This window comes from Bacillus sp. sid0103 (assembly GCF_019219025.1).
Map to the genome: position 1 here is coordinate 1 of NZ_JAHUWN010000017.1, position 56,894 is coordinate 56,894.

55 protein-coding genes, 21 tRNA genes, 2 rRNA genes, 1 riboswitch and 1 other annotated feature (1 of these 80 running past the window's edge) are annotated in these 56,894 nt (G+C 39.6%); of the genes, 59 read left to right on the forward strand and 19 right to left on the reverse strand.

The features are described 5' to 3' along the window. The 28 genes from KW850_RS18540 to KW850_RS18675 all read left to right on the forward strand — a co-directional run. Positions 1–231 (forward strand): 23S ribosomal RNA (locus tag KW850_RS18540); the annotation flags it as partial. Between the two features lie 127 nt (positions 232–358). After that, positions 359–475: ribosomal RNA gene (gene rrf / locus KW850_RS18545) — 5S ribosomal RNA — on the forward strand. 9 nt (positions 476–484) lie between these two features. Continuing rightward, a tRNA-Val gene (locus KW850_RS18550) sits at positions 485–560 on the forward strand. A 13-nt stretch (positions 561–573) separates the two neighbouring features. Further along, positions 574–646 (forward strand) — tRNA-Thr (locus KW850_RS18555). Between the two features lie 146 nt (positions 647–792). Next, positions 793–868, forward strand: a tRNA-Lys gene (locus tag KW850_RS18560). Between the two features lie 14 nt (positions 869–882). Then, positions 883–967, forward strand: a tRNA-Leu gene (locus KW850_RS18565). Between the two features lie 13 nt (positions 968–980). Then, a tRNA-Gly gene (locus tag KW850_RS18570) sits at positions 981–1,052 on the forward strand. An 8-nt stretch (positions 1,053–1,060) separates the two neighbouring features. After that, a tRNA-Leu gene (locus KW850_RS18575) sits at positions 1,061–1,149 on the forward strand. Positions 1,150–1,171: 22 nt separating this feature from the next. Next, positions 1,172–1,245: transfer RNA gene (locus tag KW850_RS18580), tRNA-Arg, on the forward strand. A 6-nt stretch (positions 1,246–1,251) separates the two neighbouring features. Next, positions 1,252–1,328 (forward strand) — tRNA-Pro (locus tag KW850_RS18585). Between the two features lie 17 nt (positions 1,329–1,345). Then, positions 1,346–1,421, forward strand: a tRNA-Ala gene (locus tag KW850_RS18590). Between the two features lie 21 nt (positions 1,422–1,442). Continuing rightward, positions 1,443–1,519, forward strand: a tRNA-Met gene (locus KW850_RS18595). 24 nt (positions 1,520–1,543) lie between these two features. Next, positions 1,544–1,620, forward strand: a tRNA-Ile gene (locus KW850_RS18600). 19 nt (positions 1,621–1,639) lie between these two features. Continuing rightward, a tRNA-Ser gene (locus tag KW850_RS18605) sits at positions 1,640–1,732 on the forward strand. Between the two features lie 159 nt (positions 1,733–1,891). Next, positions 1,892–1,965 (forward strand) — tRNA-Met (locus tag KW850_RS18610). A gap of 2 nt (positions 1,966–1,967) precedes the next feature. Next, positions 1,968–2,041: transfer RNA gene (locus KW850_RS18615), tRNA-Asp, on the forward strand. 141 nt (positions 2,042–2,182) lie between these two features. Further along, positions 2,183–2,258 (forward strand) — tRNA-Phe (locus KW850_RS18620). Positions 2,259–2,286: 28 nt separating this feature from the next. Further along, positions 2,287–2,362 (forward strand) — tRNA-His (locus KW850_RS18625). 17 nt (positions 2,363–2,379) lie between these two features. Further along, positions 2,380–2,453, forward strand: a tRNA-Gly gene (locus tag KW850_RS18630). Between the two features lie 4 nt (positions 2,454–2,457). Continuing rightward, positions 2,458–2,534, forward strand: a tRNA-Ile gene (locus KW850_RS18635). 6 nt (positions 2,535–2,540) lie between these two features. Continuing rightward, positions 2,541–2,615 (forward strand) — tRNA-Asn (locus KW850_RS18640). A 3-nt stretch (positions 2,616–2,618) separates the two neighbouring features. Then, positions 2,619–2,709: transfer RNA gene (locus tag KW850_RS18645), tRNA-Ser, on the forward strand. Between the two features lie 6 nt (positions 2,710–2,715). Continuing rightward, positions 2,716–2,787 (forward strand) — tRNA-Glu (locus tag KW850_RS18650). 707 nt (positions 2,788–3,494) lie between these two features. After that, positions 3,495–5,435 (forward strand): 1,4-alpha-glucan branching protein GlgB, encoded by a 1,941-nt coding sequence (gene glgB / locus KW850_RS18655; RefSeq protein WP_218349278.1) that lies wholly within the window; start codon positions 3,495–3,497, stop codon positions 5,433–5,435. Continuing rightward, a complete protein-coding gene (locus KW850_RS18660; protein WP_218349279.1) occupies positions 5,386–6,531 on the forward strand; it encodes a glucose-1-phosphate adenylyltransferase in 1,146 nt (381 codons plus the stop codon). Before glgB ends, KW850_RS18660 begins: the two co-directional genes overlap by 50 nt. A gap of 194 nt (positions 6,532–6,725) precedes the next feature. Next, complete coding sequence (locus tag KW850_RS18665) at positions 6,726–7,757, forward strand: GlgC family sugar phosphate nucleotidyltransferase (RefSeq protein ID WP_218349280.1); 1,032 nt, start codon at positions 6,726–6,728, stop codon at positions 7,755–7,757. Further along, positions 7,754–9,205, forward strand: a complete 1,452-nt coding sequence (glgA, locus tag KW850_RS18670) for a glycogen synthase GlgA (protein ID WP_218349281.1) — start codon at positions 7,754–7,756, stop codon at positions 9,203–9,205. Before KW850_RS18665 ends, glgA begins: the two co-directional genes overlap by 4 nt. Next, positions 9,195–11,591: a glycogen/starch/alpha-glucan phosphorylase gene (locus KW850_RS18675; RefSeq protein ID WP_218349282.1), complete on the forward strand. Its 2,397-nt coding sequence runs from the start codon at positions 9,195–9,197 to the stop codon at positions 11,589–11,591. The genes glgA and KW850_RS18675 overlap by 11 nt, the downstream gene beginning before the upstream one ends. Before the next feature lie 32 nt (positions 11,592–11,623). On the opposite strand, the gene KW850_RS18680 is transcribed toward KW850_RS18675, so the two are convergent. Continuing rightward, the gene (locus KW850_RS18680; RefSeq protein WP_218349283.1) at positions 11,624–12,559 is read right to left on the reverse strand and encodes a 1,4-dihydroxy-2-naphthoate polyprenyltransferase; all 936 of its coding nucleotides are present in this window, start codon (positions 12,557–12,559) and stop codon (positions 11,624–11,626) included. Between the two features lie 361 nt (positions 12,560–12,920). Here KW850_RS18680 and KW850_RS18685 point away from each other — a divergent pair, with 361 nt between their 5' ends. From KW850_RS18685 to menC, 6 genes are all read left to right on the forward strand, one after another. Next, positions 12,921–14,321: an isochorismate synthase gene (locus tag KW850_RS18685; protein WP_218349284.1), complete on the forward strand. Its 1,401-nt coding sequence runs from the start codon at positions 12,921–12,923 to the stop codon at positions 14,319–14,321. Between the two features lies 1 nt (position 14,322). Then, the gene (menD, locus tag KW850_RS18690; RefSeq protein ID WP_218349285.1) at positions 14,323–16,071 is read left to right on the forward strand and encodes a 2-succinyl-5-enolpyruvyl-6-hydroxy-3-cyclohexene-1-carboxylic-acid synthase; all 1,749 of its coding nucleotides are present in this window, start codon (positions 14,323–14,325) and stop codon (positions 16,069–16,071) included. Continuing rightward, positions 16,072–16,890, forward strand: coding sequence for a 2-succinyl-6-hydroxy-2,4-cyclohexadiene-1-carboxylate synthase (gene menH, locus KW850_RS18695; RefSeq protein ID WP_218349286.1), 819 nt, complete (start codon positions 16,072–16,074; stop codon positions 16,888–16,890). Positions 16,891–16,904: 14 nt separating this feature from the next. Further along, positions 16,905–17,723 carry a 1,4-dihydroxy-2-naphthoyl-CoA synthase gene (menB, locus tag KW850_RS18700; RefSeq protein WP_218349287.1) on the forward strand — a complete coding sequence of 273 codons (819 nt, stop codon included), beginning with the start codon at positions 16,905–16,907 and terminating at the stop codon, positions 17,721–17,723. A gap of 152 nt (positions 17,724–17,875) precedes the next feature. After that, the gene (locus tag KW850_RS18705; RefSeq protein ID WP_218349288.1) at positions 17,876–19,390 is read left to right on the forward strand and encodes an o-succinylbenzoate--CoA ligase; all 1,515 of its coding nucleotides are present in this window, start codon (positions 17,876–17,878) and stop codon (positions 19,388–19,390) included. Beyond that, on the forward strand, positions 19,371–20,477 hold the full coding sequence (menC, locus tag KW850_RS18710; protein WP_218349403.1) for an o-succinylbenzoate synthase: 1,107 nt from the start codon (positions 19,371–19,373) through the stop codon (positions 20,475–20,477). Before KW850_RS18705 ends, menC begins: the two co-directional genes overlap by 20 nt. Before the next feature lie 227 nt (positions 20,478–20,704). Here the strand turns inward: menC and KW850_RS18715 are convergent, their stop codons facing one another. Then, positions 20,705–21,637: a metal ABC transporter solute-binding protein, Zn/Mn family gene (locus KW850_RS18715; protein WP_218349289.1), complete on the reverse strand. Its 933-nt coding sequence runs from the start codon at positions 21,635–21,637 to the stop codon at positions 20,705–20,707. 212 nt (positions 21,638–21,849) lie between these two features. Between KW850_RS18715 and KW850_RS18720 the strand changes: the two genes are divergently transcribed. Continuing rightward, positions 21,850–22,422: a beta-class carbonic anhydrase gene (locus tag KW850_RS18720; protein ID WP_218349290.1), complete on the forward strand. Its 573-nt coding sequence runs from the start codon at positions 21,850–21,852 to the stop codon at positions 22,420–22,422. Here the strand turns inward: KW850_RS18720 and yidD are convergent. Continuing rightward, positions 22,419–22,646: a membrane protein insertion efficiency factor YidD gene (gene yidD / locus KW850_RS18725; protein ID WP_218349291.1), complete on the reverse strand. Its 228-nt coding sequence runs from the start codon at positions 22,644–22,646 to the stop codon at positions 22,419–22,421. The two genes, KW850_RS18720 and yidD, sit on opposite strands and share 4 nt — an antisense overlap. 144 nt (positions 22,647–22,790) lie before the next feature. On the opposite strand from yidD, the gene KW850_RS18730 reads away from it, so the two are divergent. Then, the gene (locus KW850_RS18730; protein WP_218349292.1) at positions 22,791–23,264 is read left to right on the forward strand and encodes an S-ribosylhomocysteine lyase; all 474 of its coding nucleotides are present in this window, start codon (positions 22,791–22,793) and stop codon (positions 23,262–23,264) included. Positions 23,265–23,430: 166 nt separating this feature from the next. Here the strand turns inward: KW850_RS18730 and ytzI are convergent, their stop codons facing one another. Further along, positions 23,431–23,601, reverse strand: a complete 171-nt coding sequence (gene ytzI, locus KW850_RS18735) for a YtzI protein (RefSeq protein WP_218349293.1) — start codon at positions 23,599–23,601, stop codon at positions 23,431–23,433. 112 nt (positions 23,602–23,713) lie between these two features. Further along, a complete protein-coding gene (locus KW850_RS18740) occupies positions 23,714–23,971 on the reverse strand; it encodes a DUF6154 family protein (RefSeq protein WP_066258317.1) in 258 nt (85 codons plus the stop codon). A 199-nt stretch (positions 23,972–24,170) separates the two neighbouring features. On the opposite strand from KW850_RS18740, the gene KW850_RS18745 reads away from it, so the two are divergent. Beyond that, entirely contained in the window at positions 24,171–24,491 is a 321-nt protein-coding gene (locus KW850_RS18745) for a hydrolase (RefSeq protein WP_218349294.1), read from the forward strand. A gap of 116 nt (positions 24,492–24,607) precedes the next feature. Next, a complete protein-coding gene (gene ytkD / locus KW850_RS18750; protein WP_218349295.1) occupies positions 24,608–25,090 on the forward strand; it encodes an RNA deprotection pyrophosphohydrolase in 483 nt (160 codons plus the stop codon). Between the two features lie 24 nt (positions 25,091–25,114). On the opposite strand, the gene KW850_RS18755 is transcribed toward ytkD, so the two are convergent. Genes KW850_RS18755 through KW850_RS18765 form a run of 3 tightly spaced genes read right to left on the reverse strand, consistent with a single transcriptional unit; the run spans position 25,115 to position 27,664 of the window. Then, positions 25,115–25,921 carry an ABC transporter permease gene (locus KW850_RS18755; protein ID WP_218349296.1) on the reverse strand — a complete coding sequence of 269 codons (807 nt, stop codon included), beginning with the start codon at positions 25,919–25,921 and terminating at the stop codon, positions 25,115–25,117. Continuing rightward, a complete protein-coding gene (locus tag KW850_RS18760; RefSeq protein WP_218349297.1) occupies positions 25,902–26,678 on the reverse strand; it encodes an ABC transporter ATP-binding protein in 777 nt (258 codons plus the stop codon). Before KW850_RS18760 ends, KW850_RS18755 begins: the two co-directional genes overlap by 20 nt. A 20-nt stretch (positions 26,679–26,698) precedes the next feature. After that, positions 26,699–27,664, reverse strand: coding sequence for an ABC transporter substrate-binding protein (locus KW850_RS18765; protein WP_374226365.1), 966 nt, complete (start codon positions 27,662–27,664; stop codon positions 26,699–26,701). 175 nt (positions 27,665–27,839) lie between these two features. Here KW850_RS18765 and KW850_RS18770 point away from each other — a divergent pair, with 175 nt between their 5' ends. The 4 genes from KW850_RS18770 (at position 27,840) to KW850_RS18785 (ending at position 30,496) form a co-directional block, all read left to right on the forward strand. Further along, positions 27,840–28,634 (forward strand): alpha/beta hydrolase family protein, encoded by a 795-nt coding sequence (locus tag KW850_RS18770; RefSeq protein WP_218349299.1) that lies wholly within the window; start codon positions 27,840–27,842, stop codon positions 28,632–28,634. A 37-nt stretch (positions 28,635–28,671) separates the two neighbouring features. After that, on the forward strand, positions 28,672–28,914 hold the full coding sequence (locus KW850_RS18775) for a DUF2584 domain-containing protein (protein ID WP_218349300.1): 243 nt from the start codon (positions 28,672–28,674) through the stop codon (positions 28,912–28,914). Positions 28,915–29,037: 123 nt separating this feature from the next. Then, the gene (locus tag KW850_RS18780; protein ID WP_218349301.1) at positions 29,038–29,562 is read left to right on the forward strand and encodes an RNA polymerase sigma factor; all 525 of its coding nucleotides are present in this window, start codon (positions 29,038–29,040) and stop codon (positions 29,560–29,562) included. After that, positions 29,543–30,496 carry a hypothetical protein gene (locus KW850_RS18785; RefSeq protein ID WP_218349302.1) on the forward strand — a complete coding sequence of 318 codons (954 nt, stop codon included), beginning with the start codon at positions 29,543–29,545 and terminating at the stop codon, positions 30,494–30,496. Before KW850_RS18780 ends, KW850_RS18785 begins: the two co-directional genes overlap by 20 nt. Positions 30,497–30,527: 31 nt before the next feature. Here KW850_RS18785 and pckA read toward each other — a convergent pair whose 3' ends face one another. After that, the gene (gene pckA / locus KW850_RS18790) at positions 30,528–32,114 is read right to left on the reverse strand and encodes a phosphoenolpyruvate carboxykinase (ATP) (RefSeq protein ID WP_218349303.1); all 1,587 of its coding nucleotides are present in this window, start codon (positions 32,112–32,114) and stop codon (positions 30,528–30,530) included. A 252-nt stretch (positions 32,115–32,366) separates the two neighbouring features. Further along, positions 32,367–32,505: riboswitch (SAM riboswitch) on the forward strand. 201 nt (positions 32,506–32,706) lie between these two features. Here pckA and metK point away from each other — a divergent pair. Together metK and asnB are read left to right on the forward strand one after the other, a co-directional pair. After that, entirely contained in the window at positions 32,707–33,906 is a 1,200-nt protein-coding gene (metK, locus tag KW850_RS18795; RefSeq protein WP_218349304.1) for a methionine adenosyltransferase, read from the forward strand. Between the two features lie 282 nt (positions 33,907–34,188). Further along, positions 34,189–36,093 carry an asparagine synthase (glutamine-hydrolyzing) gene (gene asnB / locus KW850_RS18800; protein ID WP_218349305.1) on the forward strand — a complete coding sequence of 635 codons (1,905 nt, stop codon included), beginning with the start codon at positions 34,189–34,191 and terminating at the stop codon, positions 36,091–36,093. Positions 36,094–36,139: 46 nt separating this feature from the next. Here asnB and KW850_RS18805 read toward each other — a convergent pair whose 3' ends face one another. Then, positions 36,140–36,649 carry a gamma carbonic anhydrase gene (locus tag KW850_RS18805; RefSeq protein ID WP_218349306.1) on the reverse strand — a complete coding sequence of 170 codons (510 nt, stop codon included), beginning with the start codon at positions 36,647–36,649 and terminating at the stop codon, positions 36,140–36,142. 147 nt (positions 36,650–36,796) lie between these two features. On the opposite strand from KW850_RS18805, the gene KW850_RS18810 reads away from it, so the two are divergent. After that, positions 36,797–37,600 carry an alpha/beta hydrolase gene (locus KW850_RS18810; RefSeq protein ID WP_218349307.1) on the forward strand — a complete coding sequence of 268 codons (804 nt, stop codon included), beginning with the start codon at positions 36,797–36,799 and terminating at the stop codon, positions 37,598–37,600. 17 nt (positions 37,601–37,617) lie between these two features. Continuing rightward, entirely contained in the window at positions 37,618–38,700 is a 1,083-nt protein-coding gene (locus tag KW850_RS18815) for a tetraprenyl-beta-curcumene synthase family protein (RefSeq protein WP_218349308.1), read from the forward strand. 59 nt (positions 38,701–38,759) lie between these two features. Here KW850_RS18815 and mnmM read toward each other — a convergent pair whose 3' ends face one another. Together mnmM and mnmL are read right to left on the reverse strand one after the other, a co-directional pair. Further along, positions 38,760–39,332 (reverse strand): tRNA 5-(aminomethyl)-2-thiouridylate-methyltransferase MnmM, encoded by a 573-nt coding sequence (gene mnmM, locus KW850_RS18820; protein WP_218349309.1) that lies wholly within the window; start codon positions 39,330–39,332, stop codon positions 38,760–38,762. Then, positions 39,329–40,294 carry a tRNA modification radical SAM protein MnmL/YtqA gene (gene mnmL / locus KW850_RS18825; protein ID WP_218349310.1) on the reverse strand — a complete coding sequence of 322 codons (966 nt, stop codon included), beginning with the start codon at positions 40,292–40,294 and terminating at the stop codon, positions 39,329–39,331. Before mnmL ends, mnmM begins: the two co-directional genes overlap by 4 nt. A 28-nt stretch (positions 40,295–40,322) precedes the next feature. On the opposite strand from mnmL, the gene KW850_RS18830 reads away from it, so the two are divergent. From KW850_RS18830 to KW850_RS18860, 7 genes are all read left to right on the forward strand, one after another. Further along, a complete protein-coding gene (locus tag KW850_RS18830) occupies positions 40,323–40,508 on the forward strand; it encodes a hypothetical protein (RefSeq protein ID WP_218349311.1) in 186 nt (61 codons plus the stop codon). Positions 40,509–40,697: 189 nt separating this feature from the next. After that, positions 40,698–40,961 carry a YtzC family protein gene (locus tag KW850_RS18835; protein WP_218349312.1) on the forward strand — a complete coding sequence of 88 codons (264 nt, stop codon included), beginning with the start codon at positions 40,698–40,700 and terminating at the stop codon, positions 40,959–40,961. 12 nt (positions 40,962–40,973) lie between these two features. Next, positions 40,974–41,153 carry a glycogen biosynthesis protein GlgD gene (locus KW850_RS18840; protein WP_218349313.1) on the forward strand — a complete coding sequence of 60 codons (180 nt, stop codon included), beginning with the start codon at positions 40,974–40,976 and terminating at the stop codon, positions 41,151–41,153. Between the two features lie 273 nt (positions 41,154–41,426). Then, complete coding sequence (locus KW850_RS18845) at positions 41,427–41,939, forward strand: NapC/NirT family cytochrome c (RefSeq protein WP_218349314.1); 513 nt, start codon at positions 41,427–41,429, stop codon at positions 41,937–41,939. A gap of 2 nt (positions 41,940–41,941) precedes the next feature. Next, the gene (locus KW850_RS18850) at positions 41,942–43,393 is read left to right on the forward strand and encodes an ammonia-forming cytochrome c nitrite reductase subunit c552 (RefSeq protein WP_218349315.1); all 1,452 of its coding nucleotides are present in this window, start codon (positions 41,942–41,944) and stop codon (positions 43,391–43,393) included. A gap of 41 nt (positions 43,394–43,434) precedes the next feature. Next, positions 43,435–43,716: a hypothetical protein gene (locus KW850_RS18855; RefSeq protein ID WP_218349316.1), complete on the forward strand. Its 282-nt coding sequence runs from the start codon at positions 43,435–43,437 to the stop codon at positions 43,714–43,716. A 16-nt stretch (positions 43,717–43,732) separates the two neighbouring features. Further along, positions 43,733–44,926 (forward strand): MDR family MFS transporter, encoded by a 1,194-nt coding sequence (locus KW850_RS18860; protein ID WP_218349317.1) that lies wholly within the window; start codon positions 43,733–43,735, stop codon positions 44,924–44,926. Between the two features lie 136 nt (positions 44,927–45,062). On the opposite strand, the gene KW850_RS34290 is transcribed toward KW850_RS18860, so the two are convergent. Continuing rightward, on the reverse strand, positions 45,063–45,587 hold the full coding sequence (locus tag KW850_RS34290; RefSeq protein ID WP_374226356.1) for an S-Ena type endospore appendage: 525 nt from the start codon (positions 45,585–45,587) through the stop codon (positions 45,063–45,065). A gap of 129 nt (positions 45,588–45,716) precedes the next feature. Then, positions 45,717–45,938: a binding site (T-box leader), on the forward strand. Between the two features lie 44 nt (positions 45,939–45,982). Here KW850_RS34290 and leuS point away from each other — a divergent pair. Continuing rightward, entirely contained in the window at positions 45,983–48,400 is a 2,418-nt protein-coding gene (gene leuS, locus KW850_RS18870; RefSeq protein WP_218349319.1) for a leucine--tRNA ligase, read from the forward strand. A 53-nt stretch (positions 48,401–48,453) separates the two neighbouring features. After that, the gene (locus tag KW850_RS18875; protein WP_218349320.1) at positions 48,454–48,768 is read left to right on the forward strand and encodes a rhodanese-like domain-containing protein; all 315 of its coding nucleotides are present in this window, start codon (positions 48,454–48,456) and stop codon (positions 48,766–48,768) included. Between the two features lie 297 nt (positions 48,769–49,065). Here the strand turns inward: KW850_RS18875 and KW850_RS18880 are convergent, their stop codons facing one another. The 4 genes from KW850_RS18880 to KW850_RS18895 all read right to left on the reverse strand — a co-directional run bounded on the left by KW850_RS18880 (position 49,066) and on the right by KW850_RS18895 (position 51,455). After that, positions 49,066–49,392: an S-Ena type endospore appendage gene (locus tag KW850_RS18880; RefSeq protein ID WP_218349321.1), complete on the reverse strand. Its 327-nt coding sequence runs from the start codon at positions 49,390–49,392 to the stop codon at positions 49,066–49,068. A gap of 245 nt (positions 49,393–49,637) precedes the next feature. Further along, positions 49,638–50,159: a ferric reductase-like transmembrane domain-containing protein gene (locus KW850_RS18885; RefSeq protein WP_256358336.1), complete on the reverse strand. Its 522-nt coding sequence runs from the start codon at positions 50,157–50,159 to the stop codon at positions 49,638–49,640. 7 nt (positions 50,160–50,166) lie between these two features. Beyond that, entirely contained in the window at positions 50,167–51,045 is an 879-nt protein-coding gene (locus tag KW850_RS18890) for an FAD:protein FMN transferase (RefSeq protein ID WP_218349323.1), read from the reverse strand. Next, on the reverse strand, positions 51,045–51,455 hold the full coding sequence (locus tag KW850_RS18895; protein WP_218349324.1) for a hypothetical protein: 411 nt from the start codon (positions 51,453–51,455) through the stop codon (positions 51,045–51,047). Before KW850_RS18895 ends, KW850_RS18890 begins: the two co-directional genes overlap by 1 nt. 150 nt (positions 51,456–51,605) lie before the next feature. Here KW850_RS18895 and KW850_RS18900 point away from each other — a divergent pair, with 150 nt between their 5' ends. Continuing rightward, positions 51,606–51,791 (forward strand): sporulation protein Cse60, encoded by a 186-nt coding sequence (locus KW850_RS18900; protein WP_218349325.1) that lies wholly within the window; start codon positions 51,606–51,608, stop codon positions 51,789–51,791. Between the two features lie 7 nt (positions 51,792–51,798). Here the strand turns inward: KW850_RS18900 and KW850_RS18905 are convergent, their stop codons facing one another. Further along, positions 51,799–53,073, reverse strand: a complete 1,275-nt coding sequence (locus KW850_RS18905; protein ID WP_218349404.1) for a BaiN/RdsA family NAD(P)/FAD-dependent oxidoreductase — start codon at positions 53,071–53,073, stop codon at positions 51,799–51,801. A gap of 205 nt (positions 53,074–53,278) precedes the next feature. Here KW850_RS18905 and KW850_RS18910 point away from each other — a divergent pair, with 205 nt between their 5' ends. Together KW850_RS18910 and KW850_RS18915 are read left to right on the forward strand one after the other, a co-directional pair. After that, the gene (locus KW850_RS18910) at positions 53,279–54,889 is read left to right on the forward strand and encodes a putative polysaccharide biosynthesis protein (RefSeq protein ID WP_218349326.1); all 1,611 of its coding nucleotides are present in this window, start codon (positions 53,279–53,281) and stop codon (positions 54,887–54,889) included. A gap of 28 nt (positions 54,890–54,917) precedes the next feature. Then, the gene (locus KW850_RS18915; RefSeq protein ID WP_218349327.1) at positions 54,918–55,637 is read left to right on the forward strand and encodes a pseudouridine synthase; all 720 of its coding nucleotides are present in this window, start codon (positions 54,918–54,920) and stop codon (positions 55,635–55,637) included. Positions 55,638–55,863: 226 nt separating this feature from the next. On the opposite strand, the gene KW850_RS18920 is transcribed toward KW850_RS18915, so the two are convergent. Then, entirely contained in the window at positions 55,864–56,298 is a 435-nt protein-coding gene (locus KW850_RS18920) for a Dps family protein (protein WP_218349328.1), read from the reverse strand. Between the two features lie 185 nt (positions 56,299–56,483). Here KW850_RS18920 and speD point away from each other — a divergent pair, with 185 nt between their 5' ends. Beyond that, on the forward strand, positions 56,484–56,894 hold the 5' portion of the coding sequence (gene speD, locus KW850_RS18925) for an adenosylmethionine decarboxylase (RefSeq protein WP_218349329.1). It continues 399 nt past the right edge of the window; 411 of the gene's 810 nt are visible here — the first part of the coding sequence; it begins with the start codon at positions 56,484–56,486; its stop codon lies beyond the right edge, outside the window.

Below are 56,894 nucleotides of genomic sequence, written 5' to 3' on the forward strand. Positions count from 1 at the left end.
GGATGGACGCACCGCTGGTGTACCAGTTGTTCTGCCAAGAGCATCGCTGGGTAGCTATGTGCGGACGGGATAAGTGCTGAAAGCATCTAAGCATGAAGCCCCCCTCAAGATGAGATTTCCCATAGCGCAAGCTAGTAAGAACCCTGAAAGATGATCAGGTTGATAGGTCAGAGGTGGAAGCGTGGTAACATGTGGAGCTGACTGATACTAATCGTTCGAGGACTTAACCATTTTTAAGGCAAATTTGAGTTTACAAACTTCTTCTGCATTATCTAGTTTTGAGGGAATGAAAAAAAATTAATTTTCCTCTTGAAAAATATAAAAAAGACATTATAATAAAATAGTGTCGAATATATGGTCTGGCAATTATGGCGAGAAGGTCACACCCGTTCCCATACCGAACACGGAAGTTAAGCTTCTCAGCGCCGATGGTAGTTGGGACATGCGTCCCTGTGAGAGTAGGACGTTGCCAGGCTGTAAATATGGAGGATTAGCTCAGCTGGGAGAGCATCTGCCTTACAAGCAGAGGGTCGGCGGTTCGATCCCGTCATCCTCCACCATATTTACCTATATGCCGGTTTAGCTCAATTGGTAGAGCAACTGACTTGTAATCAGTAGGTTGGGGGTTCAAGTCCTCTAGCCGGCACCTTTTATATGAGCCATTAGCTCAGTTGGTAGAGCAGATTGCGTACTTCATTGAAGGAGCTTCTGCGGGCAATCTGCGAGAAAGAACGTAAGTTCTTTTGAGCATCTGACTTACGCTAATAAAAGATTAGAGAATCATCTTACGATGAGCCATTAGCTCAGTTGGTAGAGCATCTGACTTTTAATCAGAGGGTCGAAGGTTCGAGTCCTTCATGGCTCACCATTTAAAATTAATATGCGGGTGTGGCGGAATTGGCAGACGCACCAGACTTAGGATCTGGCGCCGCAAGGCGTGGGGGTTCGACTCCCTTCACCCGCACCATTTAATTTTATATGCGGAAGTAGTTCAGTGGTAGAACACCACCTTGCCAAGGTGGGGGTCGCGGGTTCGAATCCCGTCTTCCGCTCTCTACATGCCGGGGTGGCGGAACTGGCAGACGCACAGGACTTAAAATCCTGCGGTAGGTGACTACCGTACCGGTTCGATTCCGGTCCTCGGCACCATTTAAGTTAATTAAATTCATATGCGCCCTTAGCTCAGCTGGATAGAGTGTTTGACTACGAATCAAAAGGTCGGGAGTTCGAATCTCTCAGGGCGCACTTTAACGGGAAGTAGCTCAGCTTGGTAGAGCACTTGGTTTGGGACCAAGGGGTCGCAGGTTCGAATCCTGTCTTCCCGACCATACTTCTAATAATATATGGGGTCTTAGCTCAGCTGGGAGAGCGCCTGCTTTGCACGCAGGAGGTCAGGGGTTCGATCCCCCTAGACTCCACCAATAATTTTAAAATAATATTATGGCGGTGTAGCTCAGCTGGCTAGAGCGTACGGTTCATACCCGTAAGGTCGGGGGTTCGATCCCCTCCGCCGCTACCAAATATTGTTTGAATATCTTAACTTGGACCTTTAGCTCAGCTGGTTAGAGCAGACGGCTCATAACCGTCCGGTCGTAGGTTCGAGTCCTACAAGGTCCACCATTAGTTTCATATTTATTTTGGAGGAATACCCAAGTTTGGCTGAAGGGATCGGTCTTGAAAACCGACAGGCGGGTCATACCGCGCGGGGGTTCGAATCCCTCTTCCTCCTCCATTATTTTATTATTATTGTCGCGGGGTGGAGCAACTAGCATTGCTTCTATGAATAATCTGCGAGTTGTATCAATCGAGTTGCTGCTTGCATAAGCTTACTGAGATTGATACAGTTCATGCAACTTAGGTCATGAATAAAATATCTTGGTTTTATTATCGTCGCGGGGTGGAGCAGTCTGGTAGCTCGTCGGGCTCATAACCCGAAGGTCGCAGGTTCAAATCCTGTCCCCGCAATTGGTCTGGTAGTTCAGTTGGTTAGAATGCCTGCCTGTCACGCAGGAGGTCGCGGGTTCGAGTCCCGTCCAGACCGTAGTTGGCTCAGTAGCTCAGTCGGTAGAGCAGATTGCTCACTTCATTGAATATGCTTCTGAGGCAATCTGCGAGAAAGAACGAAAGTTCTTTTGAGCAAAGGACTTACAGTAATATAAGATTAGGGTACTATCCTAATTTTGGCTCAGTAGCTCAGTCGGTAGAGCAAAGGACTGAAAATCCTTGTGTCGGCGGTTCGATTCCGTCCTGAGCCACCATTTTTAATTAAAGAAAATTTTTATTGTGGCGATTGTGGCGAAGTGGTTAACGCACCTGATTGTGGTTCAGGCATTCGTGGGTTCGATTCCCATCAGTCGCCCCATAATAAATTACTTATATGCGGGTGTAGTTTACTGGTAAAACCTCAGCCTTCCAAGCTGATGTAGTGGGTTCGATTCCCATCACCCGCTCCAATATGGGCCTATAGCTCAGCTGGTTAGAGCGCACGCCTGATAAGCGTGAGGTCGATGGTTCGAGTCCATTTAGGCCCACCATATTGTTCCGCAGTAGCTCAGTGGTAGAGCTATCGGCTGTTAACCGATCGGTCGTAGGTTCGAGTCCTACCTGCGGAGCCAAACGGGGAAGTACTCAAGTGGCTGAAGAGGCGCCCCTGCTAAGGGTGTAGGTCGGGTAACCGGCGCGAGGGTTCAAATCCCTCCTTCTCCGCCATACCAAGGCCCCTTGGTCAAGCGGTTAAGACACCTCCCTTTCACGGAGGTAACACGGGTTCGAGTCCCGTAGGGGTCATACAAAAAAACTGATAACAACTTTGTTATCAGTTTTTTTGTATTCTTTTTTGTTTGGATGTGTTAAAGATCAGTGTTATTTTGTAACAAGTTGATTGGAGCGGAAGGCGTGAGACTCCTGCGGAGGTAGGAGCCAGGGGAGACCCCTGCAGGCGCTTTAGCGCCGAGGAGGCTTCCCGTACCGCCCGCGGAAAGCGAAGCGCCTAGAGCGGCGGAAAACAACAGGCATCATTAACACAGCCTTTTGCTTAATAAAGATTGCAGCCGAGTATTATTAAAGCTTCTTTAGCACTGAGGATTAACCAAAAAATCCCCTTTGAATGTCCCCAACCCCTTACCGAAAAACTGATGACATTTCACGAACAATATTATATTTAAATAATTATTTTTCCTGTATTATCCATTAAGAAACATTGATAACGCTTACATTTCCGCAATTTTCCTTTCCTTTGAACTCCGCATTTATTGAAAATCAAATAACTTTTTTGGGCAAAATAATTAAAAAAACTGAAAATTTTTTATATATTTTTGGCGAATATTGATAGAATTATTGATGAATGGTGTCGTTAATTGTCGAATTATAGTCTTTTATGACACTACGCATCGTTTATTGTCAGAAAAGATAAAAAAGTTTTATGAGGATTATTGATAAATTGCACTTATAATTGGATTTTGAAATACATATTTTCATTGGGGATGAGGAGAGCCATGACAGTGAATACGTTTTTTCCGACTGATTATCAGTTACATTTATTTCACGAAGGAAATTTTTATCAAAGTCATCAGCTTTTTGGCGCTCATATCTTGAAGAATTCCGATAAGGTTTATACACGATTTTGCGTTTGGGCCCCTAATGCACTGCAGGTAAGGCTCGCGGGGGATTTTAATAACTGGAATGGTGAAGGGTATGAACTGCAAAAAGTTAACGATGAAGGAGTATGGATCCTGATTACTGATAAGGATCTAACAGGGAAGCTTTATAAATATGAAATTTTCTCACAATCAGGTGAGAGGCTGCTAAAATCTGATCCGTTTGCTTTTTATTCTGAAATAAGACCTAATACAGCATCTGTTGTGTATTCGTTAAAGAATTATGAATGGCAAGACAATCAATGGATGAATCGACGCGGGAAAAAATCCTTGCTTTCAGAGCCCGCGATTATTTATGAAATACACCTGGGATCATGGAAAAAGAAAGAAAATGGTGATTACTTAACCTATAAAGAATTGGCAGATGAGCTGATTCCATACATACTCGAACATGGATTTACACATGTTGAGTTATTACCGCTTGTTGAGCACCCACTGGACGCCTCGTGGGGCTATCAGGGAACTGGTTACTTTTCAGTGACATCTAGGTACGGGACGCCAGATGAATTTAGAGAGTTTGTAGATCAATTGCATCAACATGGTATAGGAGTCATTCTTGATTGGGTGCCAGGTCATTTTTGTAAGGACTCACATGGTCTTTACCGATTTGATGGAACGCACATCTATTCTTATACCACAGAAAGTGATCGAGAAAATGCTGTATGGGGGACAGCAAACTTTGATCTTGGAAAAGGTGAGGTACAAAGTTTCCTCATCTCTAACGCCCTATTTTGGATTGATTATTTCCATATTGATGGTTTTCGAATGGACGCAGTGGCTAATATCATATACTGGCCCAACGACTCAAACGAAAGGCGAGAAAATCCATTTGGAATTAACTTTTTGAAAAAGTTAAATAGTCAAGTTCATGAGTATGATCCACATTTCCTCATGATTGGGGAAGACTCAACCGAATTTCCTAATGTGACAACACCAGTTAGTTACGGTGGCCTCGGTTTTGATTATAAATGGAATATGGGCTGGATGAATGACATGTTGGAGTATATGGAAACTCCACCGTTTGGTAGGTCTCATGTTCATTCTAAAGTAACTTTTTCATTTTTATATGCCTTTTTAGAAAACTTTATGCTTCCGTTTTCTCATGATGAAGTGGTTCATGGGAAAAAGTCATTACTGGATAAGATGCCAGGTGATTATTGGGAAAAGTTTGCGCAACTAAGGCTTTTGTTAGGTTATATGTTTGCCCATCCAGGCAAAAAACTTCTTTTTATGGGCTTTGAGTTAGGCCAGTTTGCTGAATGGAAGGATAAAGAGCAACTGGACTGGAACTTATTGGACTACGAAATGCATCAAAAATTAAATGACTTTGTTAAGTTCTTAACTAAGGTCTATAAGCGTTCTAAGGCACTCTATGAGCTCGATTATTTGCATGACGGATTCCAATGGATAGATGCAAATAATAGTCAACAATCTATTTTCTCATTTATAAGAAAAGGGAAAAAGGAAGATGACACGTTAGTAGTTATTTGTAATTTTACAGGGGTTAATTACCCTGACTATAAAATCGGTGTTCCTAAAAATGGCGAATACCGCGAAATTATCAATAGTGATCATGAAGAATACGGCGGGGCGGGGTTTGTAAATAAAAAAACAATTATAGCAGCAGAAGAGCCATTCCATGGCCTGCCAAATTCAATCAATATATCTATTCCAGCGTTTGGATTTCAAATCATTAGACCGGTTAAAAAGCGAAAGGAGCGAAAAGGAAATGGTAAAGAAAAAGTGCGTAGCCATGTTATTAGCAGGAGGAAAGGGTAGTAGGCTTAATTCGCTGACGAAGGATTTAGCGAAACCTGCCGTTCCTTTTGGGGGGAAATATCGTATCATTGATTTTCCGTTAAGTAATTGTGCAAATTCTAACATTGATACAGTTGGGGTATTAACACAATACCAACCATTATTACTAAATTCCTATATTGGGATAGGCAGTGCTTGGGACCTTGATCGGAAGGATGGAGGGGTAACTGTTTTACCACCATATGCTGAATCGTCTGAAGTAAAGTGGTATACAGGGACGGCAAGTGCCATTTATCAAAACCTAAATTACCTCAAACAATACCAGCCTGAATATGTTCTTATTTTGTCAGGTGACCATATATACAAAATGAATTATGAAAGTATGCTAGAATACCATATTGAAAAAAGGGCAGATGTAACCATCTCCTTAATTGAAGTTCCATGGGTAGAAGCTAGCCGATTTGGAATTATGAATACAACTGAAGATATGCGAATTGTTGAGTTTGATGAAAAGCCAGCCAATCCAAAAAATAATCTTGCTTCGATGGGCATCTATATTTTTAGCTGGAATATACTTAAAGAATATTTAGAAATGGACGACCGAAATCCTGATTCTAGTCATGACTTTGGGAAAGATGTTATCCCATTGCTTTTAGAGGAGAATAAGAAGTTGTTTGCCTATCCATTTAAAGGATATTGGAAAGATGTTGGAACGGTTACAAGTCTTTGGGAAGCTAACATGGATTTGTTAAGTGAAGATTGTGATTTAGATTTATTTGATCAAGGATGGAGGATTTATTCCGTTAATCCAAACCAGCCGCCGCAATTTATTTCCTCGGATGCAATCGTAAAAGAATCACTGATTAATGAAGGGTGTACAGTTGAAGGGGAAGTTGACAAATCTGTCCTCTTTCAAGGGGTAACGGTCGGAAAAGGTTCGATTATTAAAGAGTCGGTTATTATGCCTGATTCCATTATTGGTGATAATTGTTTGATCGAGAGAGCGATTGTTCCTAGTGATGTAAAAGTGCCTGACGGGACTGTGATTCGCTCATTTGATGACGAGATTATTCTAGTTACGAATGAAATGCTAAGCGGGCTTTATCCTGCTTTTTAATAAAGGCTAATTTCGCATAGAATATTGTGTTTCGTATAAGCTCATCAACCTGTATAACTAGATGCTTCGTGGCAACTTTTCGTAGGAACAGATGCGAAAATTACCTAGAAACTTAGTGAAATGACCCATATTTTAGCTCCAAAAGCAACAAAGTTTACGAAAAGAGCCTTAATAAAATATAGGAGGGACTTTGATTGAAAAGAAAGCTTTTAGGTGTAATTGACGCCACAACATACCATGATGATTTAGAAGATTTATTAACACATCGCTCACTTGCTGCCCTGCCGTTTGCGGGGCGTTACCGCATCATTGATTTTGTATTATCGAATATGGTGAATTCAGGTATTCGCAGTGTGGCTATTTTCCCGAAAATGCAATATCGTTCGTTAATGGACCACTTGGGTTCCGGTAAGAATTGGGATTTAAACCGAAAGCGTGATGGCCTTTTCTTTTTCCCATCACCGATTGTCGATAACGACGGAAATAAAATCGGCTCATTTGAGCATTTTGCTGCAAATTTAGACTTTTTTTATCGAAGTACACAAGAGTATGCAATCATCTCCAATTGTTATACAGTGTTCAACATGAACTTTAGACCAATCCTAGATTGGCATAGTCGCTCTGGTTGTGACATCACTGAAATCCATCACAAGGATGGAGGTTCAATGGAGATGTACTTGATCAAGACATCCCTGCTTATTAAGTTAATTGAAACGCGGAATGAAACGGGGTATACCTGTATGAGGGATGTAGCTAATGACCTTCAGGACCTTTATTCTGTTTGCCACTATGACTATGAAGGCTATGCCGTGATGATAGATACAATCGAGAACTATTTTTCTACTAGTATGAATTTATTAAAGTCTGATGTTTGGAAAGAACTATTTCCAAAAGAGCAGCCAATCTTTACTAAAGTTAAGGATGAACCACCGACGAAGTATGCAAAGGGATCAGAGGTAAAAAATGCCATGATAGCCAATGGCTGTATCATTAACGGAACAGTAGAAAACAGTATCATTTCACGTGGGGTGAAAATTGGCAAAGGAGCAGTTATTAAGAACTGTATCATTATGCAAAAGTGCCAGATTGAAGAAAATTGTTATCTAGACTCCGTAATTTTAGATAAAGATGTTAAAGTAGAGGCAGGAACGCAATTAACGGGCACAGCACAATCACCATTTGTGATTCGTAAAGGAACCAAACAAGGAGCGTTGATGAACTCGTGAAAGTATTATTTGCTGTTTCGGAATGTGGACCATTTGCAAAATCGGGAGGCCTTGCCGATGTTGCGGGGTCCCTTCCCAAAGAATTAAAAAGCTTGGGAACGGATGTTAGGGTTATTCTGCCCAAGTACGGAACCATTGCAGAAGAATTTAAAAGTGAAATGAAAAAGGTTAAAGACTTCACTGTTTCTGTAGGCTGGAGAAATCAATATTGCGGGATAGAAGAACTCACATATCAAGGAGTAACCTTCTATTTTATCGATAATGAATACTATTTTAAACGGGAAAATTTATATGGATATTTTGATGATGGGGAAAGATTTGCCTATTTTAATCGAGCTGTTTTAGAGACTCTGGAACAGCTTGACTTTTTTCCGGATGTACTGCATTGCCATGATTGGCATACCGCGATGATTCCTTACCTTTTACGGACTGAATATTATAAACGAAAAGGGTACGGTCTCATGCGGACAGTGTTTACCATTCATAACCTACAATTCCAAGGGATTTTTCCGAAAGAGGTATTAGGAGATTTGTTAGGAATGGATTATAATTCTTTTCATTCCGGTCACTTAGAGTTTTTCGGAAATATTAATTATATGAAGGGGGCACTTGTTGCAGCTGACAAAATTACGACAGTGAGTCCGACCTATAAAGAAGAAATACAAACCCAGACATATGGTGAAAAATTAGACGGTCTGTTAAGAGCAAGAAAAGAGGACCTAATTGGAATCTTAAATGGGATTGACGAGGATTTTTATAATCCAGCAAAAGATCCATTGATTTATCAAACTTATACCGTTAATACTCATCAGAAAAAGGCGGTAAATAAAAGTGAGATTCAAAAACACTTTGGATTACCACAATCAGAACGTACCCCTTTATTAGTGATGATTACAAGGCTGACAAGGCAAAAAGGTCTTGATTTAGTAAAGTGTGTGCTTCGTGAAATATTGCAGGAGGACCTGCAGGTAATTGTTCTTGGCACAGGGGATTATGAATACGAAGAACATTTACGACAGGCAGCACGGATATATCCTGAAAAATTAAAAGTGCATACTGGCTTTAATGAAAGCCTAGCCCATAAACTTTATGCTGCAGCGGACTTATTTTTAATGCCATCTCAATTCGAACCTTGCGGACTAGGTCAGCTGATTGCGATGAAATATGGGGCTATCCCGATTGTTAGGGAAACAGGCGGCTTAAATGATACAATTCATTCTTGGAACGAATTCACTGGAAAAGGGAATGGCTTTTCCTTCTCACATTTTAATGCCCATGACATGCTCTATACGATTAAACGAGCACTAAGTATTTACCATGATTCAAATTCATGGAAATCCATTGTCAAACAAGCAATGGAAATGGATTATAGCTGGGCACAGTCAGCTTATAGCTATAATCAATTATATGCTGAGATCGTGGCAAGGAGTGAAACACATGTTTTCTAATACGGTCGAGTTTAAGGAAACCTTTCTAAAAAGGCTTGAGATGGTTTGCGGAAAGAGTTTCACAGAAAGCTCAGCCAGGGACCATTATCAGACCCTTGGCACGATGATAAGTGAATTTGTTAGTACTGATTGGATTAATACAAACGAGCAACATCTGGCCGCAAAGGGAAAGCAGGTATATTACCTCTCCATTGAATACTTATTGGGGAAGTTACTCAGACAAAATCTTATTAACCTTGGTGTGGAAGAAACCGTTCAAGCAGGCCTGAACGAATTAGGAGTAGATTTAGGTGAATTAGAGGAATTTGAGGCAGATGCGGGCTTAGGAAACGGCGGCTTAGGAAGACTAGCCGCCTGTTTTCTAGATTCGCTTTCATCGTTAAATCTCCCAGGCCATGGTCATGGTATTCGTTACAAACATGGACTATTTGAACAAAAGATTGTGGATGGCTATCAGGTCGAATTGCCGGAACAATGGTTGAAAAATGGGAATGTCTGGGAAATTCGTAAAACCGACAGCTCGATTAAAATTCCCTTTTGGGGTAAGGTAGAAGCGAAGATGGAAAATGGCCGTCTTGTTTTTCATCATCTGAATACTGAATCTGTTACGGCTGTGCCTCACGATATGCCGGTCACAGGCTATCAGTCAAAGACAATCAATACATTAAGACTCTGGAATGCTGAGCCTGCTCAATTCCCCCTGCATGAGGATATCTTAAAATATAAACGGGAAACAGAAATGATCTCTGAGTTTTTATATCCTGATGATACCCATGATGAAGGTAAGATATTAAGATTGAAACAGCAATACTTTTTAGTTTCCGCTAGTATTCAATCTATTTTAAAGACTTATCGGAAACAGCACGGTAGTTTGCAACAACTTCATGAACATATTTGTATTCACATAAATGATACGCACCCGGTTTTAGCCATTCCAGAGTTAATGAGAATACTAATTGATGATGAAGGATACGATTGGGAACAGGCATGGCATATTACCAAACATACGATTTCTTATACTAATCATACAACATTGTCTGAGGCTTTAGAGAAGTGGCCGATACATATTTTTCAACCGTTACTTCCAAGGATTTATATGATTGTAGAAGAAATCAATGAACGATTCTGCCACGATTTATGGGAACAAACTCCTGGGGATTGGGAGCGGATTAAAGGACTAGCCATCATTGCAGATAATTTTGTGAAAATGGCTCATTTAGCAATAGTTGGAAGTTTTAGTGTCAATGGTGTAGCAAAACTGCATACCGAAATTTTAAAGAAACGAGAGATGAATCAATTTTATCAATTGTTTCCTGAGAAATTTAACAATAAAACAAACGGAATTGCCTACCGGCGCTGGCTGCTAAAAGCTAATCCGAAATTATCTTCATTAATTACAGAATCTATTGGTTCCGATTGGACAATTAGAGCTACGGAACTATCTGAACTACTTAAATTTCAACATGATACCTCGTTTTTGGAACAACTGTTGAAAATAAAAAATGAAAACAAACAAACACTGGCGAAGGTTATTTTTGATAAGACCGGAACGGCGGTCGATACTGGTGCCATCTTTGATGTTCAAGTAAAGCGCCTGCATGCGTATAAACGTCAACTTTTGAATGTTTTACATATTATGCATCTTTATAATCGACTCAAAGAGGATCCAAGTTTTCCAGTCGTTCCTAGAGTATTTATTTTTGGAGCAAAGGCATCACCAGGGTATTATTATGCGAAAAAAATCATCAAATTAATAAATACGGTCGCTGAAAAGGTTAATAATGATCCCGTAATCTGCGATAAAATAAAAGTGATTTTTCTTGAAAATTATCGAGTTTCCCTTGCTGAGAAAATCTTCCCTGCCGCCGATGTGAGTGAACAAATCTCCACTGCTAGTAAGGAAGCATCGGGAACAGGAAATATGAAATTTATGATCAACGGAGCATTAACGGTTGGAACCTTAGATGGCGCCAATATCGAAATTCGTGAATTAGTTGGTAATGACAATATCTTCACGTTTGGATTAACAGCTGAAGAAGTTCTTCATTACTATCAGCACGGGGGATATCAATCCGATGAATACTACCACCATGATTATCGGATTCGCCAGGCAGTAGATCAACTTGTAAACGGCTTTTTCCCAGGTGTCTATAACGAATTCGAACCGATATTTGACTCACTCCTTCAGGAAAATGATCAATATTTTGTCTTAAAGGATTTTGCACCATATGCTGACATACAACGTTCAATTGGTGATGCATTCACGGACCGATTACGCTGGCAGCAAATGAGTTTAAGCAATATCGCCAATGCTGGCTATTTTTCAAGCGACCGCACGATTCAAGAATACGCAGATGATATTTGGAAAATTAAGCCACTCCGATAAAAAAAAGCTTCTGCAATTGCAGAAGCTTTTTTTTATAGAAAGTGCCCAATGAAAATTCCAATCGCTAATAAAAACCCAAATATGGTATTTGTTTGCGCAGTTGCCTTCATTGCTGGTGCCATTTTAATTGGAATATTGTTTTCAATAAAGCCTTTAGTTGCTTTAATAGCCTTTGGAGCGCTAAGAATCACAAGTGCTGCCCAAACTGGTAAAACACCAATAGTGATAAGTCCCAAAACCCAAAGAAATGAAAAAGTGAACATTCCTATTAATAAGTAAATAGCCCCTTTCTTACCTAATAGAATAGCAACTGTTTTACGGCCGTTTTCTTTGTCGCCATCCAGGTCACGGATGTTATTCGATAACATAATCATACCAACCAATACCATACTTGGAACAGAAACAAGAATACTTGTGCTGCTGACTGTTCCTGTTTGAATAAAGAAGGAGATTAAAATAATCAGCATTCCCATAAAGAAACCTGAAAGAATTTCACCAAATGGTGTATAGGCGATTGGGAAAGGACCTCCAGTATAAAAATACCCCACAGCCATACAAATTAAACCCACAACCGCTAACCACCAGCTGCTATTGGCGCAAATATAGATCCCTAATAATAAGGCAATTCCATAAAAACCAAAAGCAAGATTTAGGACTGTTTTAGGTTTAATTCCATCACGAACGATTGTACCGCCAATTCCAACTGACTGAGCAGTATCCAGCCCCCGTTTGAAATCGAAATATTCATTAAACATATTGGTTGCAGCTTGAATCAATAAACTCGCAATAAGCATAGCAAAAAATAATCCAAAATGAATGTTTCCATGCTTAAGGGAAAGTGCAGTACCGAGCAGAACTGGTACAAATGCGGCTGTTAGTGTATGTGGACGTGTCATTTGCCACCAAACTTGAAAGCCGCGGTTTGATTCAACTACAGGTTCAGAACTTTTCTGTATATTTGGTTGCATATAGTTCTCTCCCTTTATAGTTATTTCTCTCTATTTAAAAGGCTAGGTTTAATTAATAAATGGGCCATGCCCAAAACTAAGTGTATGTAATTCAAAGAATAGTGTCAATGAATTTTTCCTATCAAATCTAGAAGATTATACCTGTTTGATTATTATTGGAAGGTTCGAGGAAAAATGATAATAATGAAAATTTAATGAGAAAGCTGTTTTTATCAATTAATTGAAATCTTAATATATAATAGGGTATGAAGGGTTTGCTAGTGACAAGTATTACTTACTTCTTTACAATGAAAGAGTATGTTAAAATTTGCATGAATTATGAATGGATAACAGTCATTTCGGCTGTTTTGGAGGGATTTGTTTGATTACCATTCAAGAATTGGAAATAATGGAACGAGGTCTTTTGGCTGTCAATCGCGCGAAAGAACTAGGCCGCCCCATTTTATTTAGTGAAGTTCATAAAATGGACACCATTAACCCATTATCATTTTTTAATATAGGAAAAGAATACTATCGCGGGGAACGATTCTTCTGGAAGGACCCAACTGATGAAACAGTACTTATTGGGCTTGGGATTTCTAAACAAATTCAGTTGGATCAGGCTTCTGACCGCTTTTTTCATGTTGAAAAGGAATGGGAGAAATTTTTAGAGGACTGCCTTATTTTTAATCCATATACAGAAATTGGTGTAGGCCCAGTCTTGTTCGGGGGCTTTTCGTTTGACCCCTGCAAAGATAAAACAGACCTTTGGTCGAAATACACGGATTCGTTGTTCCATCTACCGAAATATTTATTGAGTATCATTGATGGAAAAACGTATTTAACCACAAATACGGTTTGTACTCCCCAAGAGGATCCGTACCTGTTTAAGAAAATCAACGAAGAAAGAAATGAGATATTACAATCTCTAGAAGAAAATGAACAGATTAAATCTGCTGGACTTCTGAAAATGAAAGAAATTGGCCCAGAGAAGTGGAAAAAAACTGTCGATGAAGTTGTGAAGGATTTAACAGAAGGTACCTTAAAAAAGGTCGTCCTAGCCCGTGAGTTGAGGCTGGTATTTGATGACCAGGTTGAGGCCGAGGGAGTACTAAATAATTTATATAGGCAGCAACATGAAAGCTTTATTTTTGCCTTTGAATCAAATGGAGATTGTTTTATTGGTGCATCTCCAGAAAGACTGGTGAAAAAACAAGGAAATGAAGTTTATTCTACATGTCTTGCCGGCTCTATCTCTCGTGGAAATACAGAAGAGGAAGATCGAAGATTAGGTCAGATGTTATTAAATGATCAAAAAAACCTCATCGAGCATGGGTTTGTTGTTGAAATGATCAAAGAAGCATTAGAGGAATCTTGCGAGGAAATTATTCTTCCTGACAAGCCACAACTTATGAAGATAAGAGATATTCAACACCTTTATACACCTGTTATCGGAAAATGCCATAAGGATGCATCTTTGATGTTATTGGTGGAACGATTGCATCCAACACCAGCACTTGGCGGACTGCCAAAGGAAGAAGCAGTTGTGAAAATTAGGGAAGTAGAAGAACTGGATCGGGGTTTTTACGCTGCTCCATTGGGCTGGGTTGATTACAGAAAAAATGGTGAATTTGCTGTTTCCATTCGCTCCGGTCTTATTCAAGGGAATGAAGTTTCGTTGTTTGCAGGATGTGGCGTTGTTGCAGATTCTGACTCAGAAAGTGAATATTTGGAGACAAGTTTGAAATTTAAACCCATGCTCCGAGCCCTTGGAGGAAATTAATATGAATCATCAAAAATCTTTAACAGCCTATATAGCGGCGATTGTATCAGAGCTTATTTTTGCGGGAGTAACCGACGTCGTTGTCAGCCCAGGTTCAAGGTCAACTCCTATGGCGATGATAATGGCAGAACATCCTGAACTTAATGTCCATATTCATGTGGATGAACGGTCTGCAGCTTTCTTTGCATTAGGAATTGCCAAATCATTGAATAAGCCTGTTGCGATCCTATGTACTTCTGGTACAGCGGCTGCGAACTATTTTCCTGCGATTGTTGAAGCACGTTATGCGCGGGTTCCCTTAATTGTGTTAACAGCAGATCGGCCACATGAACTTAGAGAAGTAGGGGCACCTCAGGCAATCGATCAAATTCATTTATATGGAAAGCATGTCAAATGGTTCTCCGAAATGGCTTTGCCAGAAAACAGTGATGATATGATCCGATATGCTCGAACTGTATGTGCGCGAGCGGTTGCGATTGCCACAAATGCCCCTTCAGGACCTGTTCATTTGAATTTTCCTTTTAGGGAACCACTTATACCTAAGCTGGATGATGAACTCTTCCAGCTTCCTGAACGTCCAAACGGATACGTAAAGGTACATAATGGGGATTTAACAATTGAAGAAAAACAATTTCAAGAAATTGCCGAAAACCTGTCAAAAACAAAGCGTGGAATAATTATATGTGGGAATATTGTAGATCATGGCTTTCCTGAGGTTGTGACACGTTTAGCAGAAAAATTAAAATTCCCAATTATCGCTGACCCGTTGTCACAATTGAGAAGTGGGACCCATAGCCTTGAAAATATCATTGAAACCTATGATACCTTTTTAAGGAACAATGACGCAAAAACCTTCCTAAAGCCCGATGTTGTTTTACGATTTGGAGCAATGCCAATTTCTAAAGCTTTATCGATATTCTTAAAAGAAAATGGATGGGTAGAGCAGTATGTTGTTGATGGCGGTGGAGGTTGGCGCGACCCGGCCTCGTTATCAACCAATATGATCTTCTGTAATGAATCATTATTCTGCGAAAAGATACTAACATTTACGGATGAGATTTCCTCTTCCGATTTTCTTACGGACTGGAAAAAGGTTAATCAACTAACAAAAGAACAAATGACACGACTAAGGGATATAACAGAATTAAGTGAAGGCAGGTTGTTCTATCAATTAGCAGAAATGCTTCCTGAAGGTGCTACGCTTTTTGTTGGGAATAGTATGCCAATCCGTGACTTAGATAGTTTTTTTGTCAACAATAAGAAGTCCATCAATGTAATGGCGAACAGGGGAGCCAACGGCATCGATGGTACGGTTTCGACTGCCATAGGTGCTGCTTTAAACTCGGAGTCCTTATATCTTATCCTAGGAGATTTAACTTTTTTTCATGACTTAAATGGTTTGATCGCAGCAAAACTGTATAACATTACTATTAATATTATTCTTATTAACAATAATGGAGGCGGAATCTTCTCGTTCCTCCCTCAATCAGAACATCCGAAAAACTTTGAACTTTTGTTTGGCACTCCACTTGGTATTGAATTTGAGTATGCGGTTAAGATGTTTCATGGTAATTTCACCAAAATCAAGGATTGGGATCATTTCGGGTCAGAAATGATGAAAGCGAAAAGTTCCACTGGGATAAATGTATATGAACTTGTCACCAACAGAGAGATGAATCGTGATGAACATCGCGAATTTTGGGGATATGTTTCCCAGGAAATATCGAACTTTGTCAAAGGTGAACAATAAATGGATATTTTCATCGACGGGATTCATTATCATGTCGAAGTATATGGTGACGGGTTAGTCCCACTCATTTTGTTACATGGTTTTACGGGGGACTCTACCACTTGGGCTCCTTTCCATGAATGCATGGGAAAACTCACCAAGTTGATTATCCCTGACATCATTGGCCATGGGAAAACGGACTCTCCTGATGATGTAAGCAGATATGAAATCAAGGCAGCAGCTTCAGATTTAAAAGGTATACTGGATCAAATGGGGTTCGAGCAAGTAGATCTACTAGGATATTCAATGGGTGGCCGACTTGCCTTAACCTTTTCCCATCTATTCCCTGAGCGGGTCCGAAAATTAATACTGGAAAGTAGTACACCAGGACTGGCAACAGAGGACGAAAGACAACAACGCCGTATGAAAGATGCCGAACTTGCTCATTTTATTAATGCAAAGGGGATAACCGCATTCGTAGATTATTGGGAAGAGATTTCTCTTTTTTCAACCTTGAAGCGTCTCCCTCTGGAATCCCAGCAAAAGATAAGAGAACAGCGATTAAATAATTCCCCAACGGGCCTTGCCAACAGTTTGCTGGGGATGGGAACTGGTTCCCAACCTTCTTGGTGGGGGAAATTAGGTGAACTATCCTGTGAAGTATTGCTGTTAACAGGTGCAGAGGATCATAAGTTTTGTCATATTGCGGAACGTATGATGAAGGAGCTGAAAAATAGCTCTTGGGTAGTTATTGAAGACATCGGACATGCAATTCATGTGGAAGAACCTGAAAAGTTTGGTACAATAGTAAGTGACTTTTTGTCGAAAGAAAATAAATAAAGGAGGAAATCATTTTGACAGTAGAATGGATTGCAGGACGCAAATATGAAGAAATTTTATATGAATCATACAATGGTATTGCTAAAATTACCATTAATCGTCCACATGTACATAATGCATTTACACCAAGAACTGTTTCTGAACTGATTGACGCATTTGCTTATGCACGCGATGATTCAAGTATAGGGGTTATTGTCTTAACAGGTGCAGGGGATAAAGCTTTTTGCTCAGGTGGAGACCAAAAAGTTCGGGGACATGGAGGTTATGTGGGGGAAGATCAGATTCCTCGACTAAATGTTCTTGACCTACAACGCCTTATCAGAGTAATTCCAAAACCAGTTATCGCCATGGTCAAAGGGTATGCGATTGGCGGAGGTCACGTTCTACATATTGTTTGTGACTTAACGATTGCGGCTGATAACGCTGTTTTTGGACAAACTGGTCCGAAGGTTGGTAGTTTTGACGCAGGTTACGGCTCTGGCTACCTTGCAAGAATTGTTGGTCATAAAAAAGCTCGTGAAATTTGGTACCTATGCCGTCAATATAACGCCCAAGAAGCACTTGATATGGGCTTAATTAATACGGTTGTTCCACTTGAAAGAGTAGAAGAGGAAACCATTCAATGGTGTAATGAAATCCTAGAGAAGAGTCCAACAGCCTTACGTTTCTTAAAAGCGGCAATGAATGCAGATACAGATGGTTTAGCTGGATTGCAGCAATTTGCTGGAGATGCAACCCTGCTTTACTATACAACAGATGAAGCAAAAGAAGGGCGCGATTCCTTTAAAGAAAAACGTCAGCCTGATTTTGGTAAATTCCCTCGTTTTCCTTGATAGTTATTTTTTCGCAGCTTGATGGTTCCCATCAGGCTGTTTTTAATAAAGGCTGTAATAAAGGGCAATGTTTGATTTTATAACTTTATTGATTGGAGCGGAAATCATCATCAAGCAGTCTTGGCTAGAAAGATTAAGAAAGGTGAACCGGTATGCAGAACGAAATGATGCCTAATTTTTTGAAGAAAAGAGCGTTTCTAACTCCTGATCGACCTGCCGTTTATTTTCAGGAACAAGTAGTAACCTTTGAACAACTCTATCAACGTTCATATCAGGTTGCAGGGAAGTTACAAGGATTAGGTGTTCAAAAAGACCATTATGTCGGGGTTTTATTAAAAAATAATCTTGATACAGTTGTTATATTATTTGCCCTTCAGTTATTAGGAGTGAGATCCGTGATACTGAATAACCGTCTCTCTCCATCGGAACTTGCCTGGCAACTTAACGATTCAATGGCAGTTGCATTAATCCTTGATAATTCTTTTAATGAAACAAAAGATATCATAAATAAACGTATTCCATCGCTAAAAACCTTAACAAAAGACGATATATTTTTCAGCGTCACAAACGATCCGAATATCATTGAAGAAATATCGCTTTCTGATATATGTACCATTATGTATACATCAGGAACAACAGGTAATCCCAAGGGTGTCATCCAAACTTATGGAAATCACTGGTGGAGTTCGGTTGGTTCAGCATTAAACTTAGGATTTATTGATAGCGACTGCTGGCTTTGTACCGTTCCACTGTTCCATATTAGCGGATATTCAATTTTAATGCGTAGTGTTATTTATGGCATGCCGATGGTTCTTCATGATCACTTTGATGTGGAAAAGACCATTACCGATATCCATGAAAAAGGGGTCACCATCATGTCGGTTGTGGCAACAACGCTGACAAGAATCGTTGAAGCCCTTCAAGAACGGCGCCTTCCAAATCATTTCCGTTGTATGCTGCTTGGAGGTGGACCCGCACCATTGCCATTACTCCAAGCATGTGTCGAAAGAGAGATCCCTGTATATCAAACATATGGTATGACCGAATCTTCCTCGCAAATCGTAACTCTTGCACCAGAATATAGTTTAACAAGGCTGGGTTCTGCTGGGAAGCCATTGTTTCCTTCACAAATTCAGATTGTCATGGAGGATGGAAATGTGGCTCCAGCAGGTGTTCCGGGTGAAATTGTCATTAAAGGACCCAATGTTACCTCAGGGTATTTATTTCGTCCCGAAGTTTCAAAGGAAAAGTTTAACAATGGCTGGTTTTACACAGGTGATATTGGTTATCTAGACGAAGCAGGCTTCTTATATGTCCTCGACCGGCGTTCGGACTTAATCATTTCAGGTGGAGAGAATATTTACCCTGCAGAAATAGAAGCCGCATTGCTGGCTCATCCTGATGTTAGCGAGGCAGGAGTAACACATAAAGAAGATCTAGAGTGGGGGCAAGTACCGGTAGCTTTTATTGTGAAGCGAGAGGGAACAGATCTTTCTGTGACAGAGCTGGTGCAATTTTGCAAACAGCAGGTCGCCAAATATAAAGTACCGAAAGCTTTTTATTTTACGAAGGAACTGCCTCGAAATGCCTCGAAAAAATTGCTTCGCAGGGAGCTGCGGGAGTGGATAAAGGATGGCAGGACCAATGATGAAGATAAGGTCAATTGAGTTACATGTCATGGAAATGCCCTTAAAGGATCCGTTTCTGACCCATTTAGGTGCTGTTACAGTACGTGAAGGGATCATTATTAAAATAACCAATTCAGACGGAATTTCCGGCTATGGTGAGGGCGTTGCTTTTTCCACTCCGTGGTACACCGAAGAAACGGTTAAAACCTGTTTACATATGTTAACGGATTTTTTAATTCCACTACTTCAAAAAAATCCGATCGATCATCCTGCGCAGGCGTCGACTCTGTTTAGTTCGTTACGAAGGAACAATATGGCTAAAGCCGCTTTAGAAACCGCACTATGGGATTTATATGCGAAGAGCGAGGCACAGCCCTTGTCAAGAGTCCTTGGAGGTACACGCTCGGCTGTTGCAGCAGGTGTGGTGGTGGCAACAGACTCTACAACAAAAGCAATCCGGCAGATTGACCAATATCTTATAGAAGGGTATCAGCGTATTAAAGTTAAAATTAGTCCAAAACTAGACTATGCCTTTCTTGCAGAAATTCGCCGTTCTTACCCAGACCTGCCGATAATGGCTGATGCCAATTCTGCCTATTCGTTAAAGGATATAGAGCGGATAAAAGCTCTAGATGACTTTAATCTGCTAATGATAGAGCAGCCGCTTGGATATGATGATATTCTTGAGCACGCTTTGCTGCAAAAGGAAATCAAAACTCCGATTTGCTTGGATGAAAGTATTAACAGCTATGATGATGCCCGTAAAGCAATTGAGTTCGGAAGTTGTAAGGTCATTAATATTAAAGTGGGCAAGGTTGGCGGATTATATGAAGCAAAGCGAATTCATGACTACTGTTTTGAAAAGGGTATCCCCGTTTGGTGTGGGGGGATGATCGAATTTGGAATATCCCGTGCCCATAATATTTCGCTCGCTTCCTTACCAGGATTTTCAATCCCAGGTGACATTTCTTCTTCAAATCGTTTTTGGGAAGATGATATTATTACGCCGGTAGTTAGCGTTCAAAACGGTTTTGTAACCGTACCTTCGGGCCCAGGAATCGGTTACCAGATTAATGAGAAAAGACTTCAGGAAGTTTCGCAATGGAAAGAAACAATTGTATTTTAGTAAGGCTCTTTTCGTACACTTTGTTGCTTTTGGAGCTTAATAAGTGTCAATTACTAAGTTTCTAGGCAATTTTCGCAAATGTTTTTACGAAAAGATGCCACGAAGCATCTAGTTATACGGGTTGATGAACTTATACGAAAACAACAATCTATGCGAAAATAGCCTTTAGTAATTATGTAGACAGATCCTTACAAAAAAAAGAATCAGGACAAGGGCCTGGTTCTTTTTTAGTTGTTTAAAGCTGTTTTTAATGCTTCAAGATTTTGATTCATTAATGAAAAATAGGTTTCTTTGTTTTTAATATTTTCTTTTGATAAAATAGCTAGATTATGGATTGGTAAAGCTCTAGCCCCAATTTCTTTTTGAACGATTTTTCCAAGTTTCGATTGGACATTTTGTTCGAATAGCATATAGTGTAATCCTTCCTGTTCTGCAATGGAGATTATGTTCTCTAATTCCTTTTGGGTCGGTTCATTGGCAGTCGATAGGCCTGATACGCTAATTTGTTCAATTCCATACCGCTTTTCCCAATAACCGAACGCTGCATGTGTTACGATGATCTTTTTATGTTTTGCATGTGTAAGCGTCTGCTCATAATTCTTATTAAGTTCATCTAGTTTAAGGGAAAGTTTTTGAAAATTGTTATTGAATTGTTCTTTGTATTGCGGCATCTGTTTAATTAATGAATCACGAATAACAGATGCCATTTCTTTTGAATAGATAGGATCAAGCCATACATGTGGATTGACGTCAGACTTGTGGTCATGATGTTCTTCCTCTTCATTAGTTGATTTTGGAAGGTTAATGTCCTCAGCCGTTGGCACCAACTCTACATGTTCATTTTTTAATGTTTCTTTCGATTTTTCTACAAACCCTTCAAGCCCAAGCCCAATGTAAAAAAATAAGTCTGAATCAGCGAGATTCATCATATCCTTTTGGGATGGTTCAAAAGTATGTTCATCTGCCCCAGGTGGATAGATGGTTTTAACATTTACATATTTTCCACCAATTTGTGAAGTAAAATATTGAAGTGGAAATACTGTGGTAAATATGGTTAACTGGTCCTTCTTTTTTTGTACTTGTTCATTACCATTTGAACATGCCGACAATAGAAGACTTAATGGTAACAGAAAAGAAAGGAAACAAATAATTTTTTTCATAGAGACTCCTTCATATGTTTATAAATCAGATTTATTACGATTTATTATTGAAATTTTTTTGGAATTCTGAAAAATAATAACTACATAATACGGAACGATTCCGATTTCCATTTGTATCTTACAAAAAATTTTCCTCAAAAGCAAGTATAAAATTTTGTTTCATAATCAAATATTAGGTATGCTTAGATAGAAACAAAGGAAGGATGATGGTCATGAACAACTCAACATTATTAAATGAAATCCTAACATTTAATGAAAACTTTGTGGAAAACAGAGAATATGAAAAGTATGAAACAACTAAATTCCCTAATAAACGAATGGTGATTCTAACATGTATGGATACAAGACTGCTGGAATTATTGCCAAAGGCTTTGAACTTGGGAAATGGGGATGCAAAAATAATTAAAGATGCTGGCGCTCTGGTTTCACACCCGTTTGGAAGTGTGATGAGAAGCATATTAATTGCCCTGTATCAATTAAAGGCTCAAGAAGTTTTAGTAATAGCTCATCATGATTGCGGTATGAGCGGTCTTAAGGCAGAACCAGTAATTGAAAGTATGAAGGAGCGGGGAATATCAGCAGAAACGTTCGATACGCTTACCTATTCCGGAATTGATATTAAAAAGTGGCTTCATGGGTTTGATAATGTAACCGATAGTGTAGTACACAGTGTAGAAATTATTAAAAACCATCCGTTAATGTCAAAGGATATCCCTGTTCATGGCTTGGTTATCGATCCTAAGACAGGTAAACTGGATCTTGTGGTCGATGGTTATAAGAATTAACGGTTGTCCTTTTCTGGGACAGGATCTAAGCCTCCTGGATGGAACGGATGGCATTTTGAGATTCTTTTAAGCGTAAGCCAGCCGCCTTTCAAGGCACCGAACCGTTGAATTGCTTCCATCCCATAATGCGAACAGGTTGGATAAAAGCGGCAGGTCGGTGGTTTAATTGGTGAGATAGCAACTTGATAAAAACGAATAACAGCAAGGAAGATTTTTTTTACCATAAGTGTCACTCCTTTTGTGCAATTACCTACAACATACCATAATTCAATAACAACGTCTAAAATGTTAATTATATGTAAGTAAGTAGATGAAAAAACTCGGAATTTATTGTATGATTAGGGTAGATAAAAAAAGGAGTGATTTTGATGCCTTCTGTTGAAAGCTTTGATTTAGATCATAACGCAGTTAAAGCCCCATATGTGAGACATTGTGGTGTTCACAAAGTAGGTAGTGACGGCATTGTTAATAAATATGATATTCGTTTTTGCCAGCCTAATAAACAAGCGATGAAACCGGATGTCATCCATACATTAGAGCACTTGCTTGCTTATAATCTTCGTAAGCATTCTGAGAAGTATGACCACTTCGATATTATTGATATTTCACCAATGGGCTGCCAAACAGGATATTATTTAGTAGTTAGTGGAGAACCATCTGTTGAGGAAATCATTGATCTTTTAGAAGATACAATGAAAGATGCTCTTGAAATCATTGAAATTCCTGCTGCCAATGAAAGACAATGCGGCCAAGCAAATCTGCATGATTTAGAAGGGGCTAAACGTTTAATGCGTTTCTGGCTGGAGCAAAGCAAGGAAAATCTAAAACAGGTTTTTGCATAAATAGAAAAAGCGTAAGCGCCTTGGACAGCCCCGACCAGCATAAGTCAAGCCCTGCAGGAAGGAGTCTTTTCCCTTCCGAAAGGGATTGACTTATGACCTCGAGGGGCTAGGCGCTGAAGTTAGACAAAATGATAAAAAATTCCTATTCTAATTGAATAGGAATTTTTTACGATTTATTTTGGTCCTCAGCATGCTCTTCCTTCTCTTGGTCAAGATATGGATTATTTTCTATTGGATCTACCGTATGTTTATATGTGTAGGCTTTAGAAGTGGTGCCCACGGCTAGAAGAAGAACAACGATAACGATAATAATACAAATAACGGCTACTACATACATTTGTGTGGGAGGCCTCCTTTTTCTCTATTGTAGCATGAATTGGTGTTTTTTTTGCGAAAAGAAAAAAGGAAGCCCGCTGTTTGAGCTTCCGTCGCTACACTATTATGTATAATCAATGAATATTTCGTGGATGATAAGTATTCGTGCGGTGCTGGCCGTACTCTTCTTGGGCAAATTTACCTTTTAAACTCTCAATTAAATAAATTCCCATTAAATTGTATAATTCCTGCTTATCCATTTCTTGGATTAATGCAAGTAAATCCTCATGTGACATTTCTTCTAAAAAGGCAAACGCCAGCATGTCGATATCCTCTTCATCACCGGTTAACTTATTTCTATACATCTCATACAATTCATCGACTAATTTCATTTAGTACACCTCCTTGTTATAATCATTTCCCTTATTAGGACAAAATAATTCTATCTCTCCTTTTTATAAATTAACAGAAAAGTCTGTTTCTTTGGTTGTATGTTTATTATAACGTATTCATTTCTAAAAAATGAATCGAAATTTGGCAAAGAATAAATTTTTTCTATTTGCAAATTACTAATGATTAAAAGGGGATGACATGATGGATGAGCAAAAGAAAACCTATTACATTGATGTAGGGAGCGGTGAAATTTCGCGAAGTGCCACTAATTCAACTTGGAGTTATAAAATTCAAGCAAATGATGAAGAAATCACTCAACTCCGAGAGCTGTTTGATCAGAATTATTCAACAGAATGGAAGAACTTCTTTCGAGCCCATGTTCCATATATTGAGTATCATTACGACCGTGAAAACGACGCCTATGATAATACAATTCAACAAGTGTATGGGATGCTGCACAAACTTGGTGATGAAGAAGCAAAAAGCCACATTGAAAGTATGAATATTTTACCAAGATAAAATATAGAAAATATTTCTCCGTAATAAACAATATTCCTTGAAAGAAAAATCCTAACTTTAGGATTTTTCTTTTTTTGATTATAATAAGAGCAATAAATGTTGAGGCGGAATATAAAATGATACATTTTTTAGATGAAAATGGGAATCAGGTTGAACTGTCTTTTATACAAAATGACTTCCAAGAGGAAGCAAAACATGTGTTAGTCATCTGCCAAAAGGGGGAAGAATGGCTGTTGACGAACCATAAAAAAAGGGGTCTTGAATTTCCCGGAGGAAAAATGGAGTCAGGGGAAACACTAGAAGAAGCTGCACGACGAGAAGTATATGAAGAAACAGGAGCAATTTTAGATGATCTTAAATTTTTAGCGGAGTATAAAATTTTCGACCCAATCAGGTCTTTTGTGAAAACCGTCTTTTGGGGAAAGGTAAAAAAGCTAGAGCAAACGTCTGGTTACTTTGAAACAAATGGTCCCGTTGTTGTTCAAGGAGAGGATCTATTATCGCAACGATTTGGGGATCATTACAGCTTTATTATGAAAGATCAGGTTGTTGAGCAATGTGTGAAATACATTCAAAAATTACAAAAGGAAAAGGAATAGCAGAAAGTATTTGTTAACAAACTGCTATTCCTTAATAATTTTTCTTTCTAATAATTCAACGAGTTGATACATAATGGTGGCAAATACGGCGATCACCAAAAGTGATAAAAAAACGAGGGTAAAGTTAAATACTTGAAAGCCGTAAATGATCATGTAGCCAAGCCCTCGTGTGGATACCAGGAATTCTCCAACAATAACACCCACCCATGACAATCCGACATTAACCTTTAAGGTTGAAATAATCGTCGGGAAACTTGCAGGGAGGATCGCTTCCTTGAAACATTGCCAGCGCGTGGCCCCAAAAGTTTGGAGTACTTTCAGATAATTTGGATCTACTTCTTTGAATGAAGTATACACAACAATAGTGGTTATGATTATCGAAATTATCGCACCCATAGCAATAATCGATGAATAACCTGGGCCTAATGCTACAATCAAAATGGGACCCAATGCCACTTTTGGCATTGCATTTAAGATGACAAGGTAGGGATCCAGCACCTTTGAAATTATGGGGGACCACCAAAGGATGGCAGCTAATATTGTACCCAAAAGTGTACCTAGAACAAATCCCAGAACAGTTTCTGTCAAAGTCACCCCAATATGGCCTACTAAGGTGCCATCATGAATTTTTTCTAGAAGTAAGTTCCAGATTTTCGATGGCGAACTAAAAAGAAGCGGGTCAATCCATTGTTTTTGACTAAACCATTCCCAACTGGAAAAGAAGACGATAAAGATAATCGCTTGATAAAATCTAACCCATCTTTTTTCCACCTTCAATGATTGAATATAGTTTCTATGGAGGAGTTCTAACTTATTCTTTTTCTGGCTCAAGAGACTCCAACTCCTTCCATATCGTTTGAAAGATACTTGAAAATGCCTCATGATTTCTGGCTTCAAATGGGGAAAGTTTCCTTAGTTCATCAGGCATTGTAAAGGTTTTATATATTCTTCCGGGACTTGGTGACAGCAAAAAGACACGGTCGCTCATGGCAATAGCTTCGCCGATATCATGAGTTACGAGAATCGCTGTTTTTCCAAATTCATCTAATGTTTGTGAGACTAAATCTTCAAGTTTCAACTTTGTTTGATAATCGAGGGCGGAAAAGGGCTCATCAAGCATGAGCAGTTTTGGTTCTGTGGCAAGGGTGCGAACAAGTGCCACCCGCTGCCGCATTCCCCCAGATAACTGCCTCGGCAGTTGTTTTTCCACTCCGGTTAAACCGATTTGTTTAAGCAGGCGAAGGGCCGTGGTTCTTGTTTGATGATTTAACTGCTTTGATAATTTCAGACCCAATAAGATATTCTCTTCAATCGTTTTCCAAGGGAACAAATAATCTTGTTGAAGCATATACCCGATTTGGTTTTTCGCAGTGGTTACAGGCTTATTTTCTAACAAGACTGTACCTTGTGTGGGTTTAAGCAAGCTAGATATGATGGAAAGCAGAGTTGTCTTACCACAGCCGCTTGGGCCGAGGAGGGAAACAAACTCGCCCTCCTCAACGGTTATTGAAATATCGGAGAGGGCCGTAGTAGCAGAGGCTTTAGTAAAATAAGTGTGATGAATATTTTGAACGGTTAAAAAACTCATGGGGACGGCCTCCCTTTTCTTTATTCTTTGATAATCTTTTCAGCAATCTCGGTGTTAACAAGTGTTTGATGATCCACTTCTTTTGGTAGTTCTCCAGCCTCATTCATGATGTTCTGAAGATTGATCCATTCCTCTTGGTCAAGGATTGGATCTGTAGCAAAGGACCCTTGATTTTTATAGCGATCCACTACTGTCGTCATAATAGCTAAATCTGTATCTGGGAAATATGATTGAACCGCCTTGGCAATTTCCTCGGCACTATGTGATTCGACCCACTGTTGTGCTTTATAAATAGCCCTTGTAAACTTTTCAATCGTTCCCTTATGCTCTTTCATATAACTTTCTTTGGACATAAACGTTGTATATGGAACATGGCCGGATTCTTTCCCGAAGGACGCGACAATATGACCCTTGCCTTCTTTTTCAAATATACTTGCCGTTGGTTCAAATAATTGAACAAATTCGCCTGTTCCTGAGGCAAATGCATTGGCAATATTGGCAAAATCGATGTTCTGGATCAAATTCAAATCTTTATGCGGATCAATGCCATGCTTCTTTAATACAAATTCACCGACCATTTGCGGCATGCCGCCTTTGCGTTGACCTAAGAAGGTTTTTCCTTTTAAGAGATCCCATGAGAAATTATCAATTTTGTCTCGAGATACTAAGAACGTACCATCTGTCTGAGTTAATTGCGCAAAATTTATAACAGGGTCGTTTGCCCCTTGCGCGTATACATAAATCGAAGTTTCCGATCCAACAAGGGCAACGTCAGCTCCGCCTGATATAAGTGTTGTCATGGTTTTATCGCCGCCTGGTGTGGTCGTCAATGTAACATCTAACCCTTCAGCTTTGAAAAATCCTTTCGCTATGGCTACATACTGTGGGGCATAGAAAATGGACCTGGTCACCTCGGCGATTCGAACCTTTTCAAGTTTCTTAGTTTCATTTTTGGTGGTGCTATTACATGCGACAAGGGAAAACATGAGTATAGTGATGAGCAAAAAGGAGAAACTGAGTTTTAACGTTTTTTTCATGAAACAAGCCTCCTTATATTTCAAAAAGAATCTGGGCTAATTGCCTAAGATATCGTATGAAGTGGAGAAAAATGTGTGAATGCCTAGTGATAATAAATTTTACATAAAGAGGGAAGATGTGCAGATGAACCACCATGATGGAAAGATTGTTGAGATGACACGTTTTCCTTCGCCAAATCCAAACGTTGAATTAAGGGTGATCACCTATCTTTCCCATGGTTTAAAGGTAAAAGGAATGCTAGCGGAGCCTATTGGGGAAGGTGTATATGATGGATTCCTTTATTTACGCGGAGGTATCAAAAATGTGGGCAAAGTTCGACCCGCACGAATTGCTCAGTTTGCCGCCGAAGGTTTCATTGTTTTTGCGCCTTATTATCGTGGTAATCAAGGTGGTGAGGGCAATGAGGATTTTGCCGGGGACGATAGGGAAGATGCGTTTGCGGCCTTTTTGTTGCTAAAATCTTTGCCAAGAGTCCGGGAAGTACATATTTTTGGATTCTCCCGGGGTGGAGTAATGGCACTTTTGACCGCTCTTGAGTTTCCTGAAACAGCTTCAGTTGTTACTTGGGGGGGAGTTAGTGATATGTCGCTTACCTATATGGAACGGAAAGATTTGCGCAGGATGATGAAAAGGGTGATTGGCGGAACTCCTCAAAAATTTCCAGATCGTTATCAATCCAGAACCCCTCTCTATTCATTAGACAAACTAACAGCTCCTGTCCTGATAATCCATGGTGTAAACGACAGTAATGTCTCGGTGGAACACGCCTATCGTCTGGAAAGAAGGTTAAGATTATTAGAGAAACCGGTGGATTGTTGGTATTTCAATGAGTTTACACATTACTTTCCGCCCGAGGTCAATAGAAAAGTTGTAGCCGATTTATCAAAGTGGATGAAAAGTCGACCGAAAAGATGTTAATATATAGATAAAACAAGCAGAGGAGCGGATAAAAGTTATGGGTATGCCTCTTGAGTTAAATACGATGATTGTAACAAAGGGCAGGGAAAAACGCTTAGAGGAAAATGTTTTCTTGTTAGAAAAAGAAGGGTACAGACTTTATCCAATTGAGATTCCAATCGATGTAAGAAAAACAATCGATAGTGATTCAAATGGGACCGCGGTTATCAAAAAAGTTGAGCTGCAAAATAACAGCACAACCATCACCTATCAATTAATTTCATTAAATTCGACGAACTAAGCAGGGACGATTGTTCCTGCTTTTTATTATGAAAAAAATATTCATTTACTGTAATGAACGATTGATACATACGTCATATTTATAGATTAATTAGGATTAACGTTTTAGGGAAGGGGGATTGGAATGGAACATAGCCATCAAATCGAGAAATGGTTTATCCAATATGAACATGATGTCACAAATTATCTTGTTTATTATACAGGTTCGTTTGATGTTGAGGATTTGGTTCAAGAAACATTTTTACGGGCATTGCGAGCCTTGGGTCACTTTAAAAATGAGTCGAGCCCGAAAACATGGCTGATATCGATTGCAAGAAATACAGCTATTGATTTTTATCGAAAAAAATCAGTATGGAACAGACTTAAACAAATTTTAGATTATGAATCTCCGAAGATTCATGAACAGGACACGGGGGAAAAAGTTGTCCGGAAAATGGAATATGCCTATTTGTATGAAGCAATTAATGAGTTGAAACACAATTATCGTGATGTGATTTTATTAAGAGGCATCGCCGAGCTTTCATCCAAGGAAGTGGGGCAAGTCCTGGGCTGGACTGAAAATAAAGTCAATGTAACATTTTTCCGGGCTGTAAAAAAACTTAATGCAATCTTAAAGGAGGGGGAGTATTTTGAGTCAGTTAACGGATAAAGAACTACTTGAAAAGATGGCTGATTTTCCTAAACATGAATTAACTACAAGTCAAAGAACCGATATGCTTAAAACCATTCGTGAAGCATCGTCCCCAAAGCAACTTAGGAATATTAATTATCAAAGAATTACGGCGCTCGTTGCTTTTTTTATCTTGGTCATAATCGCCCCACTCCTTTTTTTCACGAGCGAAGGTGACGTTTCACGGCATTCAGGGGTTAAGGATACAATAACTGTAAAACAGGGAAAATATTTTGCTTTAATAGATAAAGATGGAACCCCATACTATCCTGATAGCAATTTCGGTATTCCAAACAAAGTGAGTTTGCTTGCGCCGCTTGATTGGATAGCGAAGGATGGTAGGAGTGTTGCAAAAATTGCGATCTATTTATGGGGAGACTATCAAAGGGACTTCGCCAATAAACCATTAAACATAACTGCAACACACGTCAAAACAGGAGTAAAAGAACATCTTGCAACCACAGTGATATCAGGGGGAATGTATGGATCAGATGGCCACGCAATGACTAGCTTTCAACCATTTACTTTTTCGGGAAAATATAATCTTGAATTTATGGCTGGAAATAAAAAGATCGGTGAATTTTCGATTTATGTAAAAGATCCCTATATCAAGATAGGTAATTCCACTTTATTGATTTCCCAAGAAGATTTATTTGCAGGGTTTTATGAAGATGCAGCGATTGAGATAGCAGGAGGGAACCTGCCACCTAAAGTTGAACTAGAGATATTTGACCTAGAAAATGCTGAAGTCTCTACCTTTATTTTTAAGGATAAGACCGATTACACTACCACTGATGGAAAAAAGATCTCAATGTACAAAGGAGATTTCCAACTTAAAAAAAGCGGCAGGTATCAGTTTACGTTATTAAATAAATCAGTACCAGTGGAAGTAATAAAGCCCATATCAAAATGATATGGGCTTCTACAATAACGGGAGCTTCTGCTTAAGAAACTGGTCCGCCTTGTTCTACAATTTCTTTCGAAACATTCGTGAATTTCTTGAAGTTTTCGCGGAACTTTGCTGCTAATTCCTTCGCTTTCTCTTCATAGGCTTGCGGGTCAGACCATGTTTTACTTGGCTGAAGAACTTCGTCTGGTACACCCGCAATATGAAGTGGGATATTTAAGCCGAAAATTTCATCCTTGGTTGTTTCAACGTGATTTAGTTCTCCTTCAAGTGCCGCTTGAACCATGGCACGCGTGTAGGAAAGTTTCATTCGGTTCCCAACTCCATATTCACCGCCGGTCCAGCCTGTATTGACAAGAAAGACATTGGCATTATGTTCAAGGATCTTTTCACCTAACATATCGGCGTAACGAGTTGCTGGCAGCGGTAAGAATGGTGCACCGAAGCAGGTAGAGAACGTAGCTTGTGGTGAAGTTATTCCCCGTTCCGTTCCGGCTAATTTGGAAGTGTAACCGCTTAAAAAGTGATACATCGCTTGTTCCTTCGTTAGTTTAGAAATTGGAGGCAATACGCCAAAAGCATCAGCCGTCAAGAAGATGATCGTGTTTGGATGACCTGCAATACTTGGCTGTACAATATTATCAATTGCTTGAATAGGATACGCGGCACGTGTATTTTCTGTTAATGTGCCATCATCATAATCCGGGATTCTGGATTCCTTATTCAAGGTTACATTTTCTAAGACCGTTCCAAAACGGATGGCGTCAAAAATTTGAGGCTCTTTATCACGAGAAAGATTAATACATTTGGCATAGCAGCCTCCCTCGATATTAAAAACACCGTTTGATGACCAGCCATGCTCGTCATCGCCAATTAATCGACGATTCGGGTCTGCTGATAAGGTCGTTTTTCCTGTACCCGACAAACCGAAGAATAACGCAACATCGCCTTCGAGACCGACATTGGCAGAACAGTGCATTGAAAAAATATTATTTTCAGGCAATAAATAATTCATTACAGAAAAAATAGACTTTTTCATTTCGCCTGCGTATTCTGTTCCTCCGATTAAGACAATTCTTTTTTCAAATGATATAATTATAAAGGCTTCTGACTTTGTCCCATCAATAGCTGGATTCGCCTTGAAGTTAGGAGCAGAAATAACGGTAAATTCAGTTTCGTGTGCAAGTAATTCATCATCAGCGGGGCGAATAAATAGTTGGTGGACAAATAAATTCTGCCAAGCTAATTCATTAATGACTTGGATGGGTAAACGGGATTTTTTATCAGCACCGGCAAATCCTTTAAACACAAACACTTCATTTTTCTCTTTTAAATAATCCATTACTTTGAGATACAGGTTTGTGAAAACGGCTTCTGAAATCGGTTGATTCGTCTTGCCCCATTCAATTTTGTCTTTTGTTGATTCTTCTAAAACAATGAATTTGTCCTCTGGAGAGCGGCCCGTATACTTTCCGGTAACAACACTGATTGCACCTGTGGATGTCAGGGATCCTTCGTTCCGGGTTAAGATTTTTTCAACTAATTGAGGAACTGATAACTGCACTTGGACATGACTTTCTTTTAAGAACTGCAGTAATTCATTTCGAGTATCAACAGAATTCATTTAATGAAACCTACCTTTTTTTAGTTTTTTTAAGTTGTTAATAATATAAAAAGTATAACACATTAGTTGAATTGATGTATCCTATTTAACTGAATTTATATATTTTAAAACTTTAATTAAAGATATAAAAAATTTTTATAAAAAGATACTAACTTATTCCGTATTTTTCCCATTTTGTTCAGAAAGACATTTCCAAAATAATCCATTGACATTGTTATCCAGTATGATATTATTCTAATTTGAACGGATACTCTCTTATCCCGAGCTGGTGGAGGGACAGGCCCAATGAAACCCAGCAACCTGCAATATGAAATGATTGACCACTTAAAAGGTCCTTTTCAAATGCGAAGGTGCTAATCTGACGCAAGGCTAATGCCTTGAACGATAAGAGCGAAAGGCCCGAAAACAACCTTTCCTCTATGGTAAGGTTTTTTGTTTTGTATAAGTCCTTTTATGAAAACAGTCTCTAATAAAAATCCTTTGTTTATTACATACTAAGGGAATGAGTACCGTATCAAATTCTCGAGGTTTTAGAAGAATTCCTGTAACCTTCCAAAAACCTCGATGATCTCATAATATAGGAGGAATTCAGATGTCAACAAAACGTCGTTTGTTCACTTCTGAATCAGTTACTGAAGGTCATCCTGATAAAATCTGTGACCAAATTTCTGATTCCATTTTAGATGCTATTTTAGCAAAGGATGCTAATGCTCGTGTTGCGGCTGAAACTTCAGTAACAACAGGCTTAGTGTTAGTAGCAGGGGAAATCACCACTTCTACTTATGTGGATATTCCAAAAATTGTTCGGGAAACGATTAAAGGGATTGGTTATGATCGTGCGAAATACGGCTTTGACTCTGAAACATGTGCTGTTTTAACCTCTATTGATGAACAGTCTCCGGACATTGCAATGGGTGTTGATCAGGCTTTAGAAGCACGTGAAGGTCAAATGTCTGATGAAGAAATTGAAGCAATTGGTGCAGGGGACCAAGGGTTAATGTTTGGTTTTGCTTGTAATGAAACGAAAGAACTTATGCCGCTTCCCATCTCACTTGCACACAAACTTGCTCGTAAATTAACAGAAGTACGGAAAGACCAAGTTCTTGATTACCTTCGTCCAGACGGGAAAACACAAGTAACTGTTGAATATGGTGAGAACGATAAACCGGTACGCATTGATACTATTGTTATCTCTACTCAACACAACCCAGAAGTAACATTAGAGCAAATTCAACGTAACTTGAAAGAATATGTAATCAATCCTGTAGTCCCAAAAGAACTGATCGATGAAAACACAAAATACTTTATTAACCCAACAGGACGTTTTGTCATTGGCGGACCACAAGGCGATGCCGGCTTAACTGGCCGTAAAATTATTGTTGATACGTATGGTGGATATGCTCGTCATGGCGGTGGAGCATTCTCTGGCAAGGATCCTACTAAAGTGGACCGTTCAGCAGCATATGCCGCACGTTATGTTGCTAAAAACATTGTAGCTGCAGGGCTGGCTGAAAAGTGTGAAGTCCAACTTGCCTATGCAATCGGTGTGGCACGACCGGTTTCAATTGCGGTTGATACATTTGGTACTGGGAAAGTTAGCGAAGAGGTTTTAGTTGATCTTGTTAGTGAAAACTTTGACCTTCGCCCAGCAGGGATCATCAACATGTTAGACCTTCGTCGTCCAATTTATCAACAAACAGCTGCATACGGTCATTTTGGCCGAACAGATGTAGACCTCCCTTGGGAACGAACAGACAAAGTAGATGCTTTACGTCAACAAGCAAATATATAAGAAGAAAAGAGGGGGAGTTGCATTCTATATGTAACTCCTTTTTCTTATATCCGTCTAATTACCTGTACAATAAAATGATGTGTGCATAAAATGAAATGTTTACACAGGCCAAAAGAAGTAAAAAATGTGGATATTAAATTTACCTATTGTTCACAGTGCATTTTTTAGAATAAAAGTGGTAGTATTAGAGAGTATGTTTTTAGGTCTAGCACCTGTCAGGTGCTGGCACATTTGAACAATTTGTCCCCCCTAAGGGATATTTAGAATGAGGTGAGGTACATAATGTGTGGCTTTATAGGTTGTGTACACGATAAAACACAAAACTATAGTGAAGAACAAAAACAACAATTTAAAAATATGAACGATATTATAACTCATCGTGGACCGGATGATGATGGTTTTTATTATGATGATCATATCCAATTTGGGTTCCGCCGTTTAAGTATCATTGATATTGAGAGTGGTCATCAACCACTAACCTATGAAAATGAACGCTACTGGATTATCTTCAATGGTGAAGTTTATAACTATGTAGAACTGCGTGAAGAACTATTATCGGAAGGCTTGACGTTTTCAACAAGCTCTGACACCGAGGTTATTATTGCCCTTTATAGTCACTTGAAAGAAAAAGCCGTTGAAAAACTGCGCGGAATGTTCTCTTTCGTTATTTGGGATAAACAAGAACAAACCCTTTATGGGGCACGTGATCCTTTTGGAATCAAACCATTCTTTTACTTTGAAGATGGTGATCGAACATTTTTTGCATCAGAGAAAAAGAGTATTTTGTTAGCACTTGAGAATGATGTGCTTAATTATGATTCGTTGCAGCATTACTTGACCTATCAATTTGTTCCAGAACCGAATACAATGTCTGATGGCATTAAGAAATTAGAGCCTGGTCATTTCTTTACAAAAAAAATCGGTTCTCCAATGGAAATCAAAAGATATTGGAAAGCACACTTTAAGCCGGTGCAAAAGTCAGAACCAGATTTTATTAAGGAAATTAAAGATGTTCTTTTTGACTCTGTCAAAATGCATATGCGCAGTGATGTTCCCGTTGGTTCGTTCCTTTCAGGCGGGATTGATTCTTCGATTATTGCATCGATTGCCAAAGAATTTCACCCTGCCATTAAGACCTTCTCAGTAGGGTTTGAGCATAACGGATTTAGTGAAATTGACGTTGCAAAAGAGACAGCTGAAAAGCTTGGAGTCGAAAATATCAGTTATGTAATTTCACCGCAGGAATACATGAATGAGATTCCAAAAATCATGTGGCATATGGATGACCCGCTTGCCGATCCGGCATGTGTACCGCTTTATTTTGTTGCACGTGAGGCCAGAAAGCACGTTACTGTTGTCCTTTCTGGTGAGGGTGCGGATGAATTATTTGGCGGATACAATATATATCATGAGCCGCAATCATTAGAGGTCTTTAATAAAATTCCAAGAGCGGGAAAAGCCCTTTTAAAAGGAATAGCAGGCATGATGCCTGAGGGAATGCGTGGAAAAAGCTTTATCGAGCGTGGTGTAACGCCAATGGAAGAACGCTATATCGGTAATGCGAAAATGTTTACGGAAATTGAAAAGCGCGAACTATTAAATGTTTACCGTGAAGGATTAGATTATACGGATATTACGAAGCCGCTTTACGCCGAATCCCGCGGCTACGACCCAGTTGACCGGATGCAGTATATTGATATCCATACCTGGATGCGTGGGGATATATTACTGAAGGCGGATAAAATGACGATGGCTCATTCATTAGAACTACGTGTGCCATTCCTTGATAAAGCGGTGTTCGAGGTAGCATCCAAAATCCCTACGAGCCTGAAAACAGTTCATGGAACGACGAAGTATATATTACGTAAGGCAGCTGAAGGGGTGGTACCGGCCCATGTGCTTGACCGCAGAAAACTTGGTTTCCCTGTACCGATCCGTCACTGGTTGAAAGATGAAATGAATGAATGGGCGAAAAAGATCATCCGCGAAAGCAACACAGAGCATTTAATTAATAAATCGTATGTGCTTCAATTACTTGAAGACCATTGCCAGGGCAAGGCAGATAACAGCAGAAAGATTTGGACTGTTCTAATGTTCATGGTATGGCATCAAGTATATGTGGAGGATGTTTATTCCTTTCAACGTGATTTTGCAGTAGAAAAAGCCATGCAAACATCGAAAAATTAAACTTAGAAAGCACCCAAACTTCAATGGGTGCTTTTGTTTATTTTTATTATTTTATGGACTTATAATATTGGCCCTTCTCCGCATATTCTGTAGAGATTCTAACCATATCTTTAATGTCTTCCGGTGTTAATTCTCTAATAACTTTTGCTGGTCTGCCAAATGCTAAAGTATTAGGGGGGATTTTCTTCCCCTGGGGAACAAGACTGCCGGCACCAATGAAAGCACCTTCGCCGATTTCAGCATTATCAAGAATAATCGATCCCATCCCAATTAATGCTTTCTTTCTAATGATACAGCTGTGTAAAATCACCTGATGTCCTATGGTAACTTCATCTTCTAAAATTAGCGGGTTATTAGGGCTTTGGTGTAAGATAGAATTATCTTGGATATTTACTCTTTTACCGATAATAGTTGGGGCTACATCCCCTCTTATGACTGTGTTAAACCAGACACTTGACTCATCTCCAATCGTAACGTCACCTGTAATCGTTACATAATCGGCTATAAAAGCAGTATCAGCAATGTGGGGATACTTATCTTTATAAGGATAGATCATTCTACTCGCTCCTTTTCCATGATGATATTATTGTATCGGAAGTAGGATGCGATTAAAAATAATTCGTCTTTATTGCATTTGTAGAACTAAGGTGCTATTTTTAAATTTTTATTATTATTGGTAATCACTACTCTAGGGGGGACAATTATGTGGAAGTGGGAAGCAGAAGGGGAAGCGAAAGCGGTCATTGTAATGGTCCACGGTGCGATGGAACATCATCGCCGTTATGGCTGGCTAATTGAAATGTGGCGATTAGCTGGATTTCATGTTATTATGGCGGATCTTCCCGGCCAGGGGATGACAACAAGAGCCAACCGCGGTCATATTAATTCCTTCGATGATTATATTTTTGAAGTAAAAGATTGGATTCAGGCTGCCTACCGCTATGAGTTACCTGTCTTTTTACTTGGTCATAGTATGGGGGGATTAATTTCGATTCGTATCTTACAGGAAGAAAAAATAAATGTTGCAGGAGTCATTCTTTCTTCTCCATGTCTAGGTTTGGTCCATACACCTCCCCCAATTTTAGATATCCTATCACATGGGTTGAATGTGGTATTTCCTGCACTTAGAATGAATTCAGGGTTAACAGTCCAAATGGCAACCCGAAACGAAGAGGTCCGGGAAGCGGATTCGAATGATACCCTTTATGTCACCAAAGTGTCGGTTCGCTGGTACCGGGAATTAGTCGGTGCCATAAAAGAGGCCTTTCAAGCAATTGAAAAAACACAGGATATTCCAATGCTTGTTATGCAAGGCGGAGATGACAAAATTGTCAATAAAAGTACTGTAAAAGAATGGTTTAATCACGTTCCACTTTCAGAAAAAAGATTTAAAGAATGGCCGAAATGCTACCATGAAATTTTTAATGAACCGGAGCGGGAAGAGGTATTTGAGTACGCGAAGGATTTTGTTTATAGTCAATTAAAGGCTATCGGTTATATTGTTTAGAAAGGTTGTCGGTTTCAATGATGCCAATCACCCTTATGTCCAGGGTATATCGTAAAATACTTCCAGCCGTACACAAAGAATTGGCTTATTGGAAAAGCCGTGCTGAAAAAATCCCAAACGAGGAACTAAGAACTCAAGCGCTTGCAAGCATCAATCATAAAACGTTCCATTGCGAGGGTGGTGCAATTCTCGCCCTAACCGCTCAGGAAGACTATAAAAAGGCCATAAAATTTATTGTTGCCTATCAGACCATCAGCGATTATTTAGATAATCTTTGTGACCGGTCTACATCACTTGACCCTGAGGATTTTGCTTCGCTCCATGAATCGATGGCGGATGCGCTCATTCTTGAGGCTGACAAGAAAAACTATTATCGTCTTCGCGAAGATCAGGATGATGACAATTATTTAAATGATTTATCGGAAACATGCCGCACCGTCCTTAGAGATGTGAAGAACTTTGACGGAATTAAAGAGTATTTGCAAGAGCTTTGCCAATACTATTGTGAGTTACAGATTCACAAGCATGTCATCCATGAGGAGCGGGTCCCGCGTTTGGAAAAATGGTTTCAACAAAACCAACACCACTTGCCTGAAATGGAATGGTATGAATTTTCAGCATGTTCGGGTTCTACATTGGGGATATTCTGCCTAGTGTCCTACGCACTTCGGGATGATTTTCAGCTAAGTGATGCAGCAAATATTCGCAATGGGTACTTTCCATATATTCAGGGCCTGCATATTCTTTTGGATTATTTTATTGATCAAGAAGAAGACGTTGTTGGCGGAGATTTAAATTTCTGTTCTTATTATCAAAGTGAGGAAATGTTGTTTAAACGGTTAAATCATTTTGTTATAGAAGCAGATCGGCACACGGAATTTCTACCGCATAAAAATTTTCACCGCTTGATTAACCGTGGTCTGTTAGGAATTTATTTATCGGATGCCAAGGTACGTAAACAGAAAAACGTTCGTAGATTGGCAAAAGGTGTGATCAAAGCAGGCGGTTGGACGAGCTATTTCTTTTACTTCAACGGTCTTGCCTACCGTTCTGTACAAAAATCAGTCCCTTCATTTGTCACCAGGTTAATCTCAAAATAAAAAACAGGCCCTTAGGGGTTGTTGACTATCTAAACTGTCAACAGCTCGGGTGCCTGTTTTTATATTTTTTCAATGGCAATAATGAATGCAGGATGATTTTGTTGATTAATGAATTGGTATTGAAGGACATGTGCTGTTTTTTGGTCAATTTGCTGACAAAAATGAAGTAGGGAATCACGTTCTTCAGCCCCGCCTTTATGTCCATGATAAATAACTAACACAATGATTCCTTCAGCCGCCATCATCTTCAAAAGTTGTTGAATAGCAGCAATCGTAGTTTCAGGGCGAGTTACAATTGTTTTATCACTGCCGGGAAGATAACCTAAGTTAAAAATGGCACCTGTTACCTTACCGTGGTCGATGTCAGGAATCAAGTGGGATAGATGTTCGTGACCAGAATGGAATACAGTAGCTCGTTCTGCCAAACTTTGCTGAATTAAACGTTCCTTGCTGGCGGCAATGGCTTTTTCTTGAATATCAAATCCATAAACGTGTCCAGATTCTCCAACTAGGTCTGCTAAGAACACTGTATCGTTGCCGTTTCCTACAGTTGCATCAATTACGATATCGCCAGGTTGAACTGCTTTTTTGAGTAAATTTTTTGCAAACGGAAGAATCTTGTCTATTTTCATGACTCCTTCACCAAATTACCTTGATAAAATTTCCCCTGCCAACTGTCCCTTTCCTTCAACTCTGCATCAATAGCATTTAAAACTTCCCATTTGTGCACACTCCACATTGGTCCAACCATTAAATCAATCGGTCCGTCACCCGTGATCCGATGAACAATCATTTCTGGTGGTAAAATCTCTAATTGGTCACATACTAATTTTACATAGTCCTCCTGGGACATAAATTCGAGCATGCCTTTTTCATATTGCTTGACCATTGGAGTACCTTTTAACAAATGAAGCAAATGAATTTTTATACCCTGAACATCTAATTTCGCTACTTCACGAGCAGTTTCCATCATCATGTCATAGGATTCAAGCGGTAATCCATTAATAATATGAGAGCAGATGCGAATCCCATGCTTTCTTAGCTTATTAACCCCATCTTGATAACACTGAAAATCATGGGCTCGATTGATAAGTAGCGCTGTCCGTTCGTGTACCGTCTGAAGTCCCAGTTCCACCCATAAATAGGTACGTTCATTCAGCTCGGCTAAATACTCGATAACGTCATCGGGTAGACAGTCAGGACGAGTAGCAATCGATAAACCAACTACACCTTCCTGCTTCAGAACGGCTTCGTATTTTTCACGAAGAATCTCTACCGGCGCATGGGTATTTGTAAATGCTTGAAAGTAGGCCATATATTTGCCATCTTTCCATTTCGTGTGCATTTTTTCTTTAATATCGTTGAATTGAGTTTCTAGGGCCTCAATTCTATTACCGGCGAAATCACCAGATCCGGATGCACTACAAAATGTGCAACCACCGTGTGCAACTGTGCCATCACGGTTCGGACAATCAAAGCCGCCATCAAGTGCGACCTTAAACACCTTATGACCAAATTCTTGGCGCAAGTGATAATTCCATGTATGGTATCGTTTATCATCAGAAGCATATAGAAAAGGTCTCATCTGATTCAATCAGAAAACCTCCTTTATAAAATAGGCTGTGTTAAAGGTGATTGTTGATTTTGCCACTCTGTTGATTGGAGCGGAAGGCGCGAAGACTCCTGCGGGAGTACGGGGCAGGGGAGACCCCGCAGGCGCTAAAAGCGCCGAGGAGGCTCCCCGCAACGCCCGCGGAAAGCGAAGCGCCTGGAGCGGAAATCAACAGACAAGTTTAACACAGCCATAAAATCAATAGCGCATCACATCAATTTTATCATGATGTTACAAGCGAATCCAAATGTATTTATTAAGTGCATGTGCTGGTAATAATTATCCAACTGTTTATGTCATAGGAAAGAGAATGGAGAACAAAATAAGAAATGAAGCAATATGCTTCTAACCAGGGGATTGAGTTATTACAGAAGGGGGTTCTTAGATGGCTACTCGCGACTCAATGGACAATTTAATGCAGCAGGTTGAGGATACGATTCGCTTTGCCGAAGAACAATACAAACAAAGCAGTCTCCAAGAGCACTATAATGATGATAATTACACACAAGCATTACAGCAGCTTGAAGATACTTATCAAGACATTGCTAAAATGGCACTGAGTGCTAACTCGCAACAACGGGAACAACTCCATAGAATGAGACTCCAGCTGCAACAGCTTCAGAATACAATGATTCTAGAAGGGCAATAAGGAGGAAAACCTTTGAAAAAACGTTCTAAGCAACAAAATCCCGAACAGAAAACACGTAATGGAATTAATAATCAAGATCTAGAGCTCGGGCAAGATTTCGACCTTGTCAAGCAAGCAAAGAAGAAGTATGAAAAATCAGGCGGACAGCCTGTGAAATCCAAATTCCATCAAGAAAAAGACCAGTCATCCTAAAATAAGGAAAGATCCCTCATTTTTTTCATCGAGGGGTCTTTTTTTTGTAAATAAATTTTATGCTAAAAATCATACAAAAAAGTGCTTGAAATCACTTGAAATAACAATTTTTCATTAAAAACAACTTGAAAATAGAAGGAAATTCCCGTTCACAGTTTGGAAACAAGTGTATTTTTATTTGTGATGTGCGTCACAGTTTGCCATTTTATAACGTGGTTTAAATAGGGTGTGGAAGAAAAAAATAGAGAAAGTTTTTCTATGGGAGGTGAAGGAATGGTTAAAAAATTTTTGAAAATGGACAAGAAGTTCTTACTAGTGTTGGCCCTTCTGATTGGTGTGTTTTTATCTTTTTCAACGGTAAAAACCATGGCCTACTTGGATTCACCTGGTTTTTGCCAAAACTGTCATACGATGAAATCCGTTCATAAGTCATTTATGGATTCTACACACTCGGATTTACAGTGTAATGACTGCCACCTGCCACATAAAAGTGAGGTCGGAAAATTATTTTTTAAAGGTCGTGCTGGTATGACCCATATTTATTTCAACACACTTGGAACAAAGAATATCCCAGATGTGATTGAGGCAACCGATCGAACAGAAAAGATTATGAATGATAACTGTATTTCTTGTCACAAAAGTACGTTAAGCAATGTTTCGCATGATGCAAAGGAAAAGTGTATCTCCTGTCACAAAACAGTACCGCACGGGAAAGGCTTTAAAGACGATAGTTATAGAAAGCCACCTGTGAAAGGAGAATTATTAGAAAATAAGGGAGGATTTTAGAAATGGGAAGGTTTCGCTTTGGGGTTTATCTTCTCCTGCTTGCTTTTGTTTTTATTATTACTGGGTGCAGCAATGAATCCAGTGAGAAAACAGCTTCCGCTGCAGGTAAGAAGACTACTGGCCTTTCAGCCGATGAAATTAGTAATGAAGCGTTTAAGGACATGTTTCCACTACAATATAACAGTTACAAAAAGAATGAAAAGATGGAAGATACCACTTACGGCGGTTCTGAAAAACGAAGCAAATTTGATGCAGATAAAGAACCCTTGTTACCCATTCTCTTCAACGGTTATGGATTTGCTACCGAGTATAACGAGGAGCGGGGGCATACATACGCTTTAGATGATATTCGCAGCATCAAACGGATTACAGATAAATCGGTTGGCTCTTGTTATACCTGTAAATCAACAGCTGTTCCAAAAATGATTAAGGAAATGGGCGACGGTTATTGGGGGGCTAATTTTAATAAAGATATTTGGCCAAAAGGGGAAACGATGGGACACTCGCCAATTGGCTGTTCGGATTGCCATGATCCAAAAACAATGGATTTGCGTGTAACACGTCCAAGCTTTTATAAGGCATTGGAAGCAAAAGGTATAGATTCCTCCAATCCAACAAAGAATGAAATGCGCAGTTACGTTTGCGGCCAGTGTCACGTGGAGTATTATTTTGCTGCTGATAATAGTGAAGTAACCTTCCCGTGGACAAAAGGATTTAAACCAGAAGAAATGTATGCGTATTACAGCACGATTGCTAAAGAAAAGGGTTTTGAAAAAGACTGGATCAGTAACATTTCTGGGACTCCGATGTTAAAGTCACAGCATCCTGAATTTGAAACACATTCATCAGGGACCCACGGAAAAGCCAATGTTTCCTGTGCCGACTGCCATATGCCATATGAGCGTGTCGTTGGAAAAAGAAAAATCACCTCACATTGGTGGACTTCTCCACTTAAAACGATGCAAACGTCATGCGGTCAATGTCATGGTGACCGTGATTTAGATAAACTGAAAGATCGTGTTCTTGAGATTCAAGAAGCCAATGTCAGTGCGTTGCATGAAGCACAGGATATTTCCACGACTTCGCACTATTATGTAAATAAAATGATTACTTCTGGTGTGAGTCAAGAAAAAATCAAGCAAGCGCAAGAATTTGTTAGAAAGGGACAATGGTTCTGGGACATTATTGCAGCTGAAAACTCTGCCGGGTTCCATAATCCACAGGGTTCGATGGATTCACTAAGAGAATCAGTAGTCCAATCCAACAAAGCCGTTCGCCTCGCCACCGAAGAACTTGTAAAAAAAGGCGTCAACATGGAAGAGGTTGACAAGGAAATTGAAAAAGTGAAAAAGGCCGTTCTCAACGAAAAGAATAATGAGAAGAAAAAGGATGCAGCCGTCAATCACTATTTCCCTGCTCAAGCACCAGTTGTACCCGCAGTACCAAAGAAATAAACACAAAGATTAGTAGAAAACACTGTTGCTTTTTGTGGACAGTGTTTTTTTTTTGTGGGAAAAATGAGTTTGGCGGAAAAGTAGCCGAAGTCGGCGGAATCCTTCTAAAGTTTCGCGGAATCCTTCAGGAAATCCGCGGAATCTCTCCACATGTTGGCGGAATCCTGGCCGAAGTCGGCGGAATCCTGGTGAAGAGTAATGATCCTAAAACAGAGGATCGTTTACATTCATTTCGACGTTCGGTAACACATAAATATGGAAAAGAAAAAGGATTGCGCCTTATCTTAAAAAAGATTAGAATAAATCGTTGGAAATTGAAATAGGAAAGGGCGTTTTTACATGCCACGTGCCTTATGGCTCTTAATAATTGGAATGATTGTTAATGTTACAGGGTCTTCATTTTTATGGCCTTTAAATACAATCTATATTCACGACCATCTGGGTAAGTCCTTATCCGTAGCAGGTATAGTTTTGATGTTAAATTCTGCGGCCAGTGTAATTGGAAATCTATATGGCGGCAATCTATTTGATAAAATAGGCGGCTATAAATCTATCATTTTAGGAATCAGTATTACACTTGCTGCCCTTGTCGGCTTAACGTTCTGGCATGGATGGCCCGAATATATTGTGTTCCAAGTCATCATTGGATTTGGGACCGGAATTATTTTTCCATCGATGTATGCTATGGCAGGGTCAGTTTGGAAAGAGGGAGGACGGAAAGCCTTTAACGCTATTTATGTTGCCCAAAACCTTGGGGTAGCCTTAGGGGCATCGCTTGGAGGGATTGTTGCTGCTTATTCCTTTCAACTCATCTTCCTCGCCAATACCGTCATGTATATCGTATTTATATTAATAGCTGTTTTCGGTTACAAAGGAATCTTAATGGATTCAGGAAAACAAGCATCGGTTGAGATAAATGGTACGACTGATAAAAGCAGAAAAAACCTATATGCTTTATTGATACTGTGCACAGGTTATTTACTGTGCTGGGTTGCCTATGTTCAGTGGCAAACAACAATTGCCTCCTATACACAGGAAATTAATATTTCATTAACGCAGTATAGTTTATTATGGTCGATTAACGGAGCACTCATTGTTGTTGGCCAACCGCTGTTAAATGGTGTGTTGAAGCGTTTTACTGTCTCACTTAAGCTGCAGATGATTATAGGAATTGGGATTTTTATTGTTTCATTTTTAGTAGCAGGGAAGGCAACAGTGTTCTCAGGGTTTCTAGTCGGGATGATTATCCTAACAATCGGTGAAATGTTCATCTGGCCGGCAGTTCCCACAGTTGCCTTTAACTTAGCACCAAAAGGCCGTGAAGGATTCTACCAAGGAATCGTCAACAGCACCGCCACAGGCGGAAGAATGGTAGGTCCCATAATGGGCGGACTCATCGTCGATATGTATAACATGTCAGCATTATTCATCGTACTAATAGTACTATTCCTAATCGCAATCATCACAACCTTAGTTTACGATCGGAGCTTAAAAACGAAAATGGTGTCAGGCACCATCCGTGGACAAATCTAGCATTTGTCCGTGCAGGGTGGACAATGATGGTGAGTTAAGTTGGAGAGAGGCAAAAGCAAAGTTCCTAAATTCAGGAACTTTGCTTTTGCTTGCTTTCGTTAAACTGAAAGCAAGAGGTTACTAAGCGAATACACTCTCATACAACGTATTCACCATGTCTCAGATTAAAACACACGTCCAAACAAAATTTACCCTCAGTTATTCCTGATCCTCTCCGTAAAACACATATTGATTTAGCATTCTCAACTGTAGCGGAAAGCGTATTGCCGGGAGGAACCGTGAATTTGACAGGGCTTCCTCCAGTTCGCCTCACAATAACTTTAATGGATGAAGTGTTCATCGCGCTATTGAATACAGCAATTGTTACGGTGGCATTCTGCACATTGCTTTTTCTCCAAATCTCTAAATTGGAAACCTGGTCGCTCAATAATAAATTCCCACATATGCTATTACAAACAATTTTGCTTATATCTTTTTCTGGAGATGATGACCCGTGGTCTGAGTTAGAATTAATATCAGCATCAACAGTAGTAACAGCATCAACAGTAGTAACAGCATCAACAGTAGTAACAGAATCAGTAGTAGCATCAGCAGTAGTATCAGCAACAGAAACAGATGTTGACTTGAATGAATTACTCCATGCATATAAAGTAGGTATCATTATGAATCAGTCCTTTTTAATTTATAGAATGTAAGACAAAGCTTTTTTGCTTGGGGAAAAGCCTTAAATATTTGACCTTACTTGCATATTCATTAAAAATTTATTACAATAACCGTAATAGTTTATATTGAAAAGACAGTGATCAGGAGTAGTAGTGGTTCATATCCGCACTTAGAGAGTTGACGGCTGGTGGAAGTCAACCGGGTACATCATGAACTCGCCTATGAGTTGCAAGCATGAAGGAATAGTAATGTTTGCCGTTTTCCGCGTTAAGGATGAATGAAGCGAGTGCAGTCAGCACTAATGTGGGTGGTACCGCGGGAAGATACATACAATCCTCTCGTCCCTTTTTGGGATGAGAGGATTTTTTATTTTTTTTTAGGAGGAAGAGCATTATGAGTTTCGATCATAATCAAATCGAACAAAAGTGGCAAAAAAAATGGGAAGAAGAAAAAACATTCAAAACAAGCGAAGAATATGATAAAAGAAAATTCTACGCTTTAGATATGTTTCCATATCCATCAGGTGCAGGACTCCATGTTGGACACCCTGAAGGTTATACAGCAACCGATATTCTTTCCCGCTTAAAGCGGATGCAGGGATACAATGTGCTTCATCCAATGGGATGGGATGCATTCGGCTTACCGGCAGAACAGTACGCCTTAGATACGGGGAACGACCCTGCTGAATTTACAGAACAGAATATCAACACATTCCGCCGGCAAATTAAATCCTTAGGATTCTCGTATGACTGGGATCGTGAAGTCAACACCACCGATCCTGATTACTACAAATGGACCCAATGGATTTTCTTAAAGCTATTTGAAAAAGGCTTAGCCTATATTGACGAGGTAGCGGTAAACTGGTGCCCAGCACTTGGAACGGTATTAGCAAATGAAGAAGTAATTGATGGCAAAAGTGAACGTGGAGGGCACCCAGTTGAACGCCGTCCGATGAAGCAGTGGATGTTAAGAATCACAGCTTACGGTGACCGTTTACTTGAAGACCTTGAAGAACTTGATTGGCCAGAAAGCTTGAAGGAAATGCAGCGCAACTGGATCGGTCGTTCTGAAGGTGCCGAAGTTATTTTCTCAATCGAAGGACACGAAGAGAAATTTACTGTATTCACTACTCGTCCTGATACCTTATTTGGTGCTACGTATGCCGTACTTGCCCCTGAACATGCTTTTGTAGATAAAATTACAACAGCAGAACAGCGCGCTGCGGTGAATGCTTATTTGGATAAAGTGAAAACAAAGAGCGATTTAGAGCGTACAGATCTTGCAAAAGAAAAAACAGGTGTATTTACTGGCGCCTATGCCATCAATCCTGCCAATGGTGAAAAAATGCCGATATGGATTGCTGACTATGTATTAGTAAGTTACGGAACGGGTGCTATTATGGCGGTTCCAGCACACGACGAGCGTGATTATGAATTCGCAAAAGAATTTAACCTTCCGATTAAGGCCGTTGTCGCTGGTGGAGATATTGAAAAAGAAGCCTACACAGGCGATGGTGAACACATTAACTCAGAATTCTTAAATGGCTTGGATAAAACTGAAGGCATTCAAAAAATGATTGCTTGGTTAGAAGAAAAAGGGATTGGTACAAAGAAAGTGACTTTCCGCCTACGGGATTGGCTGTTTAGCCGTCAGCGTTATTGGGGTGAACCAATTCCGATTATCCATTGGGAAGATGGCACAATGACAGCCGTTCCAGAAGACCAGCTTCCACTGATGTTACCAAAAACGAAAGAAATCCGTCCATCTGGAACTGGAGAATCTCCACTTGCGGTTATCGCAGATTTCGTGAATGTTGTAGACCCGGAAACAGGCAAAAAGGGCCGTCGTGAAACCAATACAATGCCGCAATGGGCAGGCAGCTGCTGGTATTATTTACGCTACATTGACCCGAAAAATGGTCAGGAACTGGCATCTCAAGAAAAGTTAAATCATTGGCTTCCAGTTGATATTTACATTGGCGGGGCTGAACATGCCGTTTTACATTTACTTTATGCGCGCTTCTGGCATAAATTCTTATATGATATCGGTGTGGTTCCAACCAAAGAACCATTCCAAAAGTTATTTAACCAAGGAATGATTTTAGGTGAAGGTAATGAAAAAATGAGTAAATCAAAAGGGAATGTAGTAAACCCTGATGATATCGTAGACAGCCATGGTGCTGATACGCTTCGCCTGTATGAAATGTTCATGGGACCGCTAGATGCATCGATTGCTTGGTCGACAAATGGACTTGATGGCTCACGCCGTTTCTTAGACCGGATCTGGCGTTTATTGGTTGAGGAAAACGGGGAATTAAATCCGAAGATACAAGCAAATGAAGAAGCTTCTAGTTTGGAAAAAGTATATCATCAAACTGTGAAAAAAGTGACAGAGGATTATGAAGGCTTAAGATTTAATACCGCGATTTCTCAAATGATGGTATTCATTAATGAAGCCTATAAAGCAACAGTACTACCAAAAGAGTACATTGAAGGATTTGTTAAAATGCTTGCACCTGTTTGCCCGCATATCGCTGAGGAGCTTTGGGAGAAGTTAGGAAATAATGAAACGATTACTTACGAAGCATGGCCAGCTTATGATGAGGCAAAACTAGTGGATGATGAAGTTGAAATTGTCATCCAGGTTAATGGTAAAGTAAAAGCAAAGCTTATGGTACCAACTGATGCAAGTAAAGAATCACTTGAGGGCATCGCAATGGAAGATGCTCATATCAAAGAACAAATTGAAGGAAAGACGATTCGTAAAGTAATCACTGTTCCTGGAAAGCTTGTTAATATCGTCGCAAATTAAACTAAGAAAACGGCCCCTTTCCTGGGGCTGTTTTTCCTAAGGGGATGGATTTGATGGAAGAAATTCAAACGATTACACCAGAAGAATTACAAAAAAAGCTTGAGGCAGGGGAAAAACTTGAGCTCGTTGATGTAAGGGAAGATCATGAGGTTGTATTCGGGATGGTCCCAGGGGCAAAGCATATCCGTATGGGTGAGATCCCTGATAATCTCGACTATTTTGACAAGGAAAAAGAGTATATCTTTATCTGCCGCTCCAGTGCACGAAGCGGGAATGTCTGCCATTATTTGCAGGACCAGGGCTATAAGGTCCGTAATATGGTTGGCGGTATGCTCGCATGGACGGGAGAGACTGAATACACTGAATAAAAGATTCCCTATTCTGGGCTAATTAATTTAGGAAATGGCACAATCAAATGCACTGCATTAAGCAGTGCATTTTCGTATGCACCAATATAGAAGCTATGCTTTTTGACTGAGTAACATCATTTTAGATTTTATATTTCTTATTTAGTAAGTAAGAAAATAGCCTATTTTAGCCTTTTTTATTATCTCTTAAGCAAGATGGAACAATTTGGCATTACACAAATGGTTACCAACAAAAATAAAGGGCAGGCAGACCATGACAAGCTGTCAGTGTCTGTCCTCCCTTTTGCTATAAATGGATTAAGCGAAAAGACGCTTGTACAATGTGATGCAAAATCTTCCTCTATCTTCTGCACCTAAAGTAACTATAAACGTAGTTGGGTTATTAACCGATAATGATACAGTGTTTCCTGCTGGCACGGTTTGAACAATGCCATTAACCGAAAAAATAAATGGTGAACTTCCAGTGTTAGTCACCGTGAAGGTACCTTGAATAAAGTCGCTTGGTGAAGGTGCTGTCCACACTACCTGGTCAATCGGTCCTTGAAGGTTACCACAAATTTCTTCTGTAAAAATCTCTGCTTCTGGGCAGCAAAATGATGTTTTATTTTTATGTGATCCACACATATTAATCATTCCTTCCTTTTAATAATTTTTTACTTACTGTATATTAAATGCGGCTTGTCCGGATTTGCTATATTACAAAAGCGGATTTTTGTAATGTATACTGAGGAAAATAGAGTCACCCAAGTAACGGTAGCGTCAGGAAAATGCGGTTTTACAATTGTAAGGAAGTTTCAACCCATTAAAAAAGCCGATTTCCTGTGCGTTAAGGAATCGACTTCAGAAGGTTTATGATTTTTAGAAATCATTCAATGAGTGACATCAAGTTTAGGTTTATCTTTCAACAACAAACTTCCGATAACGATTAGCGGCAGGATATTGACTGCCGCAAGCACAGTGGCTTGAATATCCGTACCAATCAATAAACCGTGGATGGTAACGAATATATAGAGAATCGGATTCAATGCGTGTAATTTCCGCCATTTTTGATAACCGATTTTTTTCCGTGCTTTGGATGTACCAATCGTCATAATCAAAAAATATAAGGATAATGCGCCGAGCGCCATTGGCCATGGCTTATAGTCTGTCTTAAACGGAATGAGTACCTCAAACCATTGTAATGAGATATACGAATCAATTAATAAAAATCCTACGTGGCCAATGACAAGATACAGGGCCCAATTTGATAGTGACTCGTGCAAAAATAGGGAGGCAGTGACCTTTTGTTTTCGCTTTTTCTGTACTTGGGAGTAGAGTCCAATAAGGACTGACAAGTAAAGTAAAAGGTATGCTGCCAAACCTGTTGCACGAATCATATACCATTCAAACATTTCCAAATTACTTTCCTCCTCTCCAAATATCTCCATCTTTAGTTATGAACACAGTGTTAACACTTCTTTTAGTAACCCATTCTTGTCCATCCTGTTCACCAAGTAAAAGAGCTGTTTTTGCCCAAACGTCCGCTTCCAAAGCAGTTGGGGCAGTAACGGTTGCAGAAACAATAGTGCTTTTACTAGGTTTGCCTGTCTGAGTATCAATTAAATGATGAAACAACTCCCCATTCATAAGCCACTTTCTTTTCATGCTAGTTGAAGTAGCAAGCGCTCCGGTTTCGAACTGAATCGAAGAAATCATCTCTTTTTCTGCAAATGGACTCTCGATCCCAATATTTAATGGCCGTGGTAACGTCCCAAAAATCCGGATATCGCCGCCCACGTTGATAAAGCCATAACCTAACCTTTCTAAAAGTTGTGAGGCGCGATCAATCACCCAGCCCTTGGCTATTCCCCCAAGGTCAATTTTTGCTAATAGGGTTACAGCACGTTTACTTTCATTTAATAGAAAGGGCTGCGAATGAATAGCTGTCACGGATGAAGGTGCTGGTAATTCTAATTCCTTCCCCTTTATCAGTTCAATCGATTTTTCATAACCATGATTTTCAAGCGTTGATAGAATGCTAGGATTAAATATACCTTCTGTTTCTTTATAAAATCGCAGGGCGTCAGATAATATGGAAAACATCTTACTTGTAACCATGACTTCTTTTTCAACCTGCTGGTTTAATCGCGATAGTTCGCTATCAGAACGGAAACGGCTGCAAGTGTCCTCTATTAATTCAAATAGCTTGTAGATGGGCATCATATCGTTGGCAAACAACTCTTGACTAATGGAGATTTGAACAGTTGTACTCATCGAGGGGAAGCGATAAGTATACATCAGGTTCCACCTGTAGTTGTATCATATCCGCCCTGATGTCCCATTTCCGGACCGCCGCCATTTGAGAATTGACCTTGCTGGTTGCTATTTCCGTAGAATTGTTCGTTATCTGCTGTGGACTGATCATTATTATCAAAATTATTGGTTGAACCATCATTTTGATTGAATTGCGATGAGTTATCATCGGTAAAGGATTGGTCGAAACCTTGTCCATGACCGGGACGCTGTTGTGTAGAAAGGTCATCTTGTGATGGCTGAATTGAATTATTATTTGCAGGCTGTCCTTGATTAAATGCAATTTTATTATTCGTTTGACCGCCAGTCGATAGTCCAAAATAGGAGACCATTCCAGCGACTAATGCTAGGCTTCCAAAACTAACGCCCCAAGAGATTTTTTGTTTTTTATCCATGTTTTTTTCTCCTTTCAAAAAGTTAAACTGTCTTTCTTAAATGGAGTTTACAAGTGCAAACTTAAAAAAAACTTAACTTTTTTCGGGAGATAATTTTTAAAATTCAGATAAATGGTTAGAATGATAGTAAAAAAAGAGAGGGAGAGAACTTTGATACAGGTGAAACTGTTTGATCGGGAGCATGAGAAGGATTTGGAAAAGGAAATGAATCATTTTTTAAAAGGAATAGATGAATCAAGCTTACTGGATATTAAATATAATGTGGCCGCAATGGCGGAGGAAGAAGAAGAGGAGCAGATTTATTGTTTTTCAGCGATGATCATTTACAAGGCCTGACAACTTGTCAGACCTTTTTATTTTTTGCAGACAGGGCAGCATTGGTCCCAGCTAATCTTCCCGTTACAAGAGCAGAGGTAATATTGTAACCACCGGTATAGCCATGGATATCAAGAATTTCACCGCAGAAATATAATCCATTCATGAATTTCGAACCCATCGTTTGTGGCTCAATTTCTTTAACTGACACACCGCCGCCAGTGACAAAAGCTTTTTCAAGTGGCAGGGTACCATTTACTTTTACAAGGAATTGCTTGCAACTTTTAGAAAAACTGCGAATTTTCTCATTGGAGATTGTACCGCCTTGCTCAGCTGGATCAACCCCATTTTGTTCTAATAGAAAAAGTAGGTATCGTTCAGGGACTAGCCCTTTGAGCGTATTCTTAATACTTTTCTTAGGCTCACTTTTTACAAGCGCAAGAATTTCTTGAAAAACTTCTTCCTCTTTTTTATCAGGCAAGACATCAAGGCTCATGGTTACTTCTTTTAATTTCCACTTTTTCATGGCCTTTACCACGAACTGGCTACAGCGAAGGACGGCTGGACCGCTAAGCCCAAAATGGGTAAAAATCATATCCATTCGATGTGAGATGATTGGCTTGTCTTTTGGGTTCAAGACACTCAAGTCGATATCTCTTAACGACAACCCTTGAAGCACTTTGTTTTTAATAAAGGGTTCATTAGAGGTAACGGGTACTTCTGTTGGAAACAGCTCTGTAATCGTATGGCCAGCTTTTTCAGCCCAGGCATAGCCATCACCTGTTGAACCCGTATGAGGGACAGACTTCCCCCCAACGGCAATCACGATGGATTTAGCCGATATGGTTTGACCGTCCTTAAGAACCACAGCTGAAACATGCTCATTTTCATAGATAAGCTCACGAACAGGACTATTTTTGAAGACGCGTACATGAAGTTTTTCTAATTGAATTAGTAATGCGTCTACAACGGACTGTGCTTTATCAGAAACTGGAAACATCCGCCCGTGATCTTCTTCCTTTAAGGCAATTCCCAATTTCTCAAAGAATTTAATAATATCTTCATTACTAAAGATCGAAAAAGCACTATATAAAAATTTTCCGTTTCCCGGCAAATGCTTGATGATTTCTTCGATTGGCAGGCGATTGGTGACGTTACAGCGTCCTCCTCCGGAAATTGCTAGTTTTCTGCCAAGTTTGTCGCCTTTATCAATTAAAAGGACTTTAGCACCTTTTTCACCGGCTGCAATGGCAGCCATTAACCCGGATGGGCCGCCGCCGATGACAATGACATCATATTCCATATTTACACCAACTTTATAGTAATCCATCATTCCATTATAAACATTTATCATCAAAATAAAACGAATGTGACCATATTTTATAAATTTCATTTAGTTGTTAGTAGCGTCAGAGAGCAAGAAGTTGTAAACTACTAATAGTGTGCAAAAAAAGTCGAATTATTTTTGTGAAAAAGCGCACGTATTTCTTCGGGTAGGAAGGGATTGTATGCAGTCAAAGCTTTTACGGGGAACATTTATTTTAACGTTTGGAACCATACTATCTAAGATTATCGGATTAATCTATGTTATTCCGTTCTATCAAATCGTTGGAAAACAGGGGACACAGCTTTATTCGTTCTCGTATGTCCCATACACCATTTTTATCAGTATCGCTACGGCGGGTGTACCGCTGGCAGTTTCAAAATTTATTGCAAAATATAATGCGCTCGAAGAATATGCCGTTGGCCGAAAGCTTTTTAAATCAGGACTAGTGGTCATGCTCTTGACGGGGTTTGTAGCATTCTTGGTCATGTATTTTGCAGCACCTCTGTTGGCAGAACTAAGTCATCCCGGAAAAGGACAACTGGCCGATGTAATAACGGTAATACGTGCTGTTAGCTTTGCATTGATTGTTGTTCCATTTATGAGTTTAATCAGGGGTTACTTCCAGGGACATCAATCCATGGGGCCATCAGCGGTTTCACAGGTTGTCGAACAAATTGTGAGAATTGCATTCACACTTGCAGGAGCCTATGTGGTCCTGAAATTTTTAAATGGTACTATTGTTTCTGCAGTTAGTGTGGCCACCTTTGCAGCCTTTATCGGCGCCATCGGGGGGCTAGTCGTTTTATTTTGGTATTGGTTCAAAAGAAAACCTTATTTGGACGAACTGCTTGAACACGATAAAGGGACAATCACAGTCTCTTTAACGGATATATATAAAGAAATCTTTATTTACGCTGCTCCGTTCGTTTTTGTCGGGATTGCGAATCCGTTATTTCAATTTATTGATCAAATCACATTAACGAGGGCAATGGTGGAGTTAGGAATTAATGAGAAATTAGCAGATACCGCTTTTGGAATCCTGAATTTCGAGTCACATAAAATTGTGATTATTCCGGTTTCACTCGCAACAGCATTCTCTTTAACACTCGTACCGAGCATTACAAAGGCATTTGTCGAGAATGACAGCAAAAACCTAAACCGTCAACTAAATCAAACCTTTCAAGTGCTGCTATATTTAACATTACCAGCAGCGATTGGACTTTCTTTATTGGCAGAACCGGTTTACACCACTTTCTATGAGCATGATAACCTAGGGACACAAGTATTAGCCGCATATGCACCGGTTGCGATTCTCTTTTCTCTCTATTCAGTTACAGCAGCCATTTTACAAGGCATCAACGAACAGCGCTTTACCATCTTAAGCTTACTTGTGGGTCTTTTAGTAAAATTTTCGCTAAATATTCCTTTAATTAAAATGTTTGAAACCAGAGGTGCCGTACTTGCAACAGCACTTGGGTATACCGTAGCGATTGTGATAAATCTAATTGTAATCAAGACATTTTCCCGCTATCGATTCCGGCTTGTATGGCGGAGGAGTTTATTGATCGTGATATTCGCAGGTTTGATGTGGGGCGGTACAGAAATTGTCTATAAACTACTATTATTATTCCTGTCTCCTGCTTCCAAGAGTCAATCCGTCTTGCTTATCGTCTTAAGTGCTGGAGTGGGAGCCGTCATTTATTTTTACTTGGGACTGAAATCAGGATTAGTGGACCGTTTATTCGGTGACAGGGTTGATAGAATTAAGCAAAAACTAAGGTTAAGATTTTAAAAATCTTCTGTAAAAGGAGATGGAACCATTGAGAATAGATAAAATGCTGGCTAACCTTGGCTATGGCAGCCGAAAGGAAGTCAAACAGCTATTAAAAAGCAGCGCGGTAAAAGTTGATGATGTTGTAGTAAAAGATGCAAAGCAGCATGTGGACCCATCCACGCAAACCGTGACACTAAATGGGGAAATTATTGAATACAAAGAATACATCTATCTGATGATGAACAAACCACCGGGAGTGTTATCAGCGACAGAAGATACGAAGACAGAAACTGTCATTGATTTATTAGAGCTTGAGGACCAGGTCTATGAGCCGTTTCCTGTTGGCAGGTTGGATAAAGATACAGAAGGATTACTGCTCATCACTAATGACGGTCAATTGGCGCACCGGTTACTTTCTCCGAAAAAGCATGTACCGAAGACCTACTTTGCTGTCATCGATGGTGAAGTAACTGAAGATGATATAGAGGCATTTGCTCATGGGGTCACCTTGGATGATGGCTACGAAACTAAGCCAGGAGAATTGGAAATACTAAAATCTGGAATCCGATCCGATATTGAACTAACGATTACTGAGGGGAAATTTCATCAAGTGAAAAGAATGTTCGAAGCGGTTGGTAAAAAGGTGGTCTATCTAAAGCGGATTTCGATGGGGCCTTTGCCGTTAGATGAAACACTGGAGTTAGGGGAATATCGAGAACTGACAGATGAAGAAGTTGAGTTATTGAGAAATTATCAAGTAAAATAGTCATAAAAAAAGAAAAAGCAGAGTTGCTTTTTCTTTTTTTGTCTATTTCGGGAGACCCCGCTCATTTCTCATGCGCCGAGGAGGCTCCCGGACAGCCTTGTGGGCGCTGAGCGACTGGAGCGGAAATCAACAGGTATGATTACCAGAGCCTAATGGTAAAAAACTATTTTAATCCACGAAAAAAGGACAAAGCATTAGCCTTGTCCTATTTCCCATAACAATAAATTTAAGCTTGTAGGAATGATTGGAACATCCAGTTATGTTTGTTGAGCTTACCAATTAGGCCTAAAAACATATCTCTAGTTACTTCATCATTGTTTTGTTCAGCAACTTCCATCCCCGTCTTTAACTCATCAATAAGTAAAGAAAAATCATGGACGATGGTTTGTACCATCTCTTCGGCTGTTAGAGTTTGATTGGTTTCCTCAATTGTTGCGAGTTGAAGATACTCTTTAAGAGTAGAAACAGGACGACCGCCAATCGTTAATAATTGTTCTGCAAACTCATCAATTGTTGCTGCTGCTTCCTCATATAATTCTTCGAATTTTGCGTGCAGGGTAAAGAAGTGGGGACCTTTCACATACCAGTGAAAACGATGTAATTTAGAATACAGTACATTCCAATTTGCGATTTGTTGGTTAATTACTTGTTCAACTGTCATTTAGCATTCCTCCTAATATCTTATTTGAATTTATTATAACACATATTAATTAAAAGTAAATATTAAATTATAATAATTATAAATAAGATAAAAACATTTGAAAATAATAAGTAACAAGGTTGTTGGATGGGTATCTTAATAATATTTACTTGAAAAGGAAACCTTAATTCTAAGGGGGAACTGTCATGAAACTTACACACGAGCAGGCAATTGAGTTACACGGCTTTAATAACTTAACGAAATCGTTGAGCTTTAATATGTATGATATTTGTTTTACAAAAACGCGGGATGAGCGAGAAGCCTATTTAAAGTATATTGATGAACAATACAGTGCAGACAGGCTCCAAAAAATATTAAAACATGTTTCAGATATCATTGGTGCACATGTATTAAATGTGGCCAGCCAAGACTTTGAACCAGCTGGTGCGAGCGTGACGCTTTTAGTTTCTGAAGGGCCAGTTGCCAATGCACCATCTGAATCCTTTGAAGAATCTCCGGGACCGTTGCCGGAATCGGTGGTCATGCAGTTAGATAAGAGCCATATCACGGTCCATACATACCCTGAATTTCACCCAGATGAAGGAATTAGTACATTT

Excerpts from the sequence above, each read along its gene's own strand:
- glgB (WP_218349278.1), top strand. The coding sequence starts at position 3,495 with ATGACAGTGAATACGTTTTTTCCGACTGATTATCAGTTACATTTATTT.
- KW850_RS18660 (WP_218349279.1), top strand. The coding sequence starts at position 5,386 with ATGGTAAAGAAAAAGTGCGTAGCCATGTTATTAGCAGGAGGAAAGGGT.
- KW850_RS18675 (WP_218349282.1), top strand. The coding sequence starts at position 9,195 with ATGTTTTCTAATACGGTCGAGTTTAAGGAAACCTTTCTAAAAAGGCTT.
- KW850_RS18680 (WP_218349283.1), bottom strand. The coding sequence starts at position 12,559 with ATGCAACCAAATATACAGAAAAGTTCTGAACCTGTAGTTGAATCAAAC.
- menD (WP_218349285.1), top strand. The coding sequence starts at position 14,323 with ATGAATCATCAAAAATCTTTAACAGCCTATATAGCGGCGATTGTATCA.
- menH (WP_218349286.1), top strand. The coding sequence starts at position 16,072 with ATGGATATTTTCATCGACGGGATTCATTATCATGTCGAAGTATATGGT.
- KW850_RS18705 (WP_218349288.1), top strand. The coding sequence starts at position 17,876 with ATGCAGAACGAAATGATGCCTAATTTTTTGAAGAAAAGAGCGTTTCTA.
- menC (WP_218349403.1), top strand. The coding sequence starts at position 19,371 with ATGAAGATAAGGTCAATTGAGTTACATGTCATGGAAATGCCCTTAAAG.
- KW850_RS18715 (WP_218349289.1), bottom strand. The coding sequence starts at position 21,637 with ATGAAAAAAATTATTTGTTTCCTTTCTTTTCTGTTACCATTAAGTCTT.
- KW850_RS18720 (WP_218349290.1), top strand. The coding sequence starts at position 21,850 with ATGAACAACTCAACATTATTAAATGAAATCCTAACATTTAATGAAAAC.
- yidD (WP_218349291.1), bottom strand. The coding sequence starts at position 22,646 with ATGGTAAAAAAAATCTTCCTTGCTGTTATTCGTTTTTATCAAGTTGCT.
- KW850_RS18730 (WP_218349292.1), top strand. The coding sequence starts at position 22,791 with ATGCCTTCTGTTGAAAGCTTTGATTTAGATCATAACGCAGTTAAAGCC.
- ytzI (WP_218349293.1), bottom strand. The coding sequence starts at position 23,601 with ATGTATGTAGTAGCCGTTATTTGTATTATTATCGTTATCGTTGTTCTT.
- KW850_RS18740 (WP_066258317.1), bottom strand. The coding sequence starts at position 23,971 with ATGAAATTAGTCGATGAATTGTATGAGATGTATAGAAATAAGTTAACC.
- KW850_RS18745 (WP_218349294.1), top strand. The coding sequence starts at position 24,171 with ATGATGGATGAGCAAAAGAAAACCTATTACATTGATGTAGGGAGCGGT.
- ytkD (WP_218349295.1), top strand. The coding sequence starts at position 24,608 with ATGATACATTTTTTAGATGAAAATGGGAATCAGGTTGAACTGTCTTTT.
- KW850_RS18760 (WP_218349297.1), bottom strand. The coding sequence starts at position 26,678 with ATGAGTTTTTTAACCGTTCAAAATATTCATCACACTTATTTTACTAAA.
- KW850_RS18765 (WP_374226365.1), bottom strand. The coding sequence starts at position 27,664 with ATGTTTTCCCTTGTCGCATGTAATAGCACCACCAAAAATGAAACTAAG.
- KW850_RS18770 (WP_218349299.1), top strand. The coding sequence starts at position 27,840 with ATGAACCACCATGATGGAAAGATTGTTGAGATGACACGTTTTCCTTCG.
- KW850_RS18775 (WP_218349300.1), top strand. The coding sequence starts at position 28,672 with ATGGGTATGCCTCTTGAGTTAAATACGATGATTGTAACAAAGGGCAGG.
- KW850_RS18780 (WP_218349301.1), top strand. The coding sequence starts at position 29,038 with ATGGAACATAGCCATCAAATCGAGAAATGGTTTATCCAATATGAACAT.
- pckA (WP_218349303.1), bottom strand. The coding sequence starts at position 32,114 with ATGAATTCTGTTGATACTCGAAATGAATTACTGCAGTTCTTAAAAGAA.
- metK (WP_218349304.1), top strand. The coding sequence starts at position 32,707 with ATGTCAACAAAACGTCGTTTGTTCACTTCTGAATCAGTTACTGAAGGT.
- asnB (WP_218349305.1), top strand. The coding sequence starts at position 34,189 with ATGTGTGGCTTTATAGGTTGTGTACACGATAAAACACAAAACTATAGT.
- KW850_RS18805 (WP_218349306.1), bottom strand. The coding sequence starts at position 36,649 with ATGATCTATCCTTATAAAGATAAGTATCCCCACATTGCTGATACTGCT.
- KW850_RS18810 (WP_218349307.1), top strand. The coding sequence starts at position 36,797 with ATGTGGAAGTGGGAAGCAGAAGGGGAAGCGAAAGCGGTCATTGTAATG.
- KW850_RS18815 (WP_218349308.1), top strand. The coding sequence starts at position 37,618 with ATGATGCCAATCACCCTTATGTCCAGGGTATATCGTAAAATACTTCCA.
- mnmM (WP_218349309.1), bottom strand. The coding sequence starts at position 39,332 with ATGAAAATAGACAAGATTCTTCCGTTTGCAAAAAATTTACTCAAAAAA.
- KW850_RS18835 (WP_218349312.1), top strand. The coding sequence starts at position 40,698 with ATGGCTACTCGCGACTCAATGGACAATTTAATGCAGCAGGTTGAGGAT.
- KW850_RS18845 (WP_218349314.1), top strand. The coding sequence starts at position 41,427 with ATGGTTAAAAAATTTTTGAAAATGGACAAGAAGTTCTTACTAGTGTTG.
- KW850_RS18850 (WP_218349315.1), top strand. The coding sequence starts at position 41,942 with ATGGGAAGGTTTCGCTTTGGGGTTTATCTTCTCCTGCTTGCTTTTGTT.
- KW850_RS18860 (WP_218349317.1), top strand. The coding sequence starts at position 43,733 with ATGCCACGTGCCTTATGGCTCTTAATAATTGGAATGATTGTTAATGTT.
- KW850_RS34290 (WP_374226356.1), bottom strand. The coding sequence starts at position 45,587 with ATGATACCTACTTTATATGCATGGAGTAATTCATTCAAGTCAACATCT.
- leuS (WP_218349319.1), top strand. The coding sequence starts at position 45,983 with ATGAGTTTCGATCATAATCAAATCGAACAAAAGTGGCAAAAAAAATGG.
- KW850_RS18875 (WP_218349320.1), top strand. The coding sequence starts at position 48,454 with ATGGAAGAAATTCAAACGATTACACCAGAAGAATTACAAAAAAAGCTT.
- KW850_RS18880 (WP_218349321.1), bottom strand. The coding sequence starts at position 49,392 with ATGTGTGGATCACATAAAAATAAAACATCATTTTGCTGCCCAGAAGCA.
- KW850_RS18885 (WP_256358336.1), bottom strand. The coding sequence starts at position 50,159 with ATGTTTGAATGGTATATGATTCGTGCAACAGGTTTGGCAGCATACCTT.
- KW850_RS18890 (WP_218349323.1), bottom strand. The coding sequence starts at position 51,045 with ATGTATACTTATCGCTTCCCCTCGATGAGTACAACTGTTCAAATCTCC.
- KW850_RS18895 (WP_218349324.1), bottom strand. The coding sequence starts at position 51,455 with ATGGATAAAAAACAAAAAATCTCTTGGGGCGTTAGTTTTGGAAGCCTA.
- KW850_RS18905 (WP_218349404.1), bottom strand. The coding sequence starts at position 53,073 with ATGGAATATGATGTCATTGTCATCGGCGGCGGCCCATCCGGGTTAATG.
- KW850_RS18910 (WP_218349326.1), top strand. The coding sequence starts at position 53,279 with ATGCAGTCAAAGCTTTTACGGGGAACATTTATTTTAACGTTTGGAACC.
- KW850_RS18920 (WP_218349328.1), bottom strand. The coding sequence starts at position 56,298 with ATGACAGTTGAACAAGTAATTAACCAACAAATCGCAAATTGGAATGTA.